This window comes from Arthrobacter oryzae (genome assembly GCF_003634095.1).
GTDB classification, from domain to species: domain Bacteria; phylum Actinomycetota; class Actinomycetes; order Actinomycetales; family Micrococcaceae; genus Arthrobacter; species Arthrobacter oryzae.
Window position 1 is genome coordinate 115,343 of record NZ_RBIR01000008.1, and the last position, 57,671, is coordinate 173,013.

49 protein-coding genes and 1 tRNA gene (2 of these 50 running past the window's edge) are annotated in these 57,671 nt (G+C 67.7%); 13 read left to right on the forward strand and 37 right to left on the reverse strand.

Going from position 1 to position 57,671, the window contains the following annotated elements; genetic code table 11:
- The 16 genes from C8D78_RS16020 to dinB all read right to left on the reverse strand — a co-directional run.
- Positions 1-482 carry the 5' portion of a purine nucleoside phosphorylase YfiH/LACC1 family protein gene (locus C8D78_RS16020; protein WP_120954862.1) on the reverse strand. Its footprint begins 268 nt before the window's first position, so the window shows 482 of its 750 coding nt (coding positions 1-482); it begins with the start codon at positions 480-482; its stop codon lies off the left edge, out of view.
- A gap of 126 nt (positions 483-608) precedes the next feature.
- The gene (gene ftsZ / locus C8D78_RS16025) at positions 609-1,826 is read right to left on the reverse strand and encodes a cell division protein FtsZ (protein WP_120954863.1); all 1,218 of its coding nucleotides are present in this window, start codon (positions 1,824-1,826) and stop codon (positions 609-611) included.
- A gap of 309 nt (positions 1,827-2,135) precedes the next feature.
- Positions 2,136-3,047: a cell division protein FtsQ/DivIB gene (locus C8D78_RS16030; RefSeq protein WP_120954864.1), complete on the reverse strand. Its 912-nt coding sequence runs from the start codon at positions 3,045-3,047 to the stop codon at positions 2,136-2,138.
- Positions 3,040-4,437 (reverse strand): UDP-N-acetylmuramate--L-alanine ligase, encoded by a 1,398-nt coding sequence (gene murC / locus C8D78_RS16035; RefSeq protein WP_120954865.1) that lies wholly within the window; start codon positions 4,435-4,437, stop codon positions 3,040-3,042. Before murC ends, C8D78_RS16030 begins: the two co-directional genes overlap by 8 nt.
- Before the next feature lie 4 nt (positions 4,438-4,441).
- Entirely contained in the window at positions 4,442-5,626 is a 1,185-nt protein-coding gene (gene murG / locus C8D78_RS16040; protein ID WP_167467932.1) for an undecaprenyldiphospho-muramoylpentapeptide beta-N-acetylglucosaminyltransferase, read from the reverse strand.
- A 10-nt stretch (positions 5,627-5,636) separates the two neighbouring features.
- Complete coding sequence (gene ftsW, locus C8D78_RS16045; protein ID WP_120954866.1) at positions 5,637-7,142, reverse strand: putative lipid II flippase FtsW; 1,506 nt, start codon at positions 7,140-7,142, stop codon at positions 5,637-5,639.
- A gap of 2 nt (positions 7,143-7,144) precedes the next feature.
- Positions 7,145-8,746 carry a UDP-N-acetylmuramoyl-L-alanine--D-glutamate ligase gene (gene murD, locus C8D78_RS16050; RefSeq protein ID WP_120954867.1) on the reverse strand — a complete coding sequence of 534 codons (1,602 nt, stop codon included), beginning with the start codon at positions 8,744-8,746 and terminating at the stop codon, positions 7,145-7,147.
- Positions 8,728-9,837, reverse strand: coding sequence for a phospho-N-acetylmuramoyl-pentapeptide-transferase (gene mraY / locus C8D78_RS16055; RefSeq protein WP_120954868.1), 1,110 nt, complete (start codon positions 9,835-9,837; stop codon positions 8,728-8,730). Before mraY ends, murD begins: the two co-directional genes overlap by 19 nt.
- Complete coding sequence (locus tag C8D78_RS16060) at positions 9,834-11,414, reverse strand: UDP-N-acetylmuramoyl-tripeptide--D-alanyl-D-alanine ligase (RefSeq protein WP_120954869.1); 1,581 nt, start codon at positions 11,412-11,414, stop codon at positions 9,834-9,836. The genes mraY and C8D78_RS16060 overlap by 4 nt, the downstream gene beginning before the upstream one ends.
- A gap of 6 nt (positions 11,415-11,420) precedes the next feature.
- Positions 11,421-13,112, reverse strand: a complete 1,692-nt coding sequence (locus C8D78_RS16065) for a UDP-N-acetylmuramoyl-L-alanyl-D-glutamate--2,6-diaminopimelate ligase (RefSeq protein ID WP_244208439.1) — start codon at positions 13,110-13,112, stop codon at positions 11,421-11,423.
- Positions 13,113-13,244: 132 nt separating this feature from the next.
- Positions 13,245-15,047: a peptidoglycan D,D-transpeptidase FtsI family protein gene (locus C8D78_RS16070; protein ID WP_120954871.1), complete on the reverse strand. Its 1,803-nt coding sequence runs from the start codon at positions 15,045-15,047 to the stop codon at positions 13,245-13,247.
- A 45-nt stretch (positions 15,048-15,092) separates the two neighbouring features.
- A complete protein-coding gene (gene ftsL, locus C8D78_RS16075) occupies positions 15,093-15,779 on the reverse strand; it encodes a cell division protein FtsL (protein ID WP_120954872.1) in 687 nt (228 codons plus the stop codon).
- Complete coding sequence (gene rsmH, locus C8D78_RS16080; protein WP_120954873.1) at positions 15,776-16,774, reverse strand: 16S rRNA (cytosine(1402)-N(4))-methyltransferase RsmH; 999 nt, start codon at positions 16,772-16,774, stop codon at positions 15,776-15,778. The genes ftsL and rsmH overlap by 4 nt, the downstream gene beginning before the upstream one ends.
- A 196-nt stretch (positions 16,775-16,970) precedes the next feature.
- Positions 16,971-17,399: a division/cell wall cluster transcriptional repressor MraZ gene (gene mraZ / locus C8D78_RS16085; RefSeq protein ID WP_090956633.1), complete on the reverse strand. Its 429-nt coding sequence runs from the start codon at positions 17,397-17,399 to the stop codon at positions 16,971-16,973.
- A 406-nt stretch (positions 17,400-17,805) separates the two neighbouring features.
- The gene (locus C8D78_RS16090; RefSeq protein WP_120954922.1) at positions 17,806-18,177 is read right to left on the reverse strand and encodes a DUF3040 domain-containing protein; all 372 of its coding nucleotides are present in this window, start codon (positions 18,175-18,177) and stop codon (positions 17,806-17,808) included.
- Between the two features lie 321 nt (positions 18,178-18,498).
- Positions 18,499-19,659: a DNA polymerase IV gene (gene dinB, locus C8D78_RS16095; protein WP_120954923.1), complete on the reverse strand. Its 1,161-nt coding sequence runs from the start codon at positions 19,657-19,659 to the stop codon at positions 18,499-18,501.
- Between the two features lie 217 nt (positions 19,660-19,876).
- Between dinB and C8D78_RS16100 the strand changes: the two genes are divergently transcribed.
- Complete coding sequence (locus C8D78_RS16100; RefSeq protein WP_120954874.1) at positions 19,877-20,404, forward strand: RodZ family helix-turn-helix domain-containing protein; 528 nt, start codon at positions 19,877-19,879, stop codon at positions 20,402-20,404.
- A complete protein-coding gene (locus tag C8D78_RS16105) occupies positions 20,401-21,495 on the forward strand; it encodes a polyprenyl synthetase family protein (RefSeq protein WP_120954875.1) in 1,095 nt (364 codons plus the stop codon). The genes C8D78_RS16100 and C8D78_RS16105 overlap by 4 nt, the downstream gene beginning before the upstream one ends.
- Before the next feature lie 202 nt (positions 21,496-21,697).
- On the opposite strand, the gene C8D78_RS16110 is transcribed toward C8D78_RS16105, so the two are convergent.
- Positions 21,698-22,051 (reverse strand): Rv2175c family DNA-binding protein, encoded by a 354-nt coding sequence (locus C8D78_RS16110; protein WP_120954876.1) that lies wholly within the window; start codon positions 22,049-22,051, stop codon positions 21,698-21,700.
- Between the two features lie 306 nt (positions 22,052-22,357).
- On the opposite strand from C8D78_RS16110, the gene C8D78_RS16115 reads away from it, so the two are divergent.
- Both C8D78_RS16115 and pknB read left to right on the forward strand, forming a co-directional pair.
- Positions 22,358-23,740, forward strand: coding sequence for a lytic transglycosylase domain-containing protein (locus C8D78_RS16115; protein WP_120954877.1), 1,383 nt, complete (start codon positions 22,358-22,360; stop codon positions 23,738-23,740).
- A gap of 137 nt (positions 23,741-23,877) precedes the next feature.
- The gene (gene pknB / locus C8D78_RS16120) at positions 23,878-26,043 is read left to right on the forward strand and encodes a Stk1 family PASTA domain-containing Ser/Thr kinase (protein ID WP_167467933.1); all 2,166 of its coding nucleotides are present in this window, start codon (positions 23,878-23,880) and stop codon (positions 26,041-26,043) included.
- 133 nt (positions 26,044-26,176) lie between these two features.
- Here the strand turns inward: pknB and C8D78_RS16125 are convergent, their stop codons facing one another.
- Both C8D78_RS16125 and C8D78_RS16130 read right to left on the reverse strand, forming a co-directional pair.
- Complete coding sequence (locus C8D78_RS16125) at positions 26,177-27,568, reverse strand: class II 3-deoxy-7-phosphoheptulonate synthase (protein ID WP_120954878.1); 1,392 nt, start codon at positions 27,566-27,568, stop codon at positions 26,177-26,179.
- Between the two features lie 88 nt (positions 27,569-27,656).
- On the reverse strand, positions 27,657-28,514 hold the full coding sequence (locus C8D78_RS16130) for a lysophospholipid acyltransferase family protein (protein ID WP_120954879.1): 858 nt from the start codon (positions 28,512-28,514) through the stop codon (positions 27,657-27,659).
- 113 nt (positions 28,515-28,627) lie between these two features.
- Here C8D78_RS16130 and C8D78_RS16135 point away from each other — a divergent pair, with 113 nt between their 5' ends.
- The 3 genes from C8D78_RS16135 to C8D78_RS16145 are packed head-to-tail and all read left to right on the forward strand — an operon-like array spanning position 28,628 to position 31,009.
- A complete protein-coding gene (locus tag C8D78_RS16135) occupies positions 28,628-29,428 on the forward strand; it encodes an alpha/beta hydrolase (protein ID WP_120954880.1) in 801 nt (266 codons plus the stop codon).
- Positions 29,425-30,228, forward strand: coding sequence for an alpha/beta hydrolase (locus tag C8D78_RS16140; RefSeq protein ID WP_120954881.1), 804 nt, complete (start codon positions 29,425-29,427; stop codon positions 30,226-30,228). The genes C8D78_RS16135 and C8D78_RS16140 overlap by 4 nt, the downstream gene beginning before the upstream one ends.
- Complete coding sequence (locus tag C8D78_RS16145) at positions 30,221-31,009, forward strand: hypothetical protein (protein WP_341867124.1); 789 nt, start codon at positions 30,221-30,223, stop codon at positions 31,007-31,009. The genes C8D78_RS16140 and C8D78_RS16145 overlap by 8 nt, the downstream gene beginning before the upstream one ends.
- 16 nt (positions 31,010-31,025) lie before the next feature.
- On the opposite strand, the gene C8D78_RS16150 is transcribed toward C8D78_RS16145, so the two are convergent.
- Positions 31,026-32,117, reverse strand: coding sequence for an ROK family glucokinase (locus tag C8D78_RS16150; protein WP_120954882.1), 1,092 nt, complete (start codon positions 32,115-32,117; stop codon positions 31,026-31,028).
- A 211-nt stretch (positions 32,118-32,328) separates the two neighbouring features.
- On the opposite strand from C8D78_RS16150, the gene C8D78_RS16155 reads away from it, so the two are divergent.
- Positions 32,329-34,149, forward strand: coding sequence for an AMP-dependent synthetase/ligase (locus C8D78_RS16155; RefSeq protein ID WP_120954883.1), 1,821 nt, complete (start codon positions 32,329-32,331; stop codon positions 34,147-34,149).
- A gap of 169 nt (positions 34,150-34,318) precedes the next feature.
- Here C8D78_RS16155 and C8D78_RS16160 read toward each other — a convergent pair whose 3' ends face one another.
- A complete protein-coding gene (locus C8D78_RS16160) occupies positions 34,319-37,714 on the reverse strand; it encodes a pyruvate carboxylase (RefSeq protein WP_120954884.1) in 3,396 nt (1,131 codons plus the stop codon).
- Positions 37,715-38,033: 319 nt separating this feature from the next.
- Here C8D78_RS16160 and C8D78_RS16165 point away from each other — a divergent pair, with 319 nt between their 5' ends.
- Positions 38,034-38,912, forward strand: a complete 879-nt coding sequence (locus tag C8D78_RS16165) for a ParA family protein (RefSeq protein ID WP_120954885.1) — start codon at positions 38,034-38,036, stop codon at positions 38,910-38,912.
- Between the two features lie 138 nt (positions 38,913-39,050).
- Here C8D78_RS16165 and C8D78_RS16170 read toward each other — a convergent pair whose 3' ends face one another.
- From C8D78_RS16170 to gcvH, 5 genes are all read right to left on the reverse strand, one after another.
- Positions 39,051-39,647, reverse strand: a complete 597-nt coding sequence (locus C8D78_RS16170) for a MerR family transcriptional regulator (RefSeq protein WP_120954886.1) — start codon at positions 39,645-39,647, stop codon at positions 39,051-39,053.
- Between the two features lie 352 nt (positions 39,648-39,999).
- Positions 40,000-40,503, reverse strand: coding sequence for a bifunctional nuclease family protein (locus C8D78_RS16175; RefSeq protein ID WP_120954887.1), 504 nt, complete (start codon positions 40,501-40,503; stop codon positions 40,000-40,002).
- Positions 40,503-41,225 carry a transcriptional regulator FtsR gene (gene ftsR / locus C8D78_RS16180; RefSeq protein ID WP_120954888.1) on the reverse strand — a complete coding sequence of 241 codons (723 nt, stop codon included), beginning with the start codon at positions 41,223-41,225 and terminating at the stop codon, positions 40,503-40,505. The genes C8D78_RS16175 and ftsR overlap by 1 nt, the downstream gene beginning before the upstream one ends.
- A 17-nt stretch (positions 41,226-41,242) precedes the next feature.
- A complete protein-coding gene (locus tag C8D78_RS16185; protein WP_120954889.1) occupies positions 41,243-41,719 on the reverse strand; it encodes an FHA domain-containing protein in 477 nt (158 codons plus the stop codon).
- 153 nt (positions 41,720-41,872) lie between these two features.
- Complete coding sequence (gcvH, locus tag C8D78_RS16190) at positions 41,873-42,259, reverse strand: glycine cleavage system protein GcvH (protein WP_120954890.1); 387 nt, start codon at positions 42,257-42,259, stop codon at positions 41,873-41,875.
- A gap of 195 nt (positions 42,260-42,454) precedes the next feature.
- On the opposite strand from gcvH, the gene C8D78_RS16195 reads away from it, so the two are divergent.
- Complete coding sequence (locus C8D78_RS16195; protein ID WP_120954891.1) at positions 42,455-43,324, forward strand: Fpg/Nei family DNA glycosylase; 870 nt, start codon at positions 42,455-42,457, stop codon at positions 43,322-43,324.
- Between the two features lie 81 nt (positions 43,325-43,405).
- Here the strand turns inward: C8D78_RS16195 and C8D78_RS16200 are convergent.
- The 10 genes from C8D78_RS16200 to C8D78_RS16245 all read right to left on the reverse strand — a co-directional run bounded on the left by C8D78_RS16200 (position 43,406) and on the right by C8D78_RS16245 (position 53,418).
- Positions 43,406-43,482: transfer RNA gene (locus tag C8D78_RS16200), tRNA-Pro, on the reverse strand.
- 148 nt (positions 43,483-43,630) lie between these two features.
- Entirely contained in the window at positions 43,631-45,181 is a 1,551-nt protein-coding gene (gene der / locus C8D78_RS16205) for a ribosome biogenesis GTPase Der (RefSeq protein ID WP_120954892.1), read from the reverse strand.
- Entirely contained in the window at positions 45,178-45,858 is a 681-nt protein-coding gene (locus C8D78_RS16210; RefSeq protein ID WP_120954893.1) for a lysophospholipid acyltransferase family protein, read from the reverse strand. Before C8D78_RS16210 ends, der begins: the two co-directional genes overlap by 4 nt.
- Before the next feature lie 67 nt (positions 45,859-45,925).
- Complete coding sequence (cmk, locus tag C8D78_RS16215) at positions 45,926-46,687, reverse strand: (d)CMP kinase (protein ID WP_120954894.1); 762 nt, start codon at positions 46,685-46,687, stop codon at positions 45,926-45,928.
- Positions 46,687-47,793, reverse strand: a complete 1,107-nt coding sequence (locus C8D78_RS16220) for a prephenate dehydrogenase (protein ID WP_120954895.1) — start codon at positions 47,791-47,793, stop codon at positions 46,687-46,689. The genes cmk and C8D78_RS16220 overlap by 1 nt, the downstream gene beginning before the upstream one ends.
- Positions 47,794-47,795: 2 nt before the next feature.
- Positions 47,796-49,037, reverse strand: coding sequence for a pseudouridine synthase (locus C8D78_RS16225; RefSeq protein WP_120954896.1), 1,242 nt, complete (start codon positions 49,035-49,037; stop codon positions 47,796-47,798).
- Positions 49,038-49,173: 136 nt separating this feature from the next.
- A complete protein-coding gene (gene scpB / locus C8D78_RS16230) occupies positions 49,174-49,767 on the reverse strand; it encodes an SMC-Scp complex subunit ScpB (RefSeq protein WP_341867125.1) in 594 nt (197 codons plus the stop codon).
- A gap of 167 nt (positions 49,768-49,934) precedes the next feature.
- Entirely contained in the window at positions 49,935-50,840 is a 906-nt protein-coding gene (locus C8D78_RS16235) for a segregation and condensation protein A (RefSeq protein WP_425266713.1), read from the reverse strand.
- An 8-nt stretch (positions 50,841-50,848) separates the two neighbouring features.
- A complete protein-coding gene (locus C8D78_RS16240) occupies positions 50,849-51,748 on the reverse strand; it encodes a ParA family protein (RefSeq protein ID WP_018772307.1) in 900 nt (299 codons plus the stop codon).
- A 311-nt stretch (positions 51,749-52,059) separates the two neighbouring features.
- Positions 52,060-53,418, reverse strand: a complete 1,359-nt coding sequence (locus tag C8D78_RS16245) for a cation:dicarboxylate symporter family transporter (RefSeq protein WP_120954898.1) — start codon at positions 53,416-53,418, stop codon at positions 52,060-52,062.
- Between the two features lie 139 nt (positions 53,419-53,557).
- Between C8D78_RS16245 and C8D78_RS16250 the strand changes: the two genes are divergently transcribed.
- The 3 genes from C8D78_RS16250 (at position 53,558) to C8D78_RS16260 (ending at position 56,962) form a co-directional block, all read left to right on the forward strand.
- A complete protein-coding gene (locus C8D78_RS16250) occupies positions 53,558-55,369 on the forward strand; it encodes a sensor histidine kinase (protein WP_120954899.1) in 1,812 nt (603 codons plus the stop codon).
- Positions 55,366-56,085: a response regulator gene (locus C8D78_RS16255; protein ID WP_120954900.1), complete on the forward strand. Its 720-nt coding sequence runs from the start codon at positions 55,366-55,368 to the stop codon at positions 56,083-56,085. Before C8D78_RS16250 ends, C8D78_RS16255 begins: the two co-directional genes overlap by 4 nt.
- A 352-nt stretch (positions 56,086-56,437) precedes the next feature.
- Positions 56,438-56,962: a hypothetical protein gene (locus C8D78_RS16260; protein ID WP_120954901.1), complete on the forward strand. Its 525-nt coding sequence runs from the start codon at positions 56,438-56,440 to the stop codon at positions 56,960-56,962.
- A gap of 12 nt (positions 56,963-56,974) precedes the next feature.
- Here C8D78_RS16260 and C8D78_RS16265 read toward each other — a convergent pair whose 3' ends face one another.
- Positions 56,975-57,671, reverse strand: the 3' end of a protein-coding gene (locus C8D78_RS16265; protein ID WP_120954902.1) for an AMP-binding protein. 1,214 nt of this gene lie beyond the right edge of the window; the window shows 697 of its 1,911 coding nt (coding positions 1,215-1,911); its start codon lies beyond the right edge, outside the window; its stop codon occupies positions 56,975-56,977.

A 57,671-nucleotide genomic window follows, 5' to 3' on the forward strand; every position in this document is an offset into this window, starting at 1 on the left:
TAGCAGCGCCCGCAGACGGACGGGCCCACCCACGCGCCGATGCGGTCCGCGCCCAGTTCCCGCAACCGCGCGACCGCGGCCGGCACCACGCCGGCGGCCACACCCGGCCGCCCGGCGTGGACGACGCCCAGCACCGGCTCACCGGCCGGGCCCTCGCCGACCAGCACCACCGGCACGCAGTCCGCCACCATGACGGCCAGCGGCTCGGTCAGGGTCACCATGGCGTCGGCGGTGGGGGCGGCCGGGGCGCCGGTCACATTCTCCCCGCCGGCCCCGCCGACGATCGTTGCGACGTCGGCGCCGTGGACCTGGTTCATGTATTGGAAGGAGCGGCCGCCCAGTCCCGCGGCCGCTTCGAGCTCCGCGCGGCGGCGGCGCACTTCCTGTGGGTCATCGCCAACATGCAGCGCCAGGTTTCCGGCCCCGGCGTCGGTGAAGGCCACCCACACGCCGGGCCGGACTTCAGCCCGCCAGGAAAACAATCACAACACCGCCATCGATACGTTCGGAATTCTTGCGTTCACATGATCCACCGTAACCCGCCACAAAGCAGCATGGCACCGCCGGGCGGCGGTGCCATGCTGAAAGCGGGTGGTCTACTTCACGAATTACTTCAGGAAGTCGGGGACGTCCAGGTCATCGGAGTGGCGGCCGGACAGGTCCGGCTCCACGACGGCCGGAAGGTCGACGTCGAAGCCAGAGTCGGCCGGGACAGCGGAGGGACGCTGCTGGCCCCAGCCGCCGTAGCCGGAGGCGCCGACGGCGGCGTGCAGCGGCTGGACCTGTGCGGAGGCGGGTGCCTGCGCCGGGGCCGGGGCTGCGGACGCCGGGCGCTGCGGCGCGGCCGGCAGGGACTGGTCCATGGACGGCGAGGTAGCCTTGACGTCGTCGAAGCCCGCGGCAATCACGGTGACGCGTGCCTCGTCGCCCAGGGCGTCGTCAATCACGGCGCCGAAGATGATGTTGGCCTCGGGGTGGGCCACTTCCTGCACCAGTCGTGCCGCCTCGTTGATTTCGAACAGGCCCAGGTCCGAGCCGCCCTGGATGGACAGCAGGACGCCGTGGGCGCCGTCGATCGATGCTTCCAGCAGCGGGGAGGCGATGGCGAGCTCGGCGGCCTTGACGGCACGGTCCTCGCCGCGGGCCGAACCGATGCCCATGAGCGCCGAGCCGGCGCCCTGCATGACGGACTTCACATCGGCGAAGTCGAGGTTGATCAGGCCCGGCGTGGTGATGAGGTCGGTGATGCCCTGGACACCCGAGAGCAGGACCTGGTCGGCGGAACGGAACGCGTCCAGGACCGAGACGTTGCGGTCGCTGATGGAGAGGAGGCGGTCGTTCGGGATCACGATCAGGGTGTCGACTTCATCGCGCAGGGCGTCGATGCCGGCCTCGGCGGACCCGGCGCGGCGGCGGCCCTCGAAGGTGAAGGGGCGCGTCACGACGCCGATCGTCAGGGCGCCAAGGGAACGGGCGATGCGGGCCACGACGGGCGCGCCGCCGGTGCCGGTGCCGCCGCCTTCGCCGGCGGTGACGAAGACCATGTCCGCGCCGCGGATGACCTCTTCGATTTCATCGGCGTGGTCCTCGGCGGCCTGACGGCCGACCTCGGGGTTCGCGCCAGCACCGAGTCCACGGGTCAGCTCACGCCCGACGTCGAGCTTGACGTCGGCATCGCTCATCAGCAATGCCTGGGCATCGGTGTTGATTGCGATGAATTCGACGCCGCGAAGACCGACCTCGATCATGCGGTTGACTGCGTTCACGCCACCGCCGCCGATGCCGACGACCTTGATGACGGCCAAGTAATTCTGCGGAGCTGCCACGTTACGTGTCCCTTGTTCGTGTACTAATGCGAAAACTTATCGAGTCGTCCTTGAAGCTTTGAACCTTAACCTTCGACTTGAAGGTTATAGTTATGTCAAGTAACTCATGTCTGTGACGGTATTTCCTATGCCGGGGACATTCAATAACCGGCGCCGCGTGTCGCGGGAATACCGGTCAAATAGCCCCGTATCTGGTCCTGCAAGGCCCGGATGTCCCTCAGGGGGCCGCCCGGGCGGTGCCCGCGGGGAGGCCGCTTCATCAGCGCCGCGCCGGCCGCCCGTCGGGGCCGCCCCGGAACCGGCCGCCCGCTACCGGGTAACGGGGTGCCGTGGCACGCTGACATCGTAAACCTGTACCGGATTTTTCGGGTCGGCCGGAACCTTCAGGAGGGCCGCGAGAACCCGGGCCTTGAGCTCCTTCTCCCCCGCGTTGCCCCATACGATGGACTGCCCGTCGACGAGCTTGAGCTGGACGGCGTCCGCGGAGGCGGCCGAGGCGTTGGAAAGTTGTGAGAGCACGTCCGCCGGCAGCGCCCCGAGCACCGCGGTGATGGCCTGGAACAGGTCCTTCGGCAGCGTCCCGCTGCCGCCGTCGATCACCGGGAGCGGGACCGAGCTGGCGTCCTTGGTGGTGCTCAGCTGAACACCGTCGACGTCAACGAGCTGGAAGATGTTGCCTTGTTTGACAAGGGCCACGGGGATGCGTTCGGTGATACGCACCTGCAGTGTGGATGGCGGCAACGCCTTCGCGGTGACGTCCTTGACCTGAACCAGGGGCTTCAGGAGCGCCCGGACCTCCTGCTCGCTGATCTGCGGCAGCGGTTTGCCCATGAGCGGCGCCAGGGCGGTCTGGACCTTTTCAGGGCTCACGATCTTGGTGCCCTGCACGGAGACCGTCCGCAAGGCGAGCACCGGCGAGTAGACGGCGGCCGCGACGATCCCCGCGATCAGCACGGCAACAATGCCGATGGTGCTGAGCAGGATGCGTTTGCGGCGTTTGCCTTTCGGCTCGGGGAAGGACAGCACGTTGTCGGCCGGTGCGGCCGCCGCGCCCGGGCTGTTCCGGGCGTGGCCGTTCCCCGTGTCGGAGGAGTTCTTGGATGCCGAAATGACATCCGTGCCGGTTCCGCCGGACGCTGGCCCGGCGCCGGATCCGGAACCGGTGCCGGACCCGGTGCCATTGGTGCCGCCGCGGTACTGGGGGCGCCTGGTGCTAGCCACCGGCGGCCTCGATCCTCAATGCCTCGACGATTTGCGGGCCGTAGGCCGTGACGTCGCCCGCGCCTGCGGTCAGCACGATGTCCCCGGGCGCGGCTGCGGCCACAACGGCCTGCACCGCTTCCCCGCCGGGGCCGACAAGGCTGCCGCCGGCTCCGAGGTGCTCGGCGATCAGCCCGCTGGTGACACCGGGAATGGGGTCTTCGCGGGCCGGATAGATGTCCAGGACCAGGGCCGTGTCCGCGCTGTTGAGAGCCTCGGCGAACTCGCGGGCGAATTCGCGGGTCCGCGAAAACAGGTGGGGCTGGAAGAGCACGTGCACCTTGTGCTGCCCGGCGACGGCCCGCGCGGCGGACAGCGCGGCGCGGACTTCCGTCGGGTGGTGGGCATAGTCGTCGTAGACCCGGATACCGCGTCCTTCGCCCTTGAATTCGAAACGGCGCGAGGCTCCGGAGAAATCCGCCAGCGCCGCGGCCGCCGTCTCCGGCGCGACGCCGAGTTCGAGCGCGACGGCGAACGCGGCGGCCGCGTTGAGCGCGTTGTGCCGTCCCGGAACCTGGAGGTCAAGGCCGAAGGTTCCGGCCGCCGACGAGATGCCCATCCGGCCGCTGTCTTCGTGCAGCCGGATGGCGGCGTCGGCCGCCGTGCCGTAGAGGACCACGCGGGTGTTGCCGCGGGCCAGTGTGCGCTCCGCGAGGGCCTTGGCCCCGGGGTCGTCCGCGCAGGCCACCAGGACGCCCTCTGCCGGGAGCAGCGCCGTGAAGCTGTCGAAGGAGGCATACACGGCCTCGGCGGTGCCGTAGAAGTCCAGGTGGTCCGGCTCGACGTTTGTGACCACGGCGATCGTGGGGCGGTAATTCAGGAAAGAGCCGTCCGATTCGTCGGCCTCGGCGACGAAGATCCCCGAGGAGCCGTGGGCCGCGTTGACTCCGAGCGCCGGAACGTTGGCTCCGATGGCGAAGGACGGGTGCAGGCCGGCTCCTTGCAGAAGGACCGTGATCATCGACGTCGTGGTGGACTTGCCGTGCGTTCCGGCGACGGCCACCACGGTGTCATCGGCCATGGTGGCGGCCAGGGCCTCGGAGCGGTGCAGTACCGGGAGCCCGGCCGCGCGGGCCGCCGCGAGTTCGGGGTTGTCCGGCCGGATCGCCGAGCCGGCGACCACGGTCTGGGCGTCGCCGAGGTTCCCGGCAGCATAACCGACCGCAATCCGTGCGCCGGCGGCCGCGAGGTCCGTCATGACGGGCAGCGCCTTGGCGTCGGAGCCGCTCACCGGGATGCCGCGCGCCACCATGATGCGGGCGACGGCGGACATGCCGACGCCGCCGATGCCAATGAAGTGCACGCGGCCCAGGGAAGCCAGGGAAGGGGTGGGGTGATGTGGCTGGGTCATGGCTCTACTGCTTCCTGCCGTGCTGTGTGGGACGCTGCTGTGTCGGGCCCTGCTGGTTCCGGCTGAGCTGGTTCCTGCTGTGCTGGTCAGAGGACGCGACCTCGAGGATGAGGTCGGCCATGCGCCGGTCCGCATCCCGGATCCCGAGCTGTTCGGTGCTGGCGGCCATCCGGGCCAGCCTGTCCTTGTCCAGCAGCAGGGGAATGATGTTGTCGCGGATCCAGTCAACGGAGAAGGCCTCGTCGTCGACGATCAGCGCCCCGCCGGCGGCGACAAGGCCCGCGGCGTTCAGGGCCTGTTCGCCGTTGCCAATGGGCAGCGGGACGAAGACGGCGGGCACACCCACCGCGGCGACCTCGCAGACGGTGGCCGCTCCGGCCCGGGCCAGCAGCAGGTCCGCCGCGGCGTAAACGGTTTCCATGCCGTCCACGTACTCCACCTGGCGGTAACCCGGCGCGGCGAGCGGCTTGCCGTCGGCGTCGTGGACGGACTTGCCACGGCCGGTGATGTGCAGGGTCTGCACCCCGGCGTCGGCGAGGGCGCCTACCGCCGCGGCGAGGGACCTGTTGATGCTCTGTGCCCCCGAGGAGCCGCCCGTGACGATCAGGGTCGGTTTCGCCGGGTCCAGGCCGAGCGCTTGCCGTGCGCCGGCCCGGGCGGCAGCGCGGTCCAGCCCGGAGATTTCCGGGCGCATGGGCATGCCCACATGCCGGGCGCCGCGGAGTTTGGTCGCGGCGAAGGCGACGGCCACGTGACCGCCGAGGCGGGCGCCGACCCGGTTTGCCAGACCCGGGCGGGTGTTGGCCTCGTGGACCACGATCGGGATCTTCCGGCGCCGGGCGGCAAGGTACATCGGGGTGCACACATAGCCGCCGACTCCCACCAGGACGTCGGCCCCGGCTTCATCGAGGATGGAGCCCGCCTGCTTGACCGCGCCGGCCATCCGGCCGGGAAGCCGGAGAAGGTCCACGGAGGGCCTGCGCGGGAGCGGGACCCGGCTGATGGTGGCCAGCTCCAGCCCGGCAGCCGGAACCAGCCGGGCTTCCATCCCGCCGGGGCTGCCGACGGCCAGGAGGTGCACCCCGGGCCGCGACTGGCGCAGGGCGCCGGCGATGGCCAGGAGGGGACTGATGTGTCCGGCGGTTCCGCCGCCGGCAAGGACCACGGACAAAGGCGACTCGGTGTTCATAAAGGGATGTTTACGCTTTCGTGCGGTTCTTGGATGCGGAGTTTGTGCTCGTGGGCTTTTGGCCTGCACTGCCCGCCGGTTTCCGTGCAGGGTTTCGTGCCGGGTTCGCGGCGGGGCGGCCGGCCGGTTTGCTTGCATTCCGGGCCGCCCGGGCCCGCCGCACTGAATTGGCGAAGGCAGCCGGGCCGAACCTGAGCATCTTCTTCGGCTGCATTCCGGGGTCCATCTGGGCCCGGGCCAGTGACAGGACGACGCCCACCGCACATAGTGACATCAGCAGGGCCGATCCGCCATAGGAGATGAAGGGCAGCGGCACCCCGACCACCGGCGCCAGCCCGGTGACCACCGCCATGTTGACGCTGGCCTGGCCGAGCAGCCACACCATGATGGCGCCGGCCAGGACGCGGTGGAAGACATCGTGCTGGGCGACGACGACGCGGTAGATGGCGGCACCGAGGATGGCGAACAGGACCAGGACGACGAGGGTCCCCACCAGTCCGAGTTCCTCGCCGATGATGGCGAAGATGAAGTCGTTGTGCGCTTCCGGGATCCAGCTGTACTTCTGCCGGCTCTGGCCCAGTCCGACGCCGAACCACCCCCCGGAGGCGAGCCCGTACAGTCCGTTGGTGGACTGGTAGTTCAGGTCTGAGCCATCGGCGCAGGTCTGGCCGGTCCAGGACAGGATGCGGCACATCCGGTTCGGGCTGGTGACGGCGAGGATGGTGGTGCCCAGGGCCAGGACCGCCCCGGCAATTCCGAAGAAATAGAGCCGGACGCCGGCGAAAAACAGTGCGGCGGCGACGATGACCATCACGATCATCGCCGTGCCGAGGTCGTTGCCGGCGAGGATGAGTCCGAGCACGGCGGCGGCGCCCGGTAGCACGACGGGAATGAGCGCATGGCGCCACTCGTGCAGGAGCTTTGCCTTGCGGTTAAGCACTGTGGCCATCCAGAGCGCGAGGGCGAGCTTGGCCGCTTCGGAGGGCTGGAAGGTGAAGGGTCCGACGTCGATCCAGTTCTGGTTGCCCAGTGTGCTGCGCCCCACCACTAGGACCAGGCCCAGAAGCGCGATGGCCAGGAACATGGCCGGCCAGGCAAAGCGTCTGAGCCACACGACGTTCACGCGGGAGAGGACAAACATCGCGAAGACGCCGATCGCGGCGAACCCGCCTTGCTTGAGGGCTGCGGAGTAGGGTGACTCCCCCGCCGCGATGGCTTCGACGCTGGAGGCGGAGAGGACCATCATGATCCCGATCGCCGTCAGGGCCAGGGTGGACCCGAGGATCAGGTAATAGGTGGAACCGTTGCGCGATTTGCCGGTGCCTTCGAGGGCGGACCAGAATCCGCGGCCCCAGGACCGCACCCTCGCCGCGGGAGTGACGGACGGCTTGCGGGGCGCCGAAGCGGTATCCGGCCGCATCACTTCCCCGGCGGTCTTGCCCCCGGAGGGCCTGATGCCGGCGGCCTTGCCGCCGGCGGTTCGAGCCGCCGTCGTACGTGTGGGCGTGCTGACCATTGTTACTCCTCGCTGGTCTGAGCCTGCCCTTCCACGAGCTCGCGGACAGCTTCGATGAAGGCATCGCCACGGTGAGCGTAGGAAGAGAACTGATCCATGGAAGCAGCCGCCGGCGCCAGCAGCACAGTGTCCCCGGAGGCGGCCAGCTGCGCCGCCGAGGCAACAGCCTGGGCCATCACAGTCTCGCTGAAGATCGGCGATGGGCCTGCGTCGGCTTTGACCGGTCCGGCAGTCTGCACCTCTTCAGTCTCGCCCTTCCCCTGCCCGATCACGGGGACATCCGGCGCGTGTCGCTGCAGCGCGGCCTGCAGTTCGCTGGAGTCCGCGCCGATCAGTACGACGGCCTTGAGCCGGTGGGCATGTTCTTGGATGAGGGAGTCGTAGTTCACGCCCTTGGACAGGCCTCCGGCGATCCACACCACATTCTGGAATGCCGACAGTGCGGCGGACGCGGCGTGCGGGTTGGTGGCCTTGGAATCGTTGACCCAGAGCACCCCCTCGTGCCGGGCCACCGGCTGGATCCGGTGGTCGCCGGGGAGATAGTTCAGCAGCCCGGTGCGGACTGCGGACGGTTCCACCCCGTAGGCCCGGACCAGGGCGGCCGCGGCCAGCGCATTGGCCACCATGTGGCGGGGAGCGGCCGAGCCCAGGTCAGCGCTGGAGGCGAGTTCGGCCGCGCTGTCTTTGCGCTCGGCGATGAACGCGCGGTCCACTAACAGCCCTTCCACGACGCCGAGCATGCTGACGGCGGGTGTGAGCGTGGTGAATCCCACGGCCCGGCAGCCCTCCACAACATCCGCGTCCTCGACCATGCGCTCGGTCTCGATTTGCTCGGCGTTGTAGATGCATGCCTTTTGGGTGTTCGCGTAGACCTTGGCCTTGTCGGCCAGGTAGGAGGCGTAGGAGCCGTGCCAGTCCACGTGGTCTTCGGCGACATTTAGGCACACGCTGGCCACCGGTGACACCGAGTGGCTCCAGTGCAGCTGGAAGCTGGAGAGTTCGACGGCGAAGACGTCATAGTCCACCGGGTCGCGCAGGGCGTCCAGGATGGGGGTCCCGACGTTGCCCACGGCGATGGCCTTGAGTCCGGCGGCCTGGAGCATGGACTCGGTCAGGCCCACCGTGGTGGTCTTGCCGTTGGTGCCGGTGATGGTCAGCCAGTCGGCGGTCTTGCGGCCCCGCCGTTCGCGGAGCCGCCAGGCGAGCTCGACGTCGCCCCAGACCGGGATGTGCGCCCGCGCGGCGGCGGCGAGCAGGGCCTGGTCCGGGCGCCAGCCCGGCGACGTCACCACGAGGTCCGGCTTCTGGCCGTCGATCTTTGGAACGGATTCCACGGCCTCTTCGCCCAGCAGGACGTCGGCCGCGCCGACGATCTTGAGGGTGTCGGCCTGGGCCAGCGCCCTGGCACTGGTGGCGGCGTCAACCACCACCACCCGGGCGCCGAGTTCGATCAGAGTATCGGCGGCGGCGAAGCCGGAGACGCCGATGCCGGTGACCACAACGCGCAGGCCGGACCAGTCGGAGTCCCAGCTCGTGAGCCCCTGGAGCCGCGGCGAGGTGGTGAGGGGTGCGGGGATAGGTCCGGTCACAGGAGTACCACCCATTCGGCGTAGAAGATGCCCAGGCCCGCGGCGACGAACAGCCCGCACAGGATCCAGAACCGGACCACCACGGTCACTTCGGCCCAGCCTTTGAGTTCGAAGTGGTGCTGCAGCGGTGCCATCTTGAAGAAGCGTTTGCCCTTGGTGAGTTTGAAGTAGCCCACCTGGATGATGACCGAGAGGGTGATGAGGACGAAGAGCCCGCCAATGAAGGCCAGGAGCAGTTCGGTGCGGGAGAGGATGGCGAAGGCCGCAACCGCGCCGCCGATCGCCAGGGAGCCGGTGTCGCCCATGAAGATCTTGGCGGGCGAGGTGTTCCACCAGAGGAATCCGACCATCGCGGCGCTGAGGATGGCGGCCAGCAAGGCGAGGTCCAGCGGGTCGCGGACCGAGTAGCAGCCGGCGCCGGCCTGCCGCGGAGACCCGCACGCCTGGTTGCTTTGCCAGATGCCCATGAGCGTGTACGCCCCGAACACCATGACCGAAGCACCGGCGGCCAGGCCGTCGAGCCCGTCCGTGAGGTTCACGCCGTTGGTCGCAGCGGTGACGATCAGGTTGGACCACAGGACAAAGAGGATCGCGCCGATCACGGTGCCGGCAAAAGCCAGGTTGAGCCAGGGAATGTCGCGCACCAGCGAGATCTGCGTGGAGGCCGGGGTCAGGCCTGCGGCGTTCGGGAACTGCAGCGCCAGCACGGCAAAGATGATGCCCACGGCGGCCTGGAGGATCAGCTTGGCCTTGGCGTTCAGTCCCAGGCTGCGCTGTTTGGAGATCTTGATGAAGTCGTCCAGGAAGCCCACCAGCCCCATGCCCACCATGAGGAACAGCAGGAGCAGCCCGGAGGCGCTCGGTCCCGGGGAGTGCGGGTTCATCATCCACATGAACAGGTGGGTGAGTCCGTAGCTGACGAGGACCGCCAGCACCACCACGGCGCCGCCCATCGTCGGCGTGCCGCGCTTGGTGTGGTGGGAGGTGGGTCCGTCGTCGCGGATGAATTGTCCGTAGCCCTTGCGGACCAGGAACCGGATAAATAGCGGGGTGCCCACAAACGCGAGGAGCAGGGCCAATCCGGCGCCCATCAGCAGTGCAATCACAGCTGTGCACTCCCTTCGGTGGCGGTTGCGGCGGGTCCCACAGCAGGTCGCTCGGGAGAGTTCTTGGGGGCCTGTGGGGGTAATGCTATCCGATCCCCCAGATGGCGCAGCCCGATGCCGTTCGATGACTTAAACAGGACAAGGTCGCCGGGGAGGAGCTCGGCCTGGAGCAGTTCGTAGGCGTCCTCCGCGGTCTCGGCGAACACGCATTCATCGCCCCACGAGCCCTCGTTCACGGCCGAGACATACAGCGAGCGGGCCTCCCGGCCCACCACGACAAGGCGGGAGATGTTCAGGCGCACCACCTGCGTGCCGACGGCCATGTGCTCCCGGATGGAATCCGGGCCAAGCTCGAGCATGGCGCCCAGGACCGCCCAGGTGCGGCGGCCCTGGCCCAGCTCGGCCAGCGTCCGCAGCGCCGCCCGCATGGATTCCGGATTGGCGTTGTAGGCGTCGTTGATGACGGTCACGCCGTCGGGACGTTCCGTGCGTTCCATCCGCCAGCGGCTGGCCGGGGCCTGGGCGCTAAGGGAGGCCGCGATCTGCGCCCCGGGGATCCCGGCGGCGTGCGCGGCGGCCGCAGCCGCAAGGAGGTTCCCGATGTGGTGGGCCCCGATCAGCTTGGCGGCGACATGGTACTGAGCCGTTCCATGCTGTTGTGTTCCCTGCTGGATGGGGTCGCCGGGCAGGCTGAGCTCGAACTCGGGGTGGCCCGCGGCGTTCAGTTCCACGCCTTCGGCCCTGACCACATCGGGTTGGGCTACATCGGTTTGGCCGCTGTTGTCCCGGCCGGTGCCGGCCGGGCCGGCGGTGTACCCGAGTACGCGGGCCCGGGTGCGGGCTGCCATTGCGGCGACGCGGGCGTCGTCCAGGTTCAGTACGGCGGTGCCCCCGGCCGGCAGCGCCTCGACAAGTTCGCCCTTGGCGACGGCGATGTTGTCGATGCCGCCGAATTCGCCGGCATGGGCGGAGCCGACGCCGAGGACGACGCCGATCTCCGGGCGGACCATGTCCGCGAGGTACCGGATGTGGCCGATGCCCGTGGCCCCCATCTCGATGACGAGGTAGCGGGTGTCGTAATCGGCCTTGAAGACGGTGAGCGGGACGCCGACCTCGCCGTTGTAGGACCCCTGCGGGGCCACGGTGGCTCCCCCGGCGCCGGCAGCGGCGAAGATGCCTGCCAGCAGGTCCTTGGTGGTGGTCTTTCCTGCGGATCCGGTGATACCGATCACCGTGAACGCGGCGCCGGCGGCTGCGCGGCGGGCGCGGATCCGGCGGACCGATTCGGCGGCCAGCGCGCCCATGGCCAGGACGGCGTCCTCGACCACGACGGCGGGGAAGGTTGTCCCGGCCGCGTCGGTGACCTCGCGCTCCACGAGCGCCAGGACGGCGCCCCGGTCAAAGGCCGCGGCCACGAAATCGTGCCCGTCGGCGTTCTCCCCCGGCTTGGCCACATAGAGGGAACCCGCCGTGGCCTCGCGGGAGTCGGTGACCACGGATGCGGGGCTAATGCCCGGTTCCGCGGCCAGCCGGCCGTTGGTTATGTCGGCGATTTCCGCCGCTGTAAATGCAATCATCTCGGTTTAGGACTCTATCCGGTGGTCTTCAAGAACGGTGAATCCCCGTGCTGTCAAGGCGTTCCGGAGCTCTACCCGGTCATCCAGGGCCAGGTTGACTCCCTTGACCTCCTGCCACACCTCGTGGCCCCGGCCGGCTACAAGGATGACGTCCTCCGGTGCTGCGAGCTCCACGGCCTTGAGGATGGCGGCGTCGCGCGGGAAGACCTCCAGGACGGTGCAGTTGAGGCCTTCGCCGTCCTTTGCCGCCTGGGCGCCGGAAAGGACGTCGGAACGGATGGCCGCCGCGTCCTCGTCATGGGGGTCGTCGTCGCTGACAATGACGACGTCGGCCAGCCGCGCCGCGATGGCGCCCATGGCGGGGCGCTTGCCCTGGTCGCGCTGCCCGGTCGCGCCGAAGACGATAATCACCTTGGACCCGGCGTCCGGGGGCCGGACGGCTTCCAGGGCACGTTCCAGGGCGTCCGGGTTGTGGGCGAAGTCCACCACGGCCGCCGGGGCCGTGGACACGAGCTGCATCCGGCCGGGCACGGCAACGGTGAAGGGGTCGGCGGCGTCGAGGGCGGCCTGCACGGCGGACGGGGCGTAGCCGCCGGCCAGCACCATGATGGTCGCCAGTGCGGCGTTGGCTACGTTGAAGCTTCCCGGCAGCCCGCTGTGGACCCGTAGCTCGGCGCCGTCGCGGTGCCGGAGCACGAAGTCGGTGCCGAGTCCCCGCGGGGTTGTCTGGACCACCGTCCAGTCGGCGGTCGCCTCAGCGGTCCGGGCAGCACTCCTGTCAGGCTCGTCGTGTCCGGTGCTGGTGTCGTGTCCGGTGCTCGTGGCGAGGGTCGTGACGGGGATGCCGGCGGAGGCGGCGAGCTTCCGGCCCCAGGCGTCGTCCACGGTGACCACCGCGGCCCGGGCGCGTTCGGGGGTGAACAGCCGGGCCTTGGTCTGGAAGTACTCCTCCATGGTCCCGTGCAGGTCCAGGTGGTCCTGGGTGAGGTTGGTGAACCCGGCGACGTCGAACACCACTGCGTCCACGCGGTGGAAGGACACTGCGTGCGAGGAAACCTCCATGGACGCCGCATCAAGCCCGCGTTCACGCATCAGGGCCAGCAGGGCGTGCACGTCCGTGGATTCGGGGGTGGTCAGCAGGCTGGGGATCGGCTCGCCGCCGGCAAGAATCTCAATGGTGCCGATCAGCCCGGTCCGTTTGCCCAGCGCCCGCAACAGGGAATTGATGAAGTAGGTGGTGGTGGTCTTGCCGTTGGTGCCCGTCACCCCGAACAGGGCCGGAGCCAGGGCCCCCTCGGGCCGGCTCTGGTAGATCAGCGCCGACAACCGCCCGACCACGCTGCGGGGCTCCGGGGCGAGCAGCACGGGGACCGGGATGTCGTTGGAGAGTGCCAGCAGGCGCGCTCCGGCGTCATCGGTCAGGACCGCCACAGCGCCGGCGTCGACGGCCTGTGAGACGAAGTCCGCCCCGTGCCTCGCGGCGCCCGGCAGGGCCACGTACAGGTCCCCCGGGTGGACCGTCCGGGAGTTCAGGGAGATCCCGGTGACCGGGACGGAACCGGATGCCCCGGGAACGACGACGCCGATCGACTCACCGATGGCTGCCAGCGGCACTGCGACAACCGCCGTGGGCCGGAAGCCGGGGGTGGAGTCGCGGCCGGACGGCGCGGAAGCGTCGGGGGCGGTGAGCTCTGACAAATGGATCTCCGTTGCGGTGCTAGTAGATCGGGCACTTTGTGGATCAGGCACTGCGCACGGAGACATGCTCCGGCCCGCAGGCGCTGTGGTGCGGCGCCGGTTCGTAACTTCCGGGTGCCGGGTGGGACAGGGCTACTTGGCGTACTGCGGCAGCCGGACGGGTTTGCCGGTGGAGGGCTCGACGTTGTACGTGCGCAGCGTCTGGCTCATCACCGAACGGAACACCGGTCCGTTGGTGATTCCGTAGATGCTTCCCTTGGGCCGTTGCAGGACCACCTCCACAATAAACCGCGGATCGTCCATGGGCGCCATTCCGATGATCGAGGCGGTGTACCCGCAGAAGCCGGATTTGCCGTCGTCGCACGGGGATTCGGACGTGCCCGTCTTGGCACCGACCCGGTAGCCGTCAATGGCGGCTTCCTTGATCTCTCCCTCGGTCACGGCGCTCTCCAGGATGTCGCGCACCTGCTTGGCGGTCTCCTTGGAGACCACCTGCTGCGGGTCCTTGACGGGGACCTTCTCCTCGGTACCGTCCGGATTGATGTAGCTGTCGATCAGCCGCGGCTGGAGCATTACGCCGCCGTTGGCGATGCTCTGGTAGGCACGGACGGTTTGGAGGGTGGACTGGGCAACGCCCTGCCCGAATAGCACGGTGTACTGCTGGCGCCCGTCCCATTGGTCGGCCGGAGTCAGGATGCCCTTGGATTCCGCCGGGAGGCCGATGTCCGGGGCGTCGCCGATGCCGAACTTCCGCAGCCAGCCGTAGCGCTGGTCCTTGCTCAGCCGCTGGCCGACCATCACCGTTCCGGTGTTCATGGAGAAGCCGACGATGCCGGCGAGTGTCCGTTGCTCCGTGCCGTGTTCGAACGCGTCGCTGAAGGTCTGGCCGTCCACGGTGTAGGTGGGCGGAATCGTGAAGGCATCCAGCGGCTTGGCCTTACCCTCTTGGATCACGGCGGCGGCGGTGATCATCTTCTCCACCGACCCCGGCTCGTAGGAGGCGGTGACGGCCCGGACGCCGCGGTCCTGGGCGGCAACCTTGCCGGGGTCGTTGGGATCGGGGGCGTCGGTGTCCGCCATGGCGATGATGTTGCCGGTCTTGACGTCCGAGACCACAATCACGCCCCATTCGGCGCCGAGTTTATCCTTCTGGCTTTGGATCGCTTGCTGGGAAAAGTACTGCAGGTCAGAGTTCAGCGTGAGCTTGATGTCCTTGCCGTTGACCGCCGGGGTCAACTGGTCCACACCCACCGGGATGCGAAGGCCGTCCGCGCCGATCTCGAAAACCCGTTTGCCCGGGGTGCCTTTGAGGATCTCGTCCTGGGTCTGCTCCAGCCCCGCCTGGCCGGTGGTGCCGTCCTTGAGGAACCCGACAATCCCGCCGGCCACGGAACCGTTGGGATAGACCCGTTTGCTGGTGCCTTCGGTGACAATGCCCGGGATCTGGAGCTTGGACACCTGGTCCTCGATGTCCGGCTTCAAGTCCTTGGCCACGATGTAATAGCGCAGAGTTCCGGTCAGGGCCTGGCGCAGCGCGTTCCGGTCCATGCCGAGCACGGCGGCCAGTTCGGAGATGCCCTGGTCTCTGGTGACCGTGACCAGTTCATCCTTGCCGTTGACCGTTTCGAGCCGGCGGAAGGAGTCGGTCTTGGTGTTGACGGTCTGGTCCACCACGATGTTGTAACGGATGACGCTGCTGGCCAGGACCGTGCCCGAGGAATCGAGGATGCTGCCGCGCTCTGCGGGCAGCACAATGGGCGTGAGCCTGTTATTGAGGGCGGCCTCGGCCATGCCCCCGACATCCAGCCCCTGGACCATGAACAGCTTGCCGCCGACCACCAACAGAAGCGACAGCATGATGCCGAGGCCCCAGCGGAGCCGCCGGGTGGCGTTTGGGGCTTTCGCCTTGCTTGCCTTGCCGGAGTTCTTCGCCACGGTGAGTCCTTGCTGCTTGCTGTGCTGGTGGTTGGTCAGTGGAGGTTACTGCCCGGGCACCTTCTGCGCGGGGGCCGGAACCGATCCGCCGTGGAGCTCCACGGCCGGGGCCGCGGGCTGCACGGGTTTGGCAGCGGCGGCAGCTGCCGGGGCCGGCACGGCGTCGGCCGGTTTCGTGTCGGCTGGCTTGGTGTCTGCCGGCTTGTGCTGGGCGAGCGGTTCGTTCTCCGTGGCCGGCGGAACGACGGTGAGCTGTCCGGCCACGGCGGGCGCGGCGATGACCGAACCCGGAGCGTCGCCCTTCACGGCCGGCTTCGCCTTGCCCGTGACGCTCAGGGTGGAGAGATCGATCTGGCCCTTGGCGAGGGAAGCCACCATGCCCAGTTCCGTGGCCTTGGCGGCGAGGTTCTGCGGGGCATCGAAGTTCTGCACCTGTTGGGTGAGGTCCTGGTTCTGCTTCGTCAGGGTGGTCTGCTCGCTGCGGAGCTGGACCAGCTGGTACTGCGCGGACGAGACGGAGATGTTCAGGACCAGCACGGCCATGAGCGCAATCGCCAGGAGGCCGAAGCAGAGGACGACGAACGGCGCGCGGCGCTTGCGGGGGGCCGAGCGGACCAGCGACAGCGGGGTGCGCGACTTCCGGGCCGGACCCGTGCCGGGGAGAACGCCGGGCAGGGCGCGGGCGGTCGCGCCTTGGGCAACGGGGTAGCTGTTGACTGCGGCGTAGCTCATGCTGCTCTCCTGGCTTTGATGCGTTCGACGGCGCGCAACCGGGCGGAAGCTGCGCGGGGGTTTTCTGCTATTTCGTCGGCGGTGGGCACCTCAGTGCCCTTCGTCAAGGTTTTGAGTTCGGGTTTGTGCTCTTCGAGCTCAACCGGGAAGCCGAGCGGGGCCGAGGACTTCGATCCTGCCTGGAAGAAACTCTTGACGATCTTGTCCTCGAGGGAGTGATAGGACATGACGACGACGCGGCCGCCCACGGCGATGGCCTCGATGGCCGCCGGGATGGCGCGCTCCAGGACGTCCAGTTCCTCGTTGACCTCGATCCGCAGTGCCTGAAAGGTGCGTTTGGCGGGGTGGCCGCCGGACTTGGCGGCACCGGCGGGCACCACCGAGCGGATCTGTTCTACGAGTTCCCCGGTGGTGGTGAAGGGTTTCTCGGCGCGCGCGGCCACAATTCTGTTGGCGATGCGGCCGGCAAACTTTTCTTCGCCCCATTTCCGGATGATCCGGACGAGGTCCTCTTCGCTGTAGTTGTTCACGACGTCGGCGGCGGTCTGGCCGCGGCTCGTGTCCATTCGCATGTCCAGCGGCGCGTCGAAGGAGTAGGCGAAGCCCCGCTCCCGCTCGTCCAGTTGCAGGGACGAGACGCCCAGGTCCATGAGCACGCCGTGCACTTCGGTGAAGCCCAGGTCCTCGAGGACCTCCGGGATCTCGTCGTAGACGGCGTGAACGAGGTCGGTCCGGTTGGCGAAGGGCGCCAGCCGCTCCCCCGCCAGGGCCAGTGCTTCCTCGTCGCGGTCGATGCCGATCAGGTGAAGATCGGGGAAGCGCTGGAGGAGGGCCTCCGAGTGGCCGCCCATGCCGAGCGTTGCGTCGATGACCACCGGAGTCTCGCCGCGGCTGCGGGCGGCGTCGAACCCCGGGGCCAACAAATTGATGCACCGGTCCTTGAGGACCGGTACATGGCGTTCGGACGTAGGCTTCGCCTGGTCGGGATCAGTCATGCCTTCGTCCTTCCGTCGGCGAGTGTGGTGGTTGCACCTTGCTGTTTGATGCTCTTACGCAACGTTCCTTGGTCCAGATCCCCATCCGCGCCTACCCTGCGCCGGCCTGGCTCCGGGGAAGTGAGCCAGGACAGCAACCGGATGGGCGGCTGGAGATCTCGATCAAGGAACGTGTGTGCTGGTGGTCAGTGGGGATTCAGAGAATCCCCGGGATGGCGTCGTCGGTTTCCGAGAAGGCGGTTTCCTTTTCGGCCAGGTACTCACTCCAAGCCTGGGCGTCCCAGATCTCCGCCCGGGATCCTGCGCCGATGACGGCGAGTTCCCGGCCAAGACCTGCGTATTCCCGGAGCGCTGGCGGAATCGTCACGCGCCCCTGCTTGTCAGGTACCTCGTCCGAGGCTCCAGAGAGGAAAACGCGGATGTAGTCACGGGCCTGCTTGGAGGAAATTGGAGCCTCCCGCATCTGCTCGTGAACCCGGCCGAATTCCGCCTCACTGAAGACGTAGATGCAACGCTCCTGGCCCCTTGTGAGAACCAGCCCGCTGGCAAGCTCCTCGCGGAACTTCGCTGGGAGGATAATTCGACCCTTTTCGTCCAGACGCGGCGAATGTGTGCCGAGAAACACGGCCCACCGCCTGTCTGTTCTAGGAAGTCCAACGTCCCCTGTGCTGCCACTACCCTCTTACGTCCTCCACATTACTCCACATCGCTCCACAGTCAACGACACGCCCGGGATGTTTAGACAAATTTGCGGATGTTTATCCCCTTTCTTCCCAGCATTTGCAGAGATTTGGCAGGGGTGGTGGAAAGTGGAGCGTTTTTGTGTGCCCGCGGCGATCACGGCTGTCCCGCCGGGCAGGAGGGCCGGCGCAGGCGCGGAGTAATTCCTTGGCGTGGCCATTATGGGAGCCGGCGACCTGGAAAATGGCGCCTTAAATGGCAAAAGACCCGCCGAAGCGGGTCTCGCGCTGCCCCCCCGGATTGGCCGGTGGCGGAAAGTGGAGGGCTCACAGAACCCCTCGTGGAGACGTTTAGGGTTCGCCCCTGTGACGTTCATCCCAGCGCTGCTCAAGATTGCTCATGAACGAACTCCGCGGCTTCCCCGGCTTGCGTCCGCCGGCCGCTTTGGCCTTTCCCACTGCCGAACTGCGCATGGTGGCGAAATACACGCCGGCGCCCATCACCACGAAGCCCAGGACCCCGACAAAGATGTTCTGCATCGACACACCCACCAACAGCAACAGCACCCCTGCGAGCGTAGCTAGAACGCCAATCACCAAGTGCCGGGTGGACCAGGATCGCCCGGGGACCGATCCCATGGAGCTGGCAAACTTGGGATCGTCTTCATGCAGCTGCTTCTCAAGTTGCTCCAGCAACTTCTGTTCGTGCTCCGAGAGCGGCATCACGACCTCCTCAAGTCTGCCATCGTCGCAGCGCGACGCGGCCATTGCCCTAATCCCCTAACGCCCGGGATTCCGAAGTGGTTCCCCATCGCCGTCATTGGCGAAAAGGGGCAATTCAAAAGTCCCGTTCAGGTCTTCAGCTGGCTAGGTCGTTGCCCGTGTGGTCGATCCAGTCGTCCTAAACCTAGGTATTAATAAGGATAGATTGTCGCGGCCCGTTCTGAAAGACAGTCTTAAGGCCCTGTCATTCCCTGCTGAGGCTTAACGGCGCCGCAAAGCGCCTAAACGGTGCCTGGTTGACGCCGGCAAGAGCCCGGCGGCTTATTCGGCGTCTCCCCCCGGATCCAGAAGGCGCGCCGGCAGAACGGATTTATTGCCGAATTTCCGGGTGACCGCATCGAGGGCCTGTTCGGCGGCACGCCAGTTGTCGTCCCGGCGGTCCAGGCTGAGCTGCAGCGGGGCTTCGGCGGCCACGTCCAGCTGTTCGGCCCGGATGCCCACGAGCCGGACTGTCATGGGCCGGTCGCCGACGGATTCCAGGAGCTGGACGGCGACGGCATAGAGAAGCTGGGCGCTGTCGATGGGGGTGCTCACGGTTCGGCTGCGGGTGATGGTGGAAAAATCCGCGTATCGAAGCTTGAGGGCGACGGTGCGGGCATGCATTCCGGCGCCGCGGAGGCGTTCCGCAGTACGGTGTGAAAGCCGCAGCAGTTCCCGATGCAGCAGGGCGTCATCCGCCGTGTCCGTGGCAAACGTCTCCTCGGCCCCGATGCTCTTTTCCAGCCGGACCGGGGTCACCGGCCGCGGATCGATGCCCCAGGAGAGCCGGTAGACGTGCTCCCCCGCGGCGCCGAGGAGCTTGCGCAGAGAGGGCAACGGCGAGGCCGCGACATCCGCCACCGTCCGGATCCCCCTCCGGGCCAGAACTTCCACGGTCTTGCCGCCGACTCCCCACAGTGCGCTGACGGGAAGGCTATGCAGGTACGGAACGGTCTCCTCGGGCCGGATCAGCAGCAGCCCGTCGGGTTTGCACCGGGTGGAAGCGATCTTGGCGACGAACTTGCTGGCAGCGATTCCCACCGAGGCCGTGATTCCCAGTTCCCGGAAAACGCGGGCCCGGATCAGCTCTCCGATCTCCTGCGGCGCACCCAGCCGCCGGATGGCTCCCCCGACGTCGAGGAAGGCCTCGTCAACGCTGAGCGGCTCCACGAGATCGGTGATGGACCCAAAGATGGCCATGATCTGGCCGGACACTTCGTAGTAGAGCTTGTGGCGGGGCTCGATGATGACGGCCGAAGGGCACATGCGCGCTGCTACCGCCATGGGCATCGCTGATCTGACGCCGAAGGCCCGGGCCTCGTAGGAGGCCGAGAGCACCACGGACCGCTCCGCCGGATAGCCCACAATGACGGGCCTTCCCTTGAGCTCGGGCCGGCTGCGCAGCTCCACCGAGACAAAGAACGCGTCCATATCCACGTGCATGATGCTGCTGCGCCGCAGTTCCCGCAGTGCGTCCTCGCTCAGTCGCCCAGCGGGCTGGAGATGGCGCTCGCCCGGGAGCTGGGGCTGCAGTTTGGCGGGCATGGTCGGCTGCGCTCTCTGCTGTTTGTCTGCGTCCGGCCCCACGTCTTCAATCCTATGCCCGGAGACTGACTAAACTGGAGGCTGATTCCGCTTCAACACCAGGAGGAAAATCCCTGTGAAGGTATTTGGACAGCGCAAACGTGCCGCAGCGGCCATCGCGGCGGCAGGCACGTTATTGGCCTTGGCCGCATGCACACCTGCCAGCACCGGAACTCCGGCGGCGGGGTCGGCATCGACCCCGGCCGCATCGCCGCAGTCCTCCACCACGGCGCCGCCAAGCCCGTCCGCGGAGCCCGGCACCTCGGCCACCGTCGGTGCCCTGGTTCCCGGTTTCCCGCAGACGCTGCTGCCGCTGATGCCCGGGGCCAAGGTGGTGTCGTCCAGCTTTGACAAGACCACGGTGCCGGCCACCGTGGCCCTCGTCGGCAGCATCAGTGCCCCGGCAGCCAACGTCCTGGCGTTCTACACCAAGGGGCTCGGGGCACACGGCTTCAAGGCCGTGCCCGGGGACGCCGTGGGCACCGTGCCCTCCAAGGACTTCCTGCGCGGGGACAACGAGACCGTCAACATCTCCATCATGGAGACCGGCGGCGTCTCCACGTTCACGATCGGCGCGAATGTCGCTGCCGAGTCCGTCAAGTGACACTCGCTGAACAGCTGCGGCTCGAGCAGGCGGCATTCGTCGCCTCTGTGGCCAGCCAGCTCACGGATTTCCTGACCAGCCGGCAGGCCGTGATGTCCGCAATCTCGCAGGACATCGATCCGCTCATGGGCTCGATCTCGAACCTGGTGACGGGCGGCAAGCGCCTCCGTGCCCTCATGTGCTACTGGGGGTGGCGCGGCGCTGGCGGCGAGGCCGGCGCCGCCGAGGTGGTGACGGCAGGCTCGGCCCTGGAGCTGTTCCAGGCCGCGGCCCTGATCCACGACGACATCATTGACCGCTCGGATACCCGCCGGGGTGGTCCGAGCGTCCACCGGCGCTTCAGTGACCTGCACGAGACCCAGGGCTGGGCGCTGGACAGTGAGCGATTTGGCCACGCGGCCGCCATCCTGACCGGCGATCTTTGCTTGTCCTTCAGCGAGGAGTCCTTCACCGAGATCGGGCACCGTGCGGCCTCCGGCAGCCCGGCGCGGCTGATCTTCAACCTCATGCGCGCCGAAGTGATGGCCGGGCAGTATCTGGACATCCTGGAGGAAGTTGCCGGGCCCCGGCGCGACCGGGCCGGGGCGGTCAGCCGGGCGCAGTCCATCATCAGGTTCAAGTCGGCCAAGTACTCCACAGAGCACCCTCTCGCCCTGGGCGGGGCCCTGGCCGGCGCAGGCGATGAGTTGCTGCGCGGCTACTCCGCCTTCGCGCTGCCGCTCGGCGAGGCGTTTCAGCTGCGGGACGACGTCCTGGGCGTCTTCGGCGACCCGGTCACTACGGGAAAGCCTGCCGGCGACGATCTGCGTGAGGGCAAGCGCACGGTACTGGTGGCATTCGCCCTGGACCAGGCCTCGCCGGCGGAATCGGAATTCATCGACGCCAAGCTGGGCAGCCCAGATCTGAGCGATGCCGACATCGAGGAGATCCGGCGGATCATCGTGGACTGCGGCGCGCTCCAGGCGACGGAAGTGCTCATTGACGAATTCGGGAAGGCTGCCTTCGCCGCCCTGGACCTGCTGCCGTTGGAGGAATTGCCCAAGACGGCGCTCCGCAAGCTGGCGGAGGCCACCGTCAGCCGCGCCTCCTGAGGCCTGCGTCCACGAAACAGTTCCTGCGTCCGGGAATCCCGGCCCGCTCACGGCCACGCTCGGGTCTGGTGGCAGGATTTCCCGTGCCCGAAGAGACTTTGGACCATACACCACGGGCCGTGCAAAGCGGCATGCGCTTTACACGGCCCGCAACGGCGCGTCTTTGGGGGTGCTGTCCGCCGGGAGGGCTGTCAGCCGGCTACTACCAGGCCAGGGACTGGGCCCGGCGGCGGATTTCGGTCTTGCGCCCTTCGCGCAGGGCATCGATCGGCCGGCCGCGGAGGGATTCGTCCGGGGTGAAGAGCCAGGTGATCAGTTCCTCATCTGAATATCCGGCGTCCGAGAGGACAATAATCGTGCCCTTCAAGCTCTCCACGGCGTGGCCGTCCTGGATGAAAGCCGCCGGTACCGAACGGATGCGCCGGTCACCGATTCTGATGGCCGCCAGCGCACGCTCGTCCAGCAGTGCATGGACTTTGGTAATAGATACGTTCAGTAGCTGTGCGACATCGGGCAGGGGCAGCCATTCGCCCACGAGGCTTTCTACATTACTCACGGATAAAGATTGCCACGCGGGGTGCCCCGCCGCATAGTCGGGCGCCGGGGAAATGACGTCCGCGGCTGCCGCCGATCGGCCCGGCCGGGAACGCGCCCGGCTCACCGCGGACCCGCCGGGGGCGCCGTTGGGCCGACACGACGCCGAAATCCGGTTTACGGAATATCAAACAGTTCTTGTGCTAATTACTAATTCGTGAGAGATTCACATGGATCACATTTGTAACAGCTATAACATTTGTCACACTGGTAACACCAGTTGTACCGGCCTGACCGCAGCGTTGCCGCTGAGAAGAGGATCTTTCCAATGACAACCGCACGTTCGCCACAGCACCACCCGAGGCCCAGCCTGCCGCTGATCGCGGCGACGACGGCGGCGCTTCCCGCCGTCATGCTTTCCTCGCTGGCGATCGCCCAGCCAGCCGCGGCCGAGCCGCGGCCGCGCGCCGTTCCGGCGACACTGGCGGCGGCCATGCGAGCCCAGGCGGTGGAGGCAACGTCCGTCAAAGCGGCAGTAATCCCCGCGGCGTCCGTTCCGGCAACCGTCCCTGGCGCGCTGCGTCCGGCGAAGCTGGCGGCTCCCGCCGTCTACACGATCGCCCGCGGCGACACCATCAGCGCCATTGCCGGCCGCTACGGCCTGGACACCAGGGCCGTGCTCACACTGAACAAGCTGCAGGCGAACACCGTGATCTACCCGGGGCAGAGGATCAAGCTCACGGGCTCGGCGTCGGCGGCTACCAAGGCCGCCCCCGCGCATTCCGCCGCCGCTAAACCGGCCTCCGCCAGTTCCGCCGGCGCGGGCCGGATCTACGTCGTGAAATCGGGCGATACCCTGGGCGGCATCGCGGTGCGCCACGGCGTCGGGCTTTCCGAGGTCCTGAAATGGAACGGGCTCAACATGGGCTCCATCATCTACCCCGGTCAGAAGATCAAGGTTGGCGGGTCCAGCACGGCGGTTCCCTCCGCTCCGGCCGCAACACCCGCCGTCCGCCCGGCGCCGTCGACGCCGTCGGGTTCCTACACCATCAAGGCCGGCGACACCCTCTCCGGCATCGCGGCCCGCAACGGCGTCAGGCTCTCGGATGTCCTGTCCGCCAACCGGCTGACGGTCTCCAGCATCATCTACCCGGGGCAGAAACTCGCCATTCCAGGCGCGTCGACGATTGCACCGGCCTCGAGCAAGCCGGCCGCCAGCACGCCGCTGGTTCCCAGCTCGTTCCTCGGGTTCAGCTACCCGGCCGCAGTGGTCACCTCGGCTAACCAGAACAAGGCGCTGCTCAACGCCTCACCGGTCCCCAGCCGCGAAGAGATGAAGTCAATCGTGGCTGACACGGCACGGCGCATGGGCGTGGACGCGAGCTTGGCCCTGGCCTTTGCCCTTCAGGAATCCGGCTTCAACCAGCGCGCCGTGTCGCCGGCCAACGCGATCGGCACCATGCAGGTCATCCCGTCCTCGGGCACGTGGGCCTCGGACCTGGTGGGCCGCAAGCTGAACCTGCTGGACCCGTACGACAACGCCACGGCGGGCATCGCGATCATCCGCCAGCTGGTCCGCACGAGCCCGAACCTGGACGCTGCCGTTGCCGGCTACTACCAGGGTCAGTACTCGGTCAGCCAGCACGGCATGTACGAGGACACCAAGGCTTATGTGGCCGCCATCAAGGCCAACAAGAAGCTGTTCGGCTGACCTGCCGCGCGCAGGAGCCGCCCGAACAGACGTCACCGCACGCTTAGGGCAGGCTCCGGCGCCACGGAGCGTGAGGCTACGGGCCCGGATCGCATGTTGATTCGGGCCCGTTTCCGTCCAGCGACTACGATTGTAAAGTGCAGGAATACGTGTCGGACGCTCTCGTCGGGAACCTGGTGGATAATCGCTACCGGGTTCAATCCAGGCTTGCCCGCGGCGGGATGTCCACCGTGTATCTCGCCACGGACCAGCGCCTTGAGCGCGATGTCGCACTGAAGGTGCTCCATCCCCACCTGGCTGACGACCCACAGTTCCTGGACCGGCTGGGGCGCGAAGCCAAGGCGGCGGCACGGTTGTCCCACCCCCACGTAGTGGGCGTCCTGGACCAGGGCGAGGACGGCCGCCTCGCCTACCTGGTCATGGAGTACATCAAGGGACACACCCTGCGGGACGTCCTCAATGACAAGGGCGCCCTGTCACCGCGGCTGGCCCTGGCGCTGATCGATCCGGTGGTCGAGGGCCTGGGCGCCGCGCACGCCGCCGGCATGATCCACCGGGACATCAAGCCGGAAAATGTCCTGATAGCAGACGACGGGCGGATCAAGCTCGGCGACTTCGGACTGGCACGTGCCATCTCAACGTCCACGAGCACCGGCGCCCTGATCGGGACCGTCGCCTACCTCTCCCCCGAGCTCGTCCTGGGCAAGCAGGCGGATGCCCGCAGCGACATCTACTCGGTGGGCATCATGCTTTACGAAATGATCACCGGCCGTCAGCCGTTCGACGGCGAGGTGCCGATCCAGGTCGCCTACCAGCACGTCAATTCCACGGTGGACGCTCCGTCCGTGCGGGTGCCCGGGCTGGCCGCGGAGATCGACGAGCTCGTCCAGTGGTGCACGGACAGGGATCCGGACAAGCGCCCCGTCGACGGAAACGCGCTCTTGTCCGAACTCCGGCACATCAGGACCAACCTCAGCGACGCCGAACTCGATCTCCAGCCCCCGGCGGCCATCCGCAGCTCGCTGCCGGCAGCGGCCGCCCCGCCGGGCAGCCCGCACCCGGCGTCGGATGCGCGGGACACCGCCTACGTGCCGGCTCCGCCGGAGATGCCCACCGAAGCGTACGGCCGGCTCCAGCAGCCCACCGAAACATACGGCAGCCTCCAACGCCCCACCGAGATGATCGCCCGCAACAGCGGCAACCCGACCACCGTCATGTCCAATGCCCCGCAGCGTCCTGCGTATGGGCCGTTGTCCACCCCGGACGAGGTCGCCTACCCGGGGTCCGGGTACGACGAGGAGGGCGACGTTGCGACCGCCCCCAGCAAGCGCGCCCAGCGCAGGCTCGATCGGGACGAGGAAAAGGCGCGGCAGCGCGCCGCCGCCACGCCGACCAAGACCCTGCACGAAGGGAACCCCCGACGCCGCGGGCTGCTGTGGATTGTCCTGATCGTGGTCGCGGCGCTGCTCGCCGCCGTCGCCGGCTGGTTCTTCGGCATGGGACCGGGCTCGCCCGGAACGATCCCGCCGGTGGCCAACAAGACGGTTGCCCAGGCCCAGGAGCTGCTCCGGACCGCCGGGTTCCAGTCGACGGTCAAGGATGTCTTCAACGACGACGTCTCGCCGGGCCTGGTGGTCGGCTCCGAACCGGCTGCCGGCCAGGTCATCCGAAAATTCGAGCCGGTGTCCCTTGCCGTCTCCAAGGGCCCGGAGCTTTTCCCGCTGCCCGAGCTCACAGGCAAGACCCTGGACGAGGCCAAGAAGGCCCTCAACGGCGCCAAAATGGCTCTAGGGCCGGTCACCGGGACATACGATGAGTCGGCGCCTGCCGGGACCGTGCTGGCCCAGGTGCCGCACGGTGGAAAGCCGGCCAAGCACGGCACTCCGGTGGGCCTGACGGTCTCGAAGGGCCCGCAGCCCATTCCGGTTCCCGATGTCCGGGGCCAGGACCGCGGTGACGCCGTGGGTGCCCTTGAGGCGGCCGGGCTAAAGGCCGCGGTCTCCCCGGAGCCCGTCAATGACCCCAAGGTTCCCAAAGGCTCGGTGGTGTCGCAGGATCCCGCCTCGGGCAACCTGACCAAGGGCGGAACGGTCACCCTGACCATCTCGAAGGGCCCGAAGCTGGTCCATGTTCCCAGTTTCATCGGGAAACAGGCCTCGGAAGCCCAGAAGGCCCTGGAGGACCTCGGTTTTACGGTCCAGGTGGACAACATCCTGGGCGGATTCTTCGGAACAGTCCGGGCACAGGATCCGGTGGACACGAACGTGCCGGAGGGCTCGGTCATCACGCTGACCGTGGTCTGAGCGGAGCCGCACCCGGCTCAGGGAAGGCCCCACGAAAGAAGGCCCCACGAAAGAAGGCTCCGCCCGGCTGGTACAGCCGGGCGGAGCCTTCTTTGTCAGGACTTCAGTCAGCGCTGCGGGTCAGCGCAGGGGTTTAGCGCTTGGCCAGGGCACCGGCCACGAGGAAGGCCATTTCCAGGGACTGCATGTGGTTCAGGCGCGGATCGCAGACCGATTCGTAGCGGTCAAGGAAGGCCTCCTGATCGATCGGGTCCGCTCCGCCGAGGCATTCGGCGACGTCGTCGCCCGTCATCTCCACGTGCAGTCCGCCCGGAACAGTGCCGAGCGCATGGTGGACCTCGAAGAATCCGCGCACTTCGTCGATGACGTCGTCGAAATTGCGGGTCTTGTAGCCGTTCGGCGACGTCACCGTGTTGCCGTGCATGGGGTCCGTGACCCACAGGACCTGTGCCCCGGAGGCGGTGACGCGCTCGACGATCGGGGGCAGCTTTTCGCGGATGTTGCCGGCGCCCATGCGGGTAATGAAGGTGAGCCGGCCGGGCTCCCGCTCCGGATCCAGCTTGTCGATCAGGCGCAGGGCATCGTCGCCGCTCGTCGACGGGCCGAGCTTGACGCCGATCGGGTTGCGGACACGGGAGAGGAAATCAACGTGCGCGTGGTCCAGTTCGCGGGTACGTTCCCCGATCCACAGGAAGTGCGCCGAGGTGTCATAGGGCAGTCCGGTGCGCGAATCGATGCGGGTCAGGGCGCGCTCGTAATCGAGCAGGAGGGCCTCGTGGCTTGCGTAGAACTCCACCCGTTTGAGCGCCTCGAAGTCGGCGCCGCAGGAGGCCATGAACTTGATGGCGCGGTCGATGTCGCGGGCCAGCGACTCGTAGCGGGCGTTCGCCGGGTTCTCGGTGAAGCCCTTGTTCCACTGGTGCACCAGGCGCAGGTCCGCGAAGCCGCCCTGCGTGAAGGCCCTGATCAGGTTCAGGGTGGAAGCGGAGGTGTGATACGCCTTCAGCATCCGGCTGGCATCGTGCGCACGGGACTCGGGGGTGAAGTCGTAACCGTTGACGATGTCGCCGCGGTACGCCGGGAGGGTCACGCCGTCGCGGGTTTCGTCGTTGGAGGAGCGCGGCTTGGCGAACTGGCCCGCCATGCGGCCCATCTTGATGACCGGCATGGCCGCACCGTAGGTGAGGACCACGGCCATCTGCAGAATGGTCCGGACGCGCGCACTGATCTTGTCCGCCGTGGCCGCCTCGAAGGTCTCGGCGCAGTCGCCGCCCTGGAGCAGGAAGGCCTTGCCCTGCGCGGCGGCGGCAAGCCGTTCCCGAAGGATGTCCACCTCGCCGGCGAACACGAGGGGCGGCAGGACGGAAAGTTCCTTGACGGACGCCTCGAAGACGGCCTGATCGGACCACGTGGGCTGCTGCGAGGCCGGGAGCTCACGCCAGTTGTCCAGTCCGGGATAGTTGGCGGCTCCGCTCTGGGCGGTGCTGGTCAGCGGGGAAACTGGTTTCTCAGATAGCTCGGTCACCCTCTAAGGATAGATGTCCCATCCGGGTTCGTCGGCCCCGCCTGTCATTCGCATGCCGGATTCCGTCACATGGCATCCGCGCAGCCGCTCAGTCGGTCCCCGGAGCCTCCGGGCCGTCGTCGGCTGTCGGAGCCGGCGCGTCCTGCCCGCGGGCTGCCGCCGGGTCTGTGGGCACCGGTTTCTGCGCTGTGTCCGGTTCGGCGTCCTGCGTTGTGTCCGGTTCGGCGTCCTGCGCTGTGTTCTCCACCGGGGCCGCCTCTTGGGCCTTGCCCGTCTGCCGGAGTTTCACCACGGCGGCGTACTCGTCCACGTATTCCTGGCCGGACAGCCGCATGAGTTCATACATGATCTCATCGGTCACCGAACGCTGGATCAGCCGGTCATCCTCCATCCCGTAGTAGCGGCTGAAGTCGAGCGGCTCGCCGAAAATCATGCCGATGCGCCGGATGTTGGGCATGCGCTTGCCGATCGGCTGCACTTTGTCCGTTCCGATCATCGCCACCGGAATGACCGGCACCCGGGCCTGCAGCGCGAGCCGGGCAACGCCCACCTTGCCGCGGTACAGCCGGGCGTCGGGGCTGCGTGTCCCCTCGGGATAGATGCCCAGGAGCGAACCGCCCTTGAGCACGTCCATGCCGGCGTTCAGGGACTGCGCGGACGCGGCACCGCCTGACCGGTCCATGGGGAGCTGGTTGGTCAGCCGGAAGAAGGCCGCGGTGAGCCGGCCCTTGATCCCGGTGCCGGTGAAGTATTCAGATTTCGCCAGGAAGACGACGGGACGCGGCACCATGACCGGCATGAAGATCGAATCCGAGAAGGAGAGGTGGTTCGAGGCCAGGATGGCGGCACCCTCGGCCGGGACGTTGTCGAGGCCCTTGACCCAGGGCCGGAACAACAGCTTCAACACCGGTCCCAGGACAAACGTCTTCATGAACCAATAAAACACTCGGTGACCTCTCGGGAAGGCGGCTGGCCGGCCGCCCGAACCGGGTCCGGCCAGGACTTCAATGGACACCTTACTCTAGTGAGTTTTGCCGCCAGGGATGACACGATGGGCTCATGACGGAAAGCCATACTTCCCCGGGACCCGCCGCTTTCAGCTACCCCGGCCACGGCACCAACGCCCGCACCGGCGTGGCCATCTGCCACGGCTTCACCGGCAGCCCGCTGAGCGTCCTGCCGTGGGCCCGGCACCTGGCCGACCGGGGTTTCGCGGTGTCGGTGCCGCTGCTTCCCGGGCACGGAACCCACTGGCGCGACCTCGCCCGGCAAGGCTGGCGGGACTGGTACACGAGCTTTGAGACGGCGTACCTTGACCTGGCCGCGCGGACCAGCGACTGCTACGTCGCGGGGCTTTCCATGGGCGGCACGATCGCCCTGCGCACCGCGGCCCGCCACGAGGTCGCAGGCGTGGCCGTGGTGAACCCCGGCCTGAGCTTCTATGACCGCAGGGTCCGGGTGGTTGGACTGCTCAAGTATTTCCAGCGCACCACCACGCCGGTCCGGGAGGAGAATTCCACGGCGCCCACCACCGACGACGGCGACTATTCCCTGACGCCGCTCGCGGCAGTTCACCAGCTGCGCCGGCTGTTCTCCGCGACGCTGAGGGAACTGCCGGCAGTGCAGGCACCCGCCCTGGTCTTCAAGTCGGACGCCGACGTCGTGGTCCCGCCGTCGTCGCTGGAGCTGCTGCGCAGGCGCCTCGGATCCCGGGAGCTCCGGGTGGTCCGCCTTCCGCACAGCGGACACGTTGCAACGCTGGATGCCGATGCGCCGTTAGTCTTTGAAGAATCAGTGCGCTTCTTCCTTGAGCACACCCGCTCCATGACGCCGCCAACCGCCCCATCGGAGACTTTATGAGCATCCTCCCGGACCACTCGCCGTTCAGCAGCCCGTTCACCGGAACCGGTCCCCGGACCGGCGTCGTGGTCTCCCACGGCTTCACCGGCAGCCCGCACAGTGTGCGGGACTGGGCGCTGTCCCTGGCAAGTGCCGGATTCGCCGTCCGGATGCCGCTGCTGCCGGGGCACGGCACCAGCTGGCAGGAGCTGGCCCGGACCCGCTGGCAGGACTGGCACGCGGCCCTGGACGCCGCCTACCTCGAGCTCGCCGAGGAATGCGACGTCGTGGTCATGGCGGGTCTGTCCATGGGCGGGACCCTGGCGCTGCGCATCGCGGCGACCCGCCCCGTGGCGGGTGTGGTGGTGGTCAACCCCGGCCTGGTGATCGATGACCGGCGCGCCCCGCTGGCCGGCATCTTGAAGTTCGTCCTCAAGAGCACCCCGGCGATCGCCAACGACATCCTTAAACCGGACATCGATGAGGGCGCGTATCCACGGACGCCCGTGGCCGCGGCCCACGAGCTCAACAAGATGTTCAAGGACACCGTGCGGCTGCTGCCGCGCGTCACCGCGCCCGTCCGGGTCTACCGTTCCTCGGTGGACCATGTGGTCTCCGAGTCCAGCATGGTGGCCCTGCGCCGCGGGTTGACCAACGCCCCGCTTGAGGTGGTCCCGCTGGAAAACAGCTACCACGTCGCCACGATGGATAACGACGCGCCCGGGATCTTCAGCGGCACGGCCGAATTTGTCCGGTCCGTGGCGGCCGCAGCCAGCCCGGGCGGCTCCCCCGCCGGCCGGAAGGACACGGCCAATGACTAAGCCCGAGCCCGGTGTCCCGGATCCTGAGACTCCCGATCCTGACGCCGCAGGCGCGCCTTCTCCCGAGCCCGACGCGGCCGGCACCCCTGACCCGGGCGCCAACCCGCGTCACGAGCCCGAACCCCGCGGACCCGGCGAGCCCGGGCCCCGCGAGTCCTCGCACCACCAGCCCTTGGAACACGAGCCGGAGGACGCCTCCGCCGCTGATGCGCAGGCCGCCGATGACGACGCCGTCTGGCTGGATCTTGTCGCCAGGCTCGAAGAGGTGCGACCCCCCGGGGACGAGGCGACCCGGGGCGGACCCGCCGGCGGGAGGGGAAGCACCGGCGGATCGGACAGCGCCGGAGGACCAGACACCGCCCGCGGCGCCTCGCCGGCCTGGACATTCCGCGACTTTGACCCGCTGGGTCTCGCCGGTACCGCACCGATCGAGCTCTCCGCCGAGGAACGGCTCTCCCCCGCTTCCGGGACGCCGGCGGCTGCAGGCGGCGCCGAGCTGCCGGACACCACGTCCGGGCCCCGCGACTACGAGTCCGACGACGACGGCGCGTTTGTCCCGGAGGAGCCTCCCAGCCTGGCGAACGCAGACCCGACGACTGTCCTTGCCTGGTTAGGGGCGGTGGGCGGGCCGATCGCGCTGCTGCTCTCGGCCATGTTCTGGCGTTCGGCCCCGCTCCTGGCCATCCTTGGCATGGTGGCCGCGTTCGCGGTCTCCGTGGTGTTCCTGATCATGAAGCTGCCCAGCGAGAAGGACGACAACGACGACGGAGCCCGCGTCTAGCCGGAGTCCCGCTGCGTCAGGTGTGCATGCGGCTGCTGACCCGGGAGAGGTCGGCGGCGCCGATCAGTCCGGCGTTGGGTCCGAGGGCCGCCAGCTCGATTTCCGCCGCGGGCCGGAATCCGCGGCCAGTGAGGTTCCGCGCGAAGGATTTCCGGGCCGGGCCCACGAGGAGCTCGCCCGCATCGCACAGTCCGCCGCCGATCACGAACTTCCCGGGGTCCAGTGCGGCGGCAAGGTTTGCCAGGCCCAGCCCGAGCCATTCCCCGACGTCCTCGAGGAGTTCACGGGACGTCGGATCCCCGGCCTTGGCCAGCTCCGTGACAATCGCTCCGGTGATGCGGCTTACGTCTCCATCTACGGCCTTGAGCAGTTCCTGGGCCACCGGGGAGTTGGCGGCAGCCAGTTCCCTGGCCTCACGGCCCAGTGCGTTCCCGGAGGCGTACTGCTCCCAGCAGCCCCGGTTGCCGCACTCGCAGCGATGCCCGCCAGGCATGATGATCTGGTGGCCGAACTCCCCCGCCACACCAAAGCGGCCGCGCTCCAGCCGCCCGTCCATCACCATGGCGCCACCGATCCCGGTGCCCAGGGTGATGCACACCAGCCGGCTTTGTCCCTGCCCGGCGCCGAACCGCCATTCCGCCCAGGCGGCGGCGTCGGCGTCGTTGGTCAGCAGGACGGGGCGGCGCAGCAGCCGCTGCAAATTATCACGCAGGGGTTCATTGCGCCAGGCCAGGTGCGGGCTGAAGAGGACTGTCGAGCCGTCGAGGTCCATCCAGCCGGCGGCGCCGATTCCGACGGACCAGATCCGGTGCCCGGCGCCGAGTTCTTCGACCAGTTCGACGATGACCTGCTCCACGGCCCGCGGATCGCTGCCCGGGGTGGAGCGCTTCGCCTGGCTGAGGATCCGGCCCTCGGCATCGACCACGCCGGCGGCCACCTTGGTCCCGCCGATGTCGACCCCGATTGCCAGGCCCTTGCGGCCCAGCCGCAGATGTGAACGAATATCGTGCCCGGCCGCGACGGCCGCGGCTCCGGCCAGGGTCCGGCCGCGCCAGGCGGCGGCGCGGCGGGGCAGGCCAGGCTGCCGGCCGGGTGTTGGTGTCTGCATGGTCCCTCATTCTATTCGCCGGGCCCGTCACATCCGCGAAGGCAAGCGTGTGTGAACCCGCAGCGGGCGCCTCCGGCATCCCGGACTGGCGGAACGGCGCGCCTGAACGTAAAGTTACTGGCCAGTAGGTGTCGCAGACCACACCTTCCCGGGACCGCATACTAGGCTTAGCCGTACCCGTTGCGGGCCTATGGATATCAAAGGAGCTCTCGTGCGAGAAATCATTGTCCCGCCCCTGGTGACTACCGATCCGGACACCAATGTCACCGATCTCGTGGTGCGGCAGGCGGCCAAGGCCTCGAACCCTGCGCTGTTCTCGCGGCTGGACGCGGCGGGCCAGTGGCAGGACGTCCGCGCCACGGATTTCCTGGCCGACGTCGCGGCCCTCGCCAAGGGGCTCATGGCCAGCGGCGTGGCCGCGGGCGACAGGGTGGGCATCATGTCCCGCACCCGCTACGAGTGGGCGCTGATCGACTTCGCCATCTGGTTCGCCGGCGCCGTGTCGGTCCCCATCTATGAGACCTCCTCGCCGTCCCAGGTCGCCTGGAACCTCGGGGACTCCGGCGCCGTGGCCGCGTTCGGCGAATCCGCGCACCACGAGGACATCATCCGGCAGGCGGCCACCTCCGAGGGACTCACCGCCCTGCGGCACGTCTGGCAGCTCGAGGGCGACAGCCTGGACGAGGTCCGTGCGGCCGGAACCGCCGTCACCGACGCCGAGCTTGAGGCCCGGCGCAGTCAGGCGTCTTTGGCCGATACCGCCACGATTATCTACACCTCGGGAACCACCGGCCGGCCCAAGGGCTGCGAGTTGACCCACGGCAACTTCGTGGAGCTCTCCGAGAACGCCCTGGCCACTTCGCTGGGCACGATCGTCCACGAGCAGGCCAGGACCATCATGTTCCTGCCGCTGGCCCACGTCTTCGCGCGCTTCATCTCCGTGCTGGCGGTCGCCGCCGGCGTCACGGTGGCCCACACCCCGGACATCAAGAACCTGCTGCCGGACCTGCAGAGCTACAAGCCGACCTTCATCCTCGCAGTGCCGCGCGTCTTCGAGAAGGTCTACAACTCCGCCCTGACCAAGGCCGAGGACGGCGGCAAGGGCGCCATCTTCCACCGCGCCGCGGACACCGCCATCGAATATTCCCGGGCCCGGCAGGCCGGCAAGGTCGGGCTCGGCCTGAAGCTCAAGCACTCCGTGTTCGACAAGCTCGTGTACGGCAAGCTCCGCGCCGCCATGGGCGGGCAGGTCTCGCACGCCGTTTCCGGCGGCGGCCCGCTGGGTGAACGGCTGGGCCACTTCTTCCAGGGCATCGGCATGCAGATCCTGGAGGGCTACGGCCTGACCGAGACCACGGCGCCCGTCACGGTGAACACTCCGGATCTGATCAAGATCGGCACCGTCGGCGCCCCGATCCCAGGCAACGCCGTCAGGATCGCGGACGACGGCGAGATCCTCGCCAGGGGCGTGTGCGTCATGCGCGGCTACTACCGGCGCGATGACCTGTCCGCCGAGGCCTTCGACGACGGCTGGTTCCGCACCGGCGACATCGGCCAGCTGGACGAGCAGGGCTTCCTGACCATCACCGGGCGCAAGAAGGAAATCATTGTCACGGCGGGCGGCAAAAACGTCGTCCCCGCCCTGCTCGAAGACCAGATTCGGGCGGACGCGCTCGTCTCCCAGGTCCTGGTGGTCGGCGACAACCGCCCGTTCATCGGCGCCCTGGTCACGCTGGACGAAGAAGCCCTGCCCGGCTGGCTGGGCCGCCACGGGCTCCCGGCATCGACGTCGCTGACCGAGGCCGCGGAAAACCCGGCCGTCAAGGCCGCGGTACAGGAGCTCGTCAACCACGCAAACCGGTCCGTGTCCCAGGCGGAGGCGATCAAGTCATTCCGGATCGTGCCGGCCGACTTCACCGAGGCCTCCGGACACCTGACGCCCTCCATGAAGGTCAAGCGGGCCCAGGTGCTCAAGGACTTCGACGCCGTCATCGAGGAAATGTACAACGCCAAGCGCCCCACCCTCGCCTAAAAGCAACGCGGGGTCAGATACGGCCCATCCGGCGCCCTTTTATGGGCCGTATCTGACCCCGCGTTGCTGTTCGAGACACAGAAGGGTCCTTCCAGCTTCGGCCGGAAGGACCCTTCTCCTGTGCTACGGGTTGTCGGCTACGGGTTGTCCCGCTGCCGCTATTCGACTGCTAGTCAACTACGAGCAGCAGATCCCCGCCCTGGACCTGTTCGATCGCGCCGACGGCGAGGCGGGTCACGGTGCCTGCCACGGGCGTGGTGATGGAGGCCTCCATCTTCATGGCCTCGATCGTGGCGACCGTGTCGCCGGCCTTGACCGTGTCTCCGGTCTTCACGGTCAGCGTGACGGCACCGGCGAACGGGGCGGCCACCTGGCCCGGCTGGGAGGCGTCGGCGCGTTCGGCGGCCTTGACGTTGCTCACCACGGAACGGTCGCGGACCACCACGGGCCGGGACTGTCCGTTGAGCGTGCACATGACGGTGCGCATGCCCTTCTCGTCTGGCTCGGAGACGGCCTCAAGCGAGGCGATCAGGTGCACGCCCTTCTCCAGCTCGATCTCGTGCTCCGCGCCGCGTTGCAGGCCGAAGAGGTAGTCACGCGTGTCCAGCACCGAGAGGTTGCCGTAGGCCTCCACGCTCTTCTGGTAGTCCTTGGTGGGACCGGCGAACAGCAGGCGGTTGAGGGTGCGCTGACGGGTCTTGGAGTCGCCCTGGAGCGCGGCGCTGTCCTCGGCGCTGAGCTCGACGTCGCGGACCTTGACGGTGCGGCCCTGCAGGGCCTTGGTGCGGAAGGGCTCGGGCCAGCCGCCTGGCGGGTCCCCGAGCTCGCCGGAGAGGAAGCCGATCACGGAGTCCGGGACGTCGTACTTCTGCGGGTTCTCGTTGAAGTCCGCCGGATCGGCGTTGAGGCCCACGAGGTGCAGTGCGAGGTCGCCCACCACCTTGGACGACGGCGTGACCTTCACGAGGCGGCCGAGGATGCGGTCCGCTGCCGTGTACATGTCCTCGATCGCCTCGAAACGCTCGCCGAGGCCCAGCGCCATCGCCTGCTGGCGCAGGTTGGACAGCTGCCCGCCGGGGATCTCGTGCTGGTAGACCCGGCCCGTGGGGCCCGGGAGTCCGGATTCGAACGGCGCGTAGACCCGGCGGACGGCTTCCCAGTACGGTTCGAGGGCACAGACATTGGCGAGGCTGAGTCCGGTGTCGCGCGGCGTGTGGGCCAGCGCGGCCACGAGGGCCGAGGCGGACACCTGGCTGGTGGTACCGGCTAGGGAGGCCGAGGCCACGTCCACGGCGTCCACGCCGGCGTCCACGGCCGCCAGCAGGGTGGCCAGCTGGCCGCCTGCGGTGTCGTGGGTGTGCAGGTGGACGGGGAGGTCGAAGCGCTCACGCAGGGCGCTGACGAGGCGTGCCGCGGCCGCGGGGCGCAGCAGCCCGGCCATGTCCTTGATCGCGAGGATGTGCGCGCCGGCGTCGACGATCTTTTGCGCCAGTTCCAGGTAGTAGTCCAGGGTGTAGAGCGTCTCCTGGGGATCCAGCATGTCCGCCGTGTAGCAGAGGGCGACCTCGGCGACGGCGGTTCCGGTCTCGCGGACGGCGCGGATGGCCGGGGCCATCTGGTTGACGTCGTTGAGGGCGTCGAAGATGCGGAAGATGTCGATGCCCGTGGCGGCGGCCTCGTTGACGAACGCCACCGTGACCTCTTCCGGGTAGGGCGTGTAGCCGACGGTGTTGCGGCCGCGGAGCAGCATCTGCAGGCAGAGGTTCGGCAGCGCCTTGCGCAGCGCCGCCAGCCGGTCCCATGGATCTTCGCCCAGGAACCGCAAGGCTACGTCGTAGGTCGCCCCGCCCCAGGCCTCGACCGAGAGCAGTTCCGGGAGCAGCTTGGACTCCGCCGGCCCGGCAGCCACCAGGTCGCGGGTGCGCACCCGTGTGGCGAGCAGGGACTGGTGCGCGTCGCGGAAGGTGGTGTCAGTGACGGCCACGGCATTCTGCGCGCGCAGGGCCTGGGCGAACCTTTCCGGGCCGAGCTCCAGGAGCCTCTGGCGGGACCCCGGCGCGGCCGCGGCGTTATCGAGCGCCGGAAGCTTGTCCGCCGGGTCCGTGTGGACCGTCAGTTCGCCGTTGGGCTTGTTGACCGTCACGTCGGCGAGCCAGGTCAGCAGCTTCGTGCCGCGGTCAGCGGAGACCCGCGCCCGCAGCAGCTGGGGCCGTTCGTCGATGAACGAGGTGGCAACATCCCCGGCGACGAAGTCGGGATCGTCCAGGACGGCCTGGAGGAAGGAGATGTTCGTGGACACGCCGCGGATGCGGAATTCGGCGAGGGCGCGGCGGGCCCGGGCAACGGCGGTCGGGTAGTCGCGGCCGCGGCAGGTCAGCTTGACCAGCATGGAGTCGAAGTGCGGGCTGATCTCCGCGCCCGAGTAGACCGTGCCGCCGTCGAGCCGCACGCCGGCGCCGCCGGCAGAGCGGTAGCCGGTAATCTTGCCGACGTCGGGCCGGAAGCCGTTGGCGGGGTCCTCCGTGGTGATGCGGCACTGCAGCGCGGCGCCCTTGAGCTGGACGCTGTCCTGGGAGAGGCCGAGATCCGCGAGGGTCTCGCCCGAGGCGATCCGCAGCTGCGCCTGGACGAGGTCGACGTCGGTGACTTCCTCGGTGACGGTGTGCTCGACCTGGATGCGCGGGTTCATCTCGATGAACACGTGCTGGCCGGCCCGCTCCCCGACCGTGTCGACAAGGAACTCGACGGTACCGGCGTTGACGTAGTTCAGCGCTTTCGCGAACTTCACGGCGTCCCGGTACAGCGCCTGCCGGATGCCTTCGTCCAGGTTCGGCGCCGGGGCGATCTCGATGACCTTCTGGTGGCGGCGCTGGATAGAGCAGTCCCGCTCGAAGAGGTGCATCACGTTGCCCTCCGCATCGGCCAGGATCTGGACCTCGATGTGGCGGGGGCGCAGGACGGCCTGCTCGAGGAACATGGTGGGGTCACCAAACGCGGCGTCCGCTTCGCGCATGGCGGCCTGCAGGGCCTCCGGGAGCGCCTCGCGGGTGTCCACGCGGCGCATGCCGCGCCCGCCGCCGCCGGCGACGGCCTTGGCGAAAATCGGGAAACCGATCTGGTCCGCGGCAGCGATCAGTTCGTCCATGTCCTTCGAGGGCTGGCTGGACTTGAGCACGGGGACACCGGCCTTGCGCGCGGCCTCAAGGGCGGCGACCTTGTTGCCCGCGAGTTCCAGGACCTCCGCCGGAGGGCCTACGAAGGTGATGCCGGCCTCCTTGGCGGCCCGCGCCAAGCGAGGATTCTCGGAGAGGAATCCGTAACCGGGGTAGATGGCGTCCGCCCCGGATTCCTTGGCTACGCGCACCACCTCATCAACGTCGAGGTATGCCCGCACCGGGTGTCCCTCTTCGCCGATCAGATACGCCTCGTCGGCCTTCTGGCGGTGAATCGAGTTGCGGTCCTCGTGGGGAAACACAGCGACTGTCTTGGCACCCAGCTCGTAGCTCGCGCGGAAGGCACGAATCGCGATTTCGCCGCGGTTGGCCACCAGAATCTTAGAAAACATACTTCTCCTGCATCATCGCGGGCGTATCGGTAAGTGCTCACAGTGTCCAAGACCCGTAAGGGCAAACACAAATCTTTGTGGTCACCGTCACAGCATTATGCGTCACGGACGCTGCGATGGGCAGTGCGCCGGCCTTACCGGGCGCCCTGGCGCCGCCCGGTCCGCGGCGTTCTGCCGCCCCGGCGCCGGATGAAACGGGTTTCGCCGGAGCATCAACATATGATGAGGAGTGGGTGGCGCATGCACGCCCCGGCTCCGAAGAACGCAGGGGCCGGCACGACCCCGTCTCGGCAACCGGCGTTAGGTATTGGTTTTTCAAGTGCAAGTAGTGAGCATCAGCAGCCTCAAAGGCGGTGTCGGCAAGACATCCGTGACCACCGGACTGGCGTCGGCGGCATTGGCCGCCGGCATCCCGACCCTCGTCGTCGACCTTGACCCGCACGCTGATGCCAGTACCGCCCTGGGCGTCAGCCCGGACGACCAGCTCGACATCGGCAGGATGCTGAGGTCACCCCGGCGCGCGCGCCTGGCGGACAACGTGGTTCCCAGCGGCTGGGTGGAACACGCCCGGGCCAACGGCCACGCCGACAGCCCGAGAGCGTCCCGCGGCGCAGCGTCAGTGTCCGCCCCCTCCATCCTGGATGTGGCGGTGGGCTCTGCGTATACCGGCATCTACGACCGGCCCGACCTCGGGCGCCGGGACCTCCGCCGGCTCTCCGCCGTCCTGGCCGGGGCCGAGAACTACGAGCTGGTCCTGGTGGATTGCCCGCCGTCGCTGAACGGGCTCACCCGGATGGCGTGGTCCGCGAGCGACAAGGTGACCCTGGTGGCCGAACCCGGCCTCTTCTCGGTGGCCGGCACGGAGCGCACCATGCGTGCCATCCAGCTGTTCCGGCAGGAGTTCGCCCCCAAGCTCTCCCCCGCCGGCATCGTGGCCAACCGGGTGCGCAGCGGCTCCGCGGAGCACACGTTCCGGCTGGCGGAGATGGAGTCCATGTTTGGCCAGCTGCTGCTGAGTCCGCACATCCCGGAGCAGGCGAACTGGCAGCAGATCCAGGGCGCCGCCCACTCCATCCACCACTGGCCCGGCGACTCGGCCAAGAACGCGGCGGCGCTGTTCGATGCCCTGCTGCAGAACCTGCTGAACCCGCGCGGGCTAGCTACCGCAGGCTCGGTCCGCGACCGGAGCCAGCGCTAACCCGCCCGCGCCGAGGCCCGCCAACAACAACGCGGGGTCACTTCGCGCCCGTCCCGAAGGGGATTATGGGCGCGAAGTGACCCCGCGTTGTTTGTTAACGGCAGGAGTCCTTGGCAGGGCCAGGAATTCGTGGGGGCGCTAGCTGATCTTGCGGGCAGCGCGGCGCTTGCTCAGTTCGTCGTCCGGAAAGGACTGGTCCGTGGCGTGTTCGCTGGGAAGGGCAGCAAGGCTTCCTTCCACCTCGCGCCAAACACGGCCGACGGCGATGCCAAACACCCCCTGGCCGCCCTGGACGAGGTCAATGACTTCGTCCGCGGAGGTGCATTCGTAAACACTTGCCCCGTCGCTCATGAGCGTGATCTGGGCAAGGTCCTCGACGCCGCGTTCCCGGAGGTGCTCGACGGCGGTGCGGATCTGCTGCAGGGACACTCCCGTGTCCAGGAGCCGCTTGACCACCTTCAGGACCAGGATGTCGCGGAAGCCGTAGAGCCGCTGCGAGCCGGAGCCTGCAGCGCCGCGGACGGCCGGCTCGACGAGTCCGGTGCGCGCCCAGTAGTCCAGCTGGCGGTAGGTGATGCCGGCCGCCTTGCAGGCGGTGGGGCCCCGGTAGCCCGCGTCTTCGTCCAGAACGGGAAGATCCTCGGTGAACAGCAGGCCTTGGGCACCGCTGGCGGGCACAGCCACGCCAGCCGTCACAGCTTGCTTGAGCTCGCCTGCTTCGCCTGTCGGACTCACGTGGACCCTCCTTGTCGTGAGTTCCCCTGAGTAAGTTGCATCGGCAGCAATGTATATGGGTGGCTGTAGGACACGGGATGAAGACTCCACCCGTGTAATTCAGCCGGGGCTGCACTTTCCAGTGTGACTTGCGCGGCTACCGTATGCAATGGGAACTTCTACCTCCGACGTTAGGCCTGCCGGGGCCCAAGGTCAAAGACGTTGGGGGTATTCCGGGGGCGTGTCGAAAGTTTCATTCTTCGGTTTAACGTTGACTGCCGTCTCAACGGTCCCAACCGCCTCAGAAACCTCATCCGTCACAGGTTTCCCGGCAGCCTCGCCCGCCTCAGCGGCCCGGGGGGCGCCAGGCAGGTCAGCCGGCGAAATCTTCGGGTTCGACGTCGTCAAGGAACTCGCGGAAGCGCCGCAGTTCGCCTTCTTCATCCACGGCGGGCCCGGGGTGCGTGTCCTCGCCCTCGTCGTGTTCGGTGATCCGGACGCCGGCCTCGTCCATGACGGCGTCGGCGCACCAGATCCGGCACTTGGCGCGCAGGGCCAGGGCCAGTGCGTCCGAGGCCCGGGAGCTGACGGTCGTTCCGTTCTCGAACTGCAGTTGCCCGTAGAAGATGTTGTCCTCCACCGCCACGATGTTGACACTGACGATGGTGTGGCCAAGGGCCTCGACGACGTCCACCAGGAGGTCGTGGGTCATCGGCCGGGGCGGAACCACGCCCTGCTGGGCCAGCGCGATGGCACTGGCCTCCGGCGTCCCGATCCAGATCGGAACATGGCGCTCACCATGGATTTCCTTGAGCAGGACCAGCGGCTGGTTGGACGGCAACTCAATCCGCACGCCCACAATCTCCACCTCAATCATCAGATGTCCATCCTTGAGATGCGGTCGTGGACCAGCGCCTGGTGCAGGGACAGGCAGAGGTCGCTGATTTCCCGGGCTGCCTCGGCGGCCCGGGCATGGGACGCGGCGTCCTTGCGGGACGTCAAGGTGGCCACGGCACGTTCCACCAGCCCGAATTCCCGGTCGGCAGCGGCCTGGAAGGGCCGCAGGTGACGGGGTTCCAGGCCGTGGCTTTCGAGCTGGACGCAGGCCCGCGCCACCTGCAGGGCGTGCTCGTCGAATTTGCCGTTGACGTGACCGATCAGGCCGTAGCTCAGGAGCGACTCCAGCAGCGGGACGCTCGCACCGGATTCAGCCCGGAGCTGCTCCTCACTGAGGCGGCGCGCGCGGTTCTGCAGCTCGGTGGCGAGCTCGTCGGAGACGATCCGCGGGGACACGGTGACACCCGCCGGCAGGTTCTCCGGCCGTTCTCCGCGGTCGATCGCGTCAAGGTAATCCTTGATGACCTTCAACGGCAGGTACTGGTCCCGCTGGAGGGCCAACACGAAACGCAACCGTTCGACGTCGTTCTCGGAATACTGCCGGTAGCCGGCAGGTGTCCGCTGCGGGTTGATGAGGCCCTTTTCCTCGAGGAACCGGATTTTCGACGCCGTCATGCTGGGGAAGTCGTCGCTCAATTGAGCCAGGACTTCCCCGATGTTCAGAACCTGGGGTCCGCGCCGGTCCGCATGTGCCGTGGCCACAGGCAGCTACCCCGGAATCAGACGTTGCCTGCTGCGCGGGCAGGGCTCAGGTAGAAGGTGAGGCGGAACTTTCCGATCTGGACCTCGTTGCCGGACTTCAGCTCCACCGAATCCACGCGGTCGTGGTTGACGTAGGTGCCGTTGAGGCTCCCGGTGTCCACTACCTCGAAGCTGCGCGGGGTGCGGCGGAACTCAACATGCCGGCGTGAAACGGTGACGTCGTCGAGGAAGATGTCGGCGTCCGGGTGGCGGCCCGCCGTCGTGACGTCAGAGTCCAGCAGGAAACGCGCGCCGGCGTTGGGGCCGCTGTGCGCGACGAGCAGGGCCGAGCCGAAGGGAAGGGCCTCAACCGCAGCCCGTTCCTCGGTGGAGAGCTTTGGTGTGAAGTCGGGTTCATCGCGCACCGGAGTGAGGTTGATCGACGTGGTCTCCGAAGCTTTCACTCCACCCGTGCCGTAACCGTCACCGGTGTCGTTCCGTTCGTGCCCAAACATTGAGTCCTCCTCATTCGCTGCAGGTGTCCCCCCTGCAAACAACGCATGCCGTCCGGAAAAGCCTCGCAGTCCCGGTAGAGAGCCTTCCGACGGGGCGTGGCCTTGTCATCCGAACAACAATCCCGAGCTACCCGGTCATAAGGACCTCTGCCTTTAGCCTACCTGCTGTTCATACTCGGATGCACTGAGCAACGACTCGATCGCGTCGGCTTCCGCGAGCTTAATTTCGATCAGCCAGCCCTCGCCGTACGGATCGGAGTTAATCAGGGCGGAATCAGTGTCCAGGGCCTCGTTGCGGGCCACAACTTCCCCCGCGACCGGGGCATAGATGTCGCTGACGCTCTTGGTGGATTCGACCTCTCCCACCACGTCGTTGGCCTTGATGGTTGTTCCCACTTCGGGCATCTGGGCGTAGACGACATCCCCGAGGGCGTCCTGGGCAAAATCGGTGATGCCGACGCGCACAACCCCGTCGGCGTTGGGGGCCGAAACCCATTCGTGTTCTGCGGTGTAGGACAGCTCTTCGGGAATGATGCTCATGACGGGCCTTTCATCGGGTCAATCACCAATGTCAACGGCGGCCACGCGAACTGTCCGCCGCTGAAAAGTATAGGCATATCCGGCCGGGGGCCGGGAGGAGTCTGCAATGATGATCCGATGACGGAAAATGCATGGACTCCGGGCAGGAAACGTGCTATTTGCGGTCCGGCCGGCACCGGGAAAGCGGGCTAGGCAGTGCCTGAGCTTCCGGAGGTGGCGGCCCTGACGGCTTTTCTGGGCGAGCACCTGCTCGGCGCCGTGGTGACGAAGATCCAGATCGCATCGTTCGCGGTGCTCAAGACCGCGGATCCACCGTATTCCGGGCTTGAAGGCAAGGTGGTCACCGGGGTGCGGCGGTTTGGGAAGTTCGTCAGCCTGGACGCGGACGGGCTCTCGTTCGTCTTCCACCTGGCCAGGGCCGGGTGGGTCCGCTTCACCGACTCGCCCACCGGCATCCAGCTCCGCATGGGACATGGCCCTATTGCGGCGCGCCTGTCCTTTTCCGGCGCCGCCGGACCGCTCGGACTGGACTTGACCGAGGTCGGCACGAAGAAAAGCCTGGCCGTCTACGTGGTCCGGGACCCGTACGACGTTCCCGGGATCGCTGCGCTCGGGCCCGACCCGTTCAGCCCGGGTTTCGACGCCGATGCCCTGGCGGGGATCCTCGGGTCGAGTTCCCAGCAGGTCAAGGGTCTCCTGAGAAGCCAGGGCGTGATTGCCGGCATCGGGAACGCCTACAGCGACGAAATCCTGCATGCCGCCCGGATTTCACCGTTCGCCATCGCCAAGACCTTGGACCGGGACACCGTCACGGTGCTTTATGACGCGATCCACAGCATTCTTGGCACAGCCTTGCAGGAGGCCCGCGGCAAAGCCCCGAATGAGCTCAAGGACACCAAGCGGAGCCAGATGCGGGTCCACGGCCGGACCGGGCAGGCGTGCCCGGTGTGCGGCGATACCGTGCGCGAGGTGTCCTTCGCGGATACCGCCCTGCAGTACTGCCCCACGTGCCAGACCCACGGAAAGATCCTGGCTGACCGCCGGACGTCGCGCTTCTTGAAATAGGACCGCGGCTGCTATCCGGATGTATCCCGGAAACAAAAAACCCCGCCATTCCCTAATCAGGAATGGCGGGGTACTTTCTGTTGGTCGGGCTGACAGGATTTGAACCTGCGACCCCTTGACCCCCAGTCAAGTGCGCTACCAAGCTGCGCTACAGCCCGCTGGTTCCACCGTTCTCCGCTGGGAAGTCGTCCTGGTGTTTCTCCAAGTTTTCTTCCAAGCAGTCCGGCCGAACCACCTCCAAAAGCTTACACGATCCCGGAGGGTGCCTGTGACAAATTCATGCCATCAAGCCGTGGTGTGTCGGAATTAACGTTTCTTGCCACGCTTTTCGCGCACACGCATGTTGACCTCGATCGGCGTGCCTTCGAAACCGAAGGTCTCGCGGAGGCGCCGGGTGATGAAGCGGCGGTAGCCCGGGTCGAGGAAGCCGGTGGTGAACAGCACGAACTTCGGCGGCCGGCTGGACGCCTGGGTGCCGAACAGGATGCGGGGCTGCTTGCCGCCGCGGACCGGGTGCGGGTGGGCCGCGACGAGTTCACCCAGGAAGGCGTTGAGGCGTCCGGTGGGGATCCGCTTGTCCCAGCTTTCCAGAGCGGTGTCCAGCGCAGGGACCAGCCGGTCCTTGTGCCAGCCGGTCAGGGCTGAGATGTTCACGCGCGGGGCCCAGGCCACGTGCGCCAGGTCCTGCTCGATTTCGCGTTCCAGGTAGCGGCGGCGCTCGTCGTCGAGGAGGTCCCACTTGTTGAAGGCGAGCACCAGGGCGCGGCCGGATTCGACGGCGAGCTGCAGGATGCGGACATCCTGCTCGCTGAGCACTTCGTCCACGGCCAGGAGCACGACGGCGACCTCGGCCTTTTCGAGCGCGCTCTGGGTGCGCAGGGAAGCGTAGAAGTCCGCACCCTGGGCCATGTGCTGGCGGCGCCGGATGCCGGCGGTGTCCACGAAGCGCCACGTGCGGCCGCCGAGTTCGATGAATTCGTCGACGGGATCGCGGGTGGTGCCGGCGGTGTTGTCCACCACCACACGTTCGGAACCTGCGAGCTTGTTCAGCAGCGAGGACTTGCCGACGTTCGGGCGGCCGATCAGGGCCACGCGGCGCGGACCGCCGGAGCGCTCGAGGCCTTCAATCAGGGAGTACTCCGGGAGGGTGTCCATGACGTGGTCCAGGAGGTCGGCCACGCCGCGGCCGTGCAGGGCCGAGACGGGGTACGGCTCGCCGAAGCCCAGGCCCCAGAGGGTTGCCGAATCAGCTTCCTGCGCGAAGTCATCAACCTTGTTGGCCACCATGATGACCGGCTTCTTCGACTTGCGCAGCATCTTCATGACGCCTTCGTCGGTGGCGGTGGCGCCCACGGCGGAGTCGACGACGAACAGGACGGCGTCCGCGAGTTCCACAGCCATTTCGGCCTGCTCCGCCACGCGGGCGTGGATGCCGCGGGCATCGTGTTCCCAGCCGCCGGTGTCCACCACCGTAAAGTTGCGCCCGTTCCAGTTCGCGGAGTACATGACGCGGTCGCGGGTAACGCCGGGGGTGTCCTCGACCACTGCCTCGCGGCGGCCCAGGATCCTGTTGACCAGGGTGGACTTGCCCACGTTGGGCCGGCCGATGATGGCAAGGACAGGATCCAGCTTGACCGGTCCGTCGAAGTCCTCGTCGTCGAAGTGGCCGCTCAGCAGTGCGGCGTCGTCCTCGTCGAGCTCGTAGTCGTCCAGGCCGGCCCGAAGGGACGCCGCCCGGATGTCCGCTTCCTCTTCGTCCAGGGCGGCAAGGTGTTCAGCCACCTGGTCGGTGCCGGTGGGCGTGTATTCGTCTTCGCCGGCGCCGAAATTGCCGGAGGTTTGAGTCGTATCGCTCATTGCACTTTCCTTAGGTGGTGATCTGCCGGCGTCCCGGCTACTGCTTCATGACGTTCGTGCGGTAATTCCGCGTGGGGCAGGGACTGCCCGGTTCTTAGTACTGAGTCCTGGACATGGCGCGCAAGCGCGGCCCGGATTTCGATTCCCGCCCTGTCCATTGAAACACGGCCGGTCTCACCGGGCCTGCGGCTGAGGTTGATGGCCCCGCCAAAGCTGACGTGCAGCCGCCTGCGAAAGGCGGGAACCGTGTCCAGGTGTTCGCCGCCGACCCTGGTGCCCAGGATGGCCACCGGGACCACCGTGGCGCCGGAGTTGAGCGCCAGCCAAGCCACGCCGTTGTTGATCGAGGCGGCGGCGCCACTCCCCCGTGTGCCTTCAGGCAGAATCCCGACGCACCGCCCGGCGTCGAGCAGGCTGCGGGCCGCCGTCAGCGCCGCACGGCCGCCCCGGCGATCCACGGGCACCTGGCCCGCTGCGGTGAGCACCCGGCCGAGGAACCCTGTGAACATCTCCTGCTTGACCAAGATGTGCATGGGCCGGGGCGAGGCGCCGAACATGACGGGCCCGTCCAGGAAGCTCATGTGGTTGCCCGCGAAGATCACGGGTCCGGCCGCCGGGACATTGGAGCGTCCGCTGACGGAGGTCCGGTAGACGGCGTGGTCCAGCAGCCAGCCCACGGGCCGGCTCCAGGAAGTGGTCCAGCGGCCGGGGAGGGACACCTGCTCCGCCGCTGGGCTGCGCCGGTCAGTCACCGTGCGCGGTCCGGGGCTGAGAGGTGTGCTGCTGCTGGCCGACGGTGTGGTTGATCACTGTGTCCACGATGTCGAGCGCGGCCTGGACGGTCTCGACAAAGTCCAACTCCGAGGAGTCGAGCGTGACGACGCCGTCGGCGGCCGTGGTGAAGTTCACCACGGTGGAATCTTTGGCATCGCGGTGGGTGACCTGGGCCGCCAACTGCTCGGCATTCTGGCTGCCGCCCAGCTGGAGTCCACGCCGGCGCAGCCGGGCCTCCTCGCTGGCGGTGAGCAGCATCCGCACCTCGGCATGCGGCGCGACGACGGTGGTGATGTCCCGTCCCTCGACCACCATGCGGCGGTGGTGCTTTTCGATCAGTTCGCGCTGCCTGCGGATCAGTTCCGTGCGCGCGCCCAAAGCGGTGGCGACGGCGCTGACGGCCGCGGAAATGGCGGGCTCCCGGATGGCAAGCGTGACATCGTGCCCGGCGACGCGGACATACTCTTCCTGGGGGCTGGTGCTGATTTCCAGCGGGAGCGCCTTGGACGCGGCCTCTACCGCGGCCGCGTCGGCCAAATCCGTGCCGTTTTCCACACAGAACCACGTCAGGGCGCGGTACATGGCCCCGGTGTCCAGGTAGGCCAGTTTCAGCCGGCGGGCCACTTCCTTGCTGACGCTGGACTTGCCGGAACCGGAGGGTCCGTCGATCGCGACCACAAGGCTTTTTCCGGGGCGGAGCACGTCCACTGTTTCAATGAGTTCTTGGGTCATTACTGCAGTACCCGCCATCCGCGGTCGTTGAGGGCTTCTATCAAGAGATCATGCTTGTTGGGCAGGACGGAAATTTCCACCATGCCCACGTTCTGTCCCGACGAGTGATCGAGGCGGAGGTCTTCGACGTTGACGCCGATCTCGCCGATCTCGGTCAGGAGCTTGGCGATCTGTCCAGGTGTGTCATCCACCAGTACCGTCAGCCACGCGTAGGCCTGCGGGGGGCCGCCGTGCTTGCCCGGGATCCGGGACTGGCCGGCGTTGCCTTCGCTGATGAGCTGGGCGAGATCCAGCCGCGCGCCGGGAGCGGTGGGGGCCTCCAGGGTGCCGATCAGCCGGTTGAGGTCCTCGCGGACCCCGTGCAGGATCCCGACCACCTTCTGCGCATTGGCGCCCAGGATCTGGACCCAAAGCGTGGGATCGCTCGCGGCGATGCGCGTGACGTCCCGCAGCCCGTTGCCTGCCAGGGACAGCGCGTGCAGGGGCGTACCCTGCAGGCGGCTGGCCACCAGCGAGGACATCACCTGGGGCAGGTGGGAAACCAGCGCCACGGCTTCGTCGTGTTCGTCGGCGGCGAATTCAGAGACGACGGCGCCGAGGTCGCCGGCCAGCGCACGCGCCAGCCGCAGGGACTCGGGCAGGGTCTCCTCCGCCGGGCACACCACCCAAGGCATGGACGTGAACAGCTCGCCGCGGGCAGCCACGGGGCCGGATTTCTCGCGCCCGGCCATCGGATGAGTCCCCACGTAGCGGCCCAGGTCGGCGCCGCGGCTGCGCAGGTCGGCCAGGATGGCTGCCTTCACGCTCGCGATGTCCACCACGACGGCGGCAGGGTAATCCTGCAGCGCTTTGGCCACGACGTCCGCCGTGACGTCCGGCGGCGCAGCCACGACGACAAGCTCCGGCTCGGCGTCGAGGCGCGCCAACGGCAGGCCGGCGCCGATGTCGACAGCAACGGCCTGGTTGGTGGGCGAGGGGTCCGAGAGGAACACCGGCACTCCGCGCCCCCGCAGCCCCAGCCCGATGCTGGTGCCCAGGAGCCCGGAGCCCACAATGACCACCGGCCCGTTGAGGTGGCCGCGGCCGTGCGTGCGGAAGGCGGACATGGTTACAGGCCCACGGATGCCAGCAGGTGGCCGACTTCCTGTTTGCCCAGGTTGCGGATGCTGCCCTGGCGCTGGTCACCCAGCCCGATGGGACCAACCTTGACCCGGACCAGGCGCAGGACGGGGAACCCCACGGCATCGAACAGGCGCCGGACAATCCGGTTCTTGCCCGAGTGCAGCACGACCTCGATCAGCACGTGCCCGGGTGTCGAGTCCACGAGCTTGAAGGAATCCACCGACGCGATGCCGTCTTCGAGTTCGACGCCGGCCTTCAGTTCGGCGCCAATGCCCTGCGGGAAGGGCCCGCGGACCTGTACGAGGTAGGTCTTGGGGACTTCGTAGGAAGGGTGGGTCAGGCGGTTGGCGAGCTCGCCGTCGTTCGTCAGGAGCAGCAGCCCCTCCGTGGCGACATCGAGCCGGCCCACGTGGAAGAGGCGTTCGCCGTGGTTGTTGCGAACGAAATCGCTGATGCACGGGCGGCCGTCCGGGTCCTCCATGGTGGATACAACGCCCTTGGGCTTGTTGAACACCATGTAGACCATGTTCTCGTCCAGCTGGATTCGCAGGCCGTCGACGTGGATCACGGCCGTCTTCGGGTCGACGCGCACACCGAGCTCGGTGACAACCTGGCCGTCGACTTCGACGCGGCCCTCAGCGATCATTTCCTCGCAGACGCGCCGTGAGGCGACGCCGGCCGAGGCCATGACCTTCTGCAGCCGGATGCCGTCGGCGTCGTGCAGCTCAGACTGCGGCACCTCGCGGCGCGGCCCGCGGTTACGGGCGGGCTTGCGCACCGGTCCGAGGTTCTGGCCGAAGCGTTCGCTGCCGAAAGCGCGGGGGCCCGCGGCCTTGGCTGCTCCGGCGCGCGGCTTGGGCTTGAGGGCACCGGGGGTCCCGGGGGCCTTGCCGAAGCCGGGCTTGCGGGCGGCAGCCTTGCGGGCCGCTTCCTTGCCGGAGGGCGCTTTGGACTTCCAGTCGCCGGAAGCCGGGCGGGCAGCCGACGGCGCGCCGTCCGGACCCTGCAGGTCCGGATCGATAAAGGCCTCTTCGCGCGGCTTGGGGTGCTTGAAGGGGCGGTCTCCGCCGCCCTTGTAGCCGGCGCCGCCCTGGGGGCCGCGGTTGGAGCCGCCCTGCGCGCCGCGGCCTGAACCGCCCTGTGCCGGCTTTTGGCCGGAATAGTTTTGTCCGGTGCTGTTGCGCCCCGAACCGTTACGTGGTGAACCCTGGCGTCCCGCCTGTGTCATGACCCGTCCTTACGTTGATGGCCTGCGGCCGCTGTCTCCCGACAACACCCGCCTGCCGGGCAATGTGTTCTGCCCTGTGGATACTCCTGCGCAGGCGTCGTGCCCGCACAGATACTGCTTACATTGGTCCTGCGTCTTACATTGTTCCTGCATCGTAAAACTCCTCGATGCCTTCCAAGCCTGGAAGGTGGGGGGAAAGCTGCGGCAATTCAGCCACCGAGCCGATTCCCATCCGCTCAAGGAAATACGACGTCGTGCGGTAAAGGATTGCTCCGGATTCGGGATCCGTTCCCGAGTCCTCGATCAGCCCCCGCTGCGTCAGCGTCCGCACGACAGAGTCAACATTGACTCCTCGAATTGCAGACACCCGCGCCCTCGAAACGGGCTGGCGGTAAGCGATGACGGCGAGCGTTTCGAGCGCCGCCTGCGTCAGCCTGGCTGTTTGTCCCTCCAGCACGAACCCGCCCACGATCTCGGCGAACTCCGCGCGCGAATAGATCCGCCAGCCTCCGGCGATATTCCGCAATTCAAAACCCCGGGGGGCGGCATTGTTGCCGTCAGTGTTGCCAGCGTTGCTGCTGGTTTGGCTGACGACGTCCGCATCCGGGGCATTAACAGTATAGCCGTTATACTCCCGCTGCAGTTCAGCCAGGAGGGATTCAACGACGTCGACCGTCAGGTTCAGTCCCGCCGCGAGGGCTGTGGCGGTGGCTGGTTCGTCGATCACCATCAGGACCGCCTCGAGAGCCGCACGGGCGCCGCCGGGCAGGCCGGCGACGTCCGGGCCGGCGTCTTCGGCGCCGTCCGCGGGCACACCGGAGTGAGAATCAAGGTCTGAGTCAGGGTCAGACACAGCGTCGAACCGGGGGTCAGGCTTCGCGTCAGGCCGGAGATCGTTCACGGCTGGTCCTCATATTCTTCGCTCAGGTTCTCAGTGCTCCATTCCGGGGTGTCTGCCGTCCAGCGCACGGTGAAGTCCGCCAGCGGCAGCAGCTGGTCAAAGCCCACCGCGCGGTCGCGGAACAGCTCCAGCAGCGCCAGGAAGCGCGCCACCACCACTTGGGTGGACTCGGCGTCGGCAATCAGCTCCCGGAAGGTCAGCGGCGTACCCAGCCGCAATCGGTTCCCCAGCAGCTCGGCCTGTTCCTTGACGCTCACCGGTGCGGCGTGCAGGTGAGCCAGGCCCACTTCCGTGGGGGCCGCCTCCTTGGGCTTGAGCGCCTTCTCGGCCAGGGCTGCGAACTGCTCCGGGGTGTGACGCCAGAGCAGCTCCGGAAGCAGGGCCGCGAAGTGTCCCTCCAGGGCAACCTGCCGGGGATACCGCCGCGCTTCATGCCCGAGCGTGGCACCGATCATCCCAGCCACGTGTTTGAACGCCTTGTACTGCAGCAGCCGGGCGAAGAGAAGGTCGCGGGCCTCCAGCAGGGCGATGTCCTCATCGTCCTCAACCTCGCCTGCGGGCAGCAGCCGGGCGGCCTTCAGGTCCAGGAGCGTGGCCGCGATCACTAGGAATTCGCTGGCCTCGTCCAGGGCCCACTCCTCCCCCAGCTGCTGCAGACCCCTGATGTACTTTATGAATTCGTCCGTGACGGTGGACAGGGCCACCTCGGTAATGTCGAGCTGATGCTTGGAGATCAGGCCGAGCAGGAGGTCGAACGGGCCGGTGAAGTTGGCCAGCCGCACTTCGAATCCGGGTTTCTTCCCGGAAGGCCCTGCCGTGCCTTCCGGCCCTGCCGGGAAGGCCGAGGCTGCGGGATCCGCGGGTGCATCCAGCTCCACCGGCGGCGAGGAGGCGCCTGCCACGTTCCTGCCTAGGGCGCGCCGCCGCGCGAAATCAGCTCTTTGGCCAGGCGGCGGTAGGCGTCGGCACCAACGTGGTTGCCCGCGTAGGTGGTGATGGGCTCGGCCGCCACTGTGGCGTCCGCAAACTTGATGGAGCGCTTGATGACGGTTTCGAAGACCTTGTCGCCGAAGGCCTCCACCAGGCGCGCGATGACCTCGCGCCCGTGCAGGGTCCGGGCGTCGTACATCGTGGCGAGCACGCCGTCGACCTGCAGGCGCGGGTTGAGCCGGTCCTGGACTTTGTCGATGGTTTCGACCAGGAGCGCCACGGCCCGCAGGGCGAAGAACTCACAGATCAGCGGGATGATGACGCCGTGGGCGGCGGTCAGCGCGTTGACCGTCAGCAGGCCGAGGGAAGGCTGGCAGTCGATCAGGACGACGTCGTAGTCGTCCTCCACCTTTTTCAGCGCCCGGTCCAGGACTTGTTCACGGGCCACTTCATTGACCAGCTGCACCTCGGCGGCGGAGAGGTCGATGTTGGCCGGGAGCAGGTCCACGTTCTCCACGCCGGTTTTCTGGATGGCGTCGCGGATGTCCACCTTGCGGTCCATCAGCACGTTGTACACGGTGAGGTCGAGCTCGTGCGGGTTGGTGCCCAGGCCCGCGGACAGCGCGCCCTGCGGATCGAAGTCGACCAGGAGCACGCGGCGGCCGTATTCGGCCAAGGCTGCGGCGAGGTTAATGGTGGACGTGGTCTTACCGACTCCGCCCTTCTGGTTCACCATGGCGATGACCCGCGCAGGACCGTGGGAGGACAGCGGCGCGGGCTCTGGAAAGTCGCGTTGGGGCCGCCCGGTGGGGCCCATGACGGCGTCTTCCAGATCGAGTTCGGTGCCTTCCAGAGTTGCTGAACCCTGCTCGCTGCTCACGTATCTATCCACACTTTCGATGACGGTGATTGTGGTGCCTATCTTGCTGCCGCCGGGCTCCCGGAGCCCAGCGTGTTCCTCCCAAGGTTACAGCGCCCGACACGGTATTCGGCGGACCTTGACAACCGCCGTCATCTGAGCCTTGACCTTCCGGTAGAAGTCTAGGGTTAGTGACGGACATGGAATGGGAGCCTCGAACGGGGCGCGGGCCGTTGGCGGCGGGAAGCCCGGCTGGCAACGGCAAAGAAACTGCCCGGACGCTGGTGGGCGTCCGGGCAGTATTCCATGGCTGGCGGGTCAGGCGTGCCGGGCTAGACGTAGGCCGGGGCGGCGGGGGCCGGCTCTGCGACGGCCTCCGGCGCCGGGGAGTGCTCGGCGAGCATCGTCACTTCGTCGAACGGCAAGGCACCGGCCAGTACGCGGCCAACCCGTCCGCCGTCGATCTCCTTGACCCAGGTGCCGATCAGCACCGTGGCGACGGCGTTGCCCGTGAAGTTTGTCAGGGCCCGCGCCTCGGACATGAAGCGGTCGATCCCGACGATCATGCCCACGCCGCCCAGCAGCTGCGGCGCATGCGACTGGAGTCCGGCGGCCAGGGTGGCGAGACCGGCACCGGTGACCCCTGCAGCGCCCTTGGAGGCGATGACCATGAAGATCAGCAGGGAAATCTGGGCACCCAGGTCCAGCGGCGTTCCCATGGCGTTGGCGACGAAGAGCGAGGCCATGGTCAGGTAGATGGCCGTGCCGTCCAGGTTGAAGGAGTAGCCGGTGGGGACCGTCACGCCCACGACGGGCTTGGACACGCCGAGGTGTTCCATCTTCGCGATCAGGCGCGGGAGTGCGGCTTCAGAGGATGAGGTGGAGAAGATCAGCAGGTATTCACGGCCCAGGTACTTCATCAGGCGGAAGATGCTGACGCCGGAGACCACCTTGAGCAGGCCGCCGAGGATCACGACGACGAACAGTGCACAGGTGATGTAGAAGGCGGCCATCAGGGTGAACATGCTGAAGATGGCCTGGACGCCCGTGGCGCCGACGACGGCGGCGATCGCACCGAAGGCGCCGACGGGGGCCAGCCACATGATCATGATGAGGATGCGGAATACGAGGGCCTGTCCGTAGCCGACGGCCTTGAGGATCGGGGCTCCCTGCGGGCCCATTTTCTGCAGGGCGAAGCCGACCAGGATCGCGGCGAGGAGCGTCGGCAGGACGGGAATGTCGCCGGGGATGATGCCGAGGAGGAAGTCCGCCGTGCTGTCCACGGCCGCCTTCTTGTTCGGATCGTAGGGGGCGAGGTTGAGGCCCTCGCCCGGGTGGATCAGGTTGCCCACTACGAGCCCGATCGCCAGGGCAAAAGTGGACATCACGACGAAGTAGGCCAGCGCCAGGCCGCCCACTTTGCCGACCGTGGCGGCCTTGGCGATGGAGCCGATCCCGAGCACGATCGTGCAGAAGATCACGGGGCCGATCATCATCTTGATGAGTTTGATGAACCCGTCGCCCAGCGGCTTGAGGGATTTTCCGACCTCCGGGAAGAGCAGCCCGACCAGGGCGCCTGCGATCACGGCAACGATCACTGCGATGTAGAGGTAGTGGGACTTGTCCAGCCCCTTGCGCTTCTTGACCGGCGTCACGGCCTGTGCCGCTGACTCTCCTCGTTGAGAGGCCATGGTGTTCTCCTTGGATAGGCTGGACAGTGGTGCGGCCCAAGCGTTGGGCAGATCCTGTCCGTTCTTGTGTGTAACCCCATCATTGATGACGGGGTGACGCGCATCACCCTTGCGTTCATATTGGTCATGGAAGGCGTTGATGATCCACCGCTGGAGCATCGCCCGCAGGCTGTTTGTGGCCCAACTGCTGTTTGTGGTGGCCCTGACCGCCGTCGTCGGCACAGCCGCGTTCGTGGACTCCCGCGACCGCGCCTACGACGAGGCCGGACGCCGGATGGCTGGCATTGCCACCACGGTGGCGGATGCCCCCTTCGTACTGGCGGCGGCAGGCACCGCGGACCCGTCGGCCCGGCTCCAGCCGTACGCCCTGAAGGTCATGAAGGACGCGGACGCGGACTTCGTCACGATCATGGCCCCGGACCGGACGCGGTGGACCCACCCGAACAACGAGGAACTGGGCAAGCCGTACATCGGTTCCATTGATGCGGCACTCAAGGGCGAGGTCTTCACGGAGGTCACGGCCGGCACCCTCGGCCCGTCTGTGCGCACCATCGCCCCGGTCAGGGACGCGGGCGGAAAAGTCCGGGCCCTCGTGGCCGCGGGCGTGACGGTCAGGAATGTGGATGTGGCCGTTTCCGGCAGGCTGCCGGCGCTGCTGGCGATCGCCGTGGCGCTGCTGGCGGGCGGCTGGGTGGCGTCCTGGCTCCTGGGCAGGTACCTTCGCCGGGTGACCCGCGGCTGGGGACCCGAAGAACTGGGCCAGCTTTTCGCGTATTACGAGTCGGTCCTGCATTCGGTAGGCGAGGGCGTGATCCTCATCGACCGCAAGGGCAATGTGGTGATGTACAACGACCAGGCCGCCGAACTGCTGGGGTTGCCGAAGCAGTCCTCCGACGCCGGCCTCGCTGTCGGTTCGGGTACAGGCAGAGCAGGCGGCAGGCGGCAGAGCGCACCGTCCCTCGCGAAATTGCCGTTGCCCCCCAGCCTCAAGGAACTCTTCGAATCCGGGCGGACCGCGCTCGATGAAATCCATCTGACCGGTTCCCGGGTCCTGGTGGTCAACCAGGGCCCGGCGGTGGGCCCTCCCTCCGCCGCACACCGCCAGCGGGGAGTGGCTTCCGCACCTGCCGGCAGCACCGCCCCTGACAGCACCACCGCTGAAAGCACGACCCCAAGCAGCACGAACCCCAGCAGCACCACCGTTCACGGCGCTCCTGTCTATGGAACGGTGGCCACCATCAGGGACCGCACCGAAATCGAATCCCTCGGCAGCGAACTCGAAACCATGCGCACGCTCTCAGATGCCCTGCGGGCCCAGACCCATGAGCACGCCAACCGGCTCCACACGATCGTCTCGCTCATGGAGCTGGGACGGGCGCCCGAGGCACTGGACTTCGCCACGAAAGACCTGGAACTGAGCCAGCGGCTGACCGATGACATTGTCAGTTCCATCGAGGAGCCGGTACTCGGCGCCCTGATCATGGGCAAGGCAGCCGAGGCGCACGAGCGCGGCGTCGAGCTGATCCTCAGCGCCGGCGGCTCGACGGCGGTGACCGGTTTGGCCGTCCAGGACCTCGTGGCGATCCTCGGGAACCTGCTGGACAATGCGATCGACGCCGCGGCCGAGGCGCCGCCGCCCCGGCTCGTGGAGCTGACCGTCGAGGCCGCCGGGTCCGCCCTCGAAATCACCGTGGAGGACAGCGGCCCCGGCATCGACCCCGCGGCCGTGGAGGACGTGTTCCGTCACGGCTTCAGCACCAAGACCCCGGGCCCGTTCGGGCGCGGGCTGGGCCTTGCCCTGGTCCGCCAGGCCGTCCAGCGCCTGGGCGGTACCATGACAATCACCAGCCCGGCCGGGGCACTGTTCCGCGTCACGCTGCCGGTCACAAGACCGCCGGGGACACCGCTTCCGGAAACAAAGCTGCCGGAAACAACAGAGGGACAGCCATGAGCGACATCCGGGTGCTCGTCGTCGAAGACGAGCCCATCGCCGCCGCGGCACACGCCGCGTACATCGGCAGGCTTGAGGGTTTCACCCTGGCCGGATCCGCCCCGGACGGGCAGTCCGCGCTTCGCCTCCTGACGGAATTCTCGGCAGCAGGCAACCCGGTGGAGCTGGTCCTGCTGGACATGAACCTTCCGGACCTGCACGGACTGGACATCGCGCGCCGGATGCGGGCGGCGGGACTCTTCGCGGACATCATTGCCATCACCGCCGTGCGGGAACTGAACATCGTCCGCAGCGCGGTGGCCACCGGCGTCGTCCAATACCTGATCAAGCCGTTCACCTACGCCACGTTCGCCGACAAGCTCGCCAGCTACCGCCAGTTCCGCGAACAGCTGGCCTCGCCCCGGACCGGGGCGGCGGGCGCCGGAGCCTCACAAAGTGATGTGGACCAGGCGTTCGCGAGCCTGCGGGCCCCCTCGGAAGTGTCGCTGCCCAAGGGCCTGGCGGCGTCAACGTTGGAATCCGTCCAGGACTTCATCAAAAGCCAGGCAGGGGCGGTGTCAGCCAGTGAGGTCATGGCGGCGCTAGGCATGTCCCGGGTCACGGCCCGGCGCTATCTTGAACACCTCGCCGACGCCGGCACAGTCTCCCGCGCCGCGCGCTACGGCGCCCCGGGCCGGCCGGAGAACGAGTACCGCTGGAACCGGCCGCCGTCGTAGGCAGCTGATCTGATGGGCTTCGAGCGGCTGGTCTGCATGCTCGTTCTGGAACATCAACGGTGGCTGGAGCTGTGGCACGTTGACATCCCGACCCACCCGTCTCGAAGCACCCCGACTGGCACATTGCGAGGAAAGCCATCAAGCTGGTTAAGGGGTTATCGGGGGGAAGAGCACTCACGCCGCACAGGAAGGCCCCGCAATTCCGCGACCAAACCGGCAACTCGGTCCACTGATCCGCAAGTACCTCAAACCCGGCCAACCCGCCCGCGCAGATGCCGGCGGGTTCGGCCTGCTCCAGCCCGCCACGGGGCGGGAGGGTGCGCCCCTTCTCGGAGATGGTCACGTTTACGTGATGAAGCACGGGAAGGAATATCACACGGCCTGGTGCCAGGTTGTGGCCGACAAATGGGACCATGCCCCCAGAGGACTGCTCGTAGCACTGCTGGCCGACGTCACGGCACGGACCCGGTGCCAGAAATGCGACCGAATCTTCGATGCAGCCCGGGCCTCGCCTGCGCAGGAACACCGCATCGAATCCGAGCCCAGCACGGCACCCCCGCCGCCTGAGGCCGTCATCCCGCTTACGGTCGTCGGCGCCGCCCATGGGATCCTCTTTCTGGCGGCCGGTCCGGAATATCGGGAACGCCTGCAGGAGACCGCGGTGGAGCCGGCGACCCCGCTGCTGGTGGACGGGCGGCGGGAAGGCCTGGTGGTGCGGGTGGACTCTGCCCGCGACGAACCGCTCTTGGTTGTCCAGTTGGACCCCCGGGCCCCGTTCCGGAATGTCCCCTACCAGACGCGCCTGCGTTATCCGCTGCAGCGGTCCGCGACCAAACCCTATGCCGTGGAATCCGTAGAACCGGCGCCACAGGCATAGCATCCGCCCCCGCTACCCCGAAGCGCCGGGGCGGAGGGCGCCGAGCAGTCGGTCGATCACGCCGGCATCCTCGATCGTGGACGGCACCACGTAGTTCTCGCCGTCGGCGATCTGGCGCATGGTCTTGCGCAGGATTTTGCCCGACCGGGTCTTGGGCAGGGCGTCCACCACCGTCACGTGCTTGAAGTCCGCCACGGCCCCGATGTCGCGCCGGACCAGGGCGATCAGGTCCTTGGCCAAGACGTCCTCGGGCACGTCCACCCCGGCCTTGAGGACCACATAGCCGCTGGGCCGCTGGCCCTTGAGCGGGTCGGCGAGGCCGATCACGGCGCATTCGGCGACGGCGGGGTGCTGCCCGATCACCTGCTCCATGGCGCCGGTGGAGAGCCGGTGTCCGGCGACGTTAATGATGTCGTCCGTGCGGCCCATGACGAAGACGTAGCCGTCCTCGTCCCGGTAGCCGGAGTCCCCGGTGGCGTAGTAGCCCTCGAAGGCCTGCAGGTAGGAGGAGATGTAGCGTTCGTCGTTGTGCCAGAGCGTTGTGAGGGTGCCGGGCGGCAGGGGCAGTCCCAGGACGATGTTGCCCTCGGTGCCGGCCTCGACGTCCTCGCCCGCGCCGTCGACGATGGTGAGCCTGAAGCCGGGCATCGGGACGCTGGGCGAGCCTGCCTTGATCGGCAGCCCGTCAAGGCCTCGGGGGTTGGCGCAA

Coding starts and splice junctions, on each gene's coding strand:
- C8D78_RS16115 (WP_120954877.1), top strand. CDS start 22,358: ATGACAACCGCACGTTCGCCACAGCACCACCCGAGGCCCAGCCTGCCG.
- C8D78_RS16160 (WP_120954884.1), bottom strand. CDS start 37,714: ATGTTTTCTAAGATTCTGGTGGCCAACCGCGGCGAAATCGCGATTCGT.
- C8D78_RS16185 (WP_120954889.1), bottom strand. CDS start 41,719: ATGTTTGGGCACGAACGGAACGACACCGGTGACGGTTACGGCACGGGT.
- C8D78_RS16060 (WP_120954869.1), bottom strand. CDS start 11,414: ATGATTGCATTTACAGCGGCGGAAATCGCCGACATAACCAACGGCCGG.
- rsmH (WP_120954873.1), bottom strand. CDS start 16,774: ATGACTGATCCCGACCAGGCGAAGCCTACGTCCGAACGCCATGTACCG.
- C8D78_RS16175 (WP_120954887.1), bottom strand. CDS start 40,503: ATGATTGAGGTGGAGATTGTGGGCGTGCGGATTGAGTTGCCGTCCAAC.
- C8D78_RS16150 (WP_120954882.1), bottom strand. CDS start 32,117: ATGCAGACACCAACACCCGGCCGGCAGCCTGGCCTGCCCCGCCGCGCC.
- C8D78_RS16260 (WP_120954901.1), top strand. CDS start 56,438: ATGAAGCACGGGAAGGAATATCACACGGCCTGGTGCCAGGTTGTGGCC.
- ftsW (WP_120954866.1), bottom strand. CDS start 7,142: ATGGTCAGCACGCCCACACGTACGACGGCGGCTCGAACCGCCGGCGGC.
- C8D78_RS16225 (WP_120954896.1), bottom strand. CDS start 49,037: ATGACACAGGCGGGACGCCAGGGTTCACCACGTAACGGTTCGGGGCGC.
- C8D78_RS16145 (WP_341867124.1), top strand. CDS start 30,221: ATGACTAAGCCCGAGCCCGGTGTCCCGGATCCTGAGACTCCCGATCCT.
- murD (WP_120954867.1), bottom strand. CDS start 8,746: ATGGGTGGTACTCCTGTGACCGGACCTATCCCCGCACCCCTCACCACC.
- C8D78_RS16090 (WP_120954922.1), bottom strand. CDS start 18,177: ATGCCGCTCTCGGAGCACGAACAGAAGTTGCTGGAGCAACTTGAGAAG.
- der (WP_120954892.1), bottom strand. CDS start 45,181: ATGAGCGATACGACTCAAACCTCCGGCAATTTCGGCGCCGGCGAAGAC.
- murG (WP_167467932.1), bottom strand. CDS start 5,626: ATGAACACCGAGTCGCCTTTGTCCGTGGTCCTTGCCGGCGGCGGAACC.
- C8D78_RS16245 (WP_120954898.1), bottom strand. CDS start 53,418: ATGGCCTCTCAACGAGGAGAGTCAGCGGCACAGGCCGTGACGCCGGTC.
- C8D78_RS16255 (WP_120954900.1), top strand. CDS start 55,366: ATGAGCGACATCCGGGTGCTCGTCGTCGAAGACGAGCCCATCGCCGCC.
- cmk (WP_120954894.1), bottom strand. CDS start 46,687: ATGACCCAAGAACTCATTGAAACAGTGGACGTGCTCCGCCCCGGAAAA.
- C8D78_RS16135 (WP_120954880.1), top strand. CDS start 28,628: ATGACGGAAAGCCATACTTCCCCGGGACCCGCCGCTTTCAGCTACCCC.
- dinB (WP_120954923.1), bottom strand. CDS start 19,659: ATGCACGTGGATATGGACGCGTTCTTTGTCTCGGTGGAGCTGCGCAGC.
- C8D78_RS16220 (WP_120954895.1), bottom strand. CDS start 47,793: ATGTCCGCCTTCCGCACGCACGGCCGCGGCCACCTCAACGGGCCGGTG.
- murC (WP_120954865.1), bottom strand. CDS start 4,437: ATGACCCAGCCACATCACCCCACCCCTTCCCTGGCTTCCCTGGGCCGC.
- gcvH (WP_120954890.1), bottom strand. CDS start 42,259: ATGAGCATCATTCCCGAAGAGCTGTCCTACACCGCAGAACACGAATGG.
- scpB (WP_341867125.1), bottom strand. CDS start 49,767: ATGGTGATCGACGAACCAGCCACCGCCACAGCCCTCGCGGCGGGACTG.
- ftsL (WP_120954872.1), bottom strand. CDS start 15,779: ATGAGCTACGCCGCAGTCAACAGCTACCCCGTTGCCCAAGGCGCGACC.
- C8D78_RS16140 (WP_120954881.1), top strand. CDS start 29,425: ATGAGCATCCTCCCGGACCACTCGCCGTTCAGCAGCCCGTTCACCGGA.
- C8D78_RS16250 (WP_120954899.1), top strand. CDS start 53,558: ATGATCCACCGCTGGAGCATCGCCCGCAGGCTGTTTGTGGCCCAACTG.